The organism is Nonomuraea sp. NPDC049309 (genome assembly GCF_043196965.1).
Classification (GTDB): domain Bacteria; phylum Actinomycetota; class Actinomycetes; order Streptosporangiales; family Streptosporangiaceae; genus Nonomuraea; species Nonomuraea fastidiosa.
This window is the reverse complement of record NZ_JBICSH010000007.1, coordinates 285,449-329,221: the sequence shown is the minus strand read 5'-3', so window position 1 is coordinate 329,221 and position 43,773 is coordinate 285,449. Positions and strand designations below refer to the sequence as shown.

Here is a 43,773-nt window from a genome sequence, read left to right as displayed (position 1 = left end):
TCCCGGCATGTTCGATCCTCCGAGGAGGGGGCGTGCGTACAAGAAGGAGCTCTTGTATGCGGGGCGGTCGCAGGGATGTCGTGGGTGCCGCCATGGCGTGGATCACGGTCGTCGGACGCGCATCTCGTTTGGTGTTCCCGTCTCGACGGAAGGCGGCGTGGCCACGGAGGGAGCCCCGGAGCCGGCTTCGCGTGTTGACTATCGCGATCGCCGCCCTCTACAGGCCGAGGCCCAGTAGCCCGACAGGGCCGTGACTGGGTAGGCCATGACGCACTCGAGAGCGTTTGAGGTGGGACGACGCGTTCAAGATCGTCCCCCATATGTCCCCAGGATTCTGACCTACGGCTGCACATGGCTGCACTCGGCTGCCTACGAGGGTCCGGAGAAGCAAAAGACCTGCGGTTGTGAAACCGCAGGTCAGAGGCCGAAATGGCTGGTCAGACGTGGTGCCCCCGGCAGGATTCGAACCTGCGGCACCCGCTTTAGGAGAGCGGTGCTCTATCCCCTGAGCTACGGAGGCGGACTCCCGTAAGCCTAGCGAAAGTCTGGCACTGTGTGCGACGCCGGGGCGGGATCGGTTCGCGGGCGTTGGTTATGGGTGGTCTGAGCTGCGGTAAAGGCATGACAAGTGATCAGAATCGGGGTGTTCGGGGGTGGATAGCTTCTGGGCTGTGACTCGGAGGCGTAGTGTTCAGGCCCGTCGGCGGCCCGTGGTGTTGTTCGGTGCTCTGCTGGCGCCGGCCATTCTCGCGGCCGGCCTGCTGGCGGGGGAGGTGCAGGGGCTCGAGGCGGACGGGACGCTGGTGCCGGTGACGTGGGGTGAGGCGCCGGTCGTCGGTGAGGCGAAGGCGGTGGCGTGGTCGCCGCGGTTGGTGCCGGCGCCGGATGTGCCGGAGCGCCGGTACGAGGGGGTCGTGCGGGTTCGGGTGCGGGAGGCGGTGGCCGCGCCTGCCGTACGGAATGAGGCGCGGGTGCCGGAGAGGGTGGTCAGGAGGCCGCGGGAAGAGGCCGTCCCGGCTCCGGAGTCCACGGCCGGTGGGTGTGCCGGTGACTGGCTGGACACGTGGTTGTGGGACGTGTGCCGGGATTGGTTGAGTGAGCGGCGCCGGGCTCAGGAGGCGTCTCGGGGGGCTTCCGCCGGGTCGTCTCGGGTGGGTGATGGGGCAGGTGAGGAGTCCTCGGTGGAGCGGGATTCCTGGGTTCCGTTGATCGGGGTCGGGTCGGCGAGCGTGGGGTGATGGCGGGGCTGGTGCTGTTCGGGGCGGGGGTAGCGGTCGGTCGCTCGTTCCTGCGGCGGGTGGGAGCTCGGGGGTTGGTGACGGGTTCGCGGTCTCGGGTTCCATGAGAGCCGGTTCCCATGGAAGCCGGTTCGGAGGCCGTTCGCTGGTCTCGGGTGGGGGTTCTGTGGGCGGGGGTCCTTGGCCGGGCGCGTCTCGCAGGGCCCAGGGGGCGGTGCGCGGGTGCGCTTTCGGCGTTCTTGGTGGCCGAGTGCTGTGCGGTCGTGAAGCGGATGTCACGTGGTGAACTTTCGAGGGGTGGGGGGCGTACTCGATGGTGTGGGGCCTGAGGGTTGTACAAAGGGGGTTGATCGCCTCATAACAGCTCTTCGGAGTTCGGTCCGGGCACTGTAAGGGCTGTAGTAACGTGCGTGCCTGACCCGGGTCACGAGTTTGCAAACGGAGGAGTCGAACGTGCCAGCCCCTCGATCAGCGGGTCTGATCGCGGTCGTCATGGCGGTGGCTTCTCTCCTCACGCCCGGTGGGCAGGCGCCGGCCCGCGCCGACGTGCAGGTGCAGCAGGTCCGGCAGCAGAAGCCGGATCCGTCCAGCCTGACGAAGCTGCGGAAGGAGGCCGAGCAGGCGGCCAAGGAGCTCGAGGACGCCACCAGGGCCCTTGAGAAGCGGCGCGCCGAGATCGCGGCCTCCGAGAAGGAGCTGAAGACCAAGCTGACCGCCCTGCAGCAGCTCGAAGAGCGGCTCGCCGTGATGCGGCAGCCGGTGTCGCAGATGGCCGAGCTGCTCTACCAGCAGCCGCTGATGGCGGGCGGGATCATCCCGTTCCTGTCCGGCGCCGCCGACGAGAAGACGCTGCGGGCGCTGATGGACGCGAACCAGATCGTCTCCGTACGCCAGCACGCCGTCGAGCAGACCAGTGCGCTCTACCGGCAGGCCGAGAAGCTGGCCGCCGAGGCGCAGGAACTGCGCGCCGGCAATCTGCTGGCCGAGGCGCAGCTCGCCGCCGAGGTGGACACGCTGCGCAAGCGGTCGGACAAGATCGTGAAGTCGCTGACCGCGCAGCTGGTGCAGATGGGCATAAAGATCGACAAGGTGGGGCGCGCGGCCCTGGGATGCAACCCGCTCAAAGCGGCCAACGCCGACCACTACCCGAACGGGCTCATCCCCAAGGACATGCTCTGCCCCTTGCAGCAGAAGGGACACAGTCTCAGGGCGGACGCCACGATCGCGTTCGTCAGCCTGAACGAGGCCTTCAAGCAGCGGTTCGGCAGGCCGCTGTGCGTCACGGACGCCTACCGGAGCCTGGCCGAGCAGCAGGCGGTCTACTACCGGCGGCCCGGGTTCGCCGCCGTGCCCGGGCGGAGCAACCACGGGCTCGGGCTGGCCGTGGACCTGTGCGGCGGGGTGGAGCGGTCGGGCTCACCGGAGTTCGTGTGGATGGAGAAGAACGCGAAGCGGTACGGGTGGTTCCATCCTTCCTGGGCCTACAGCAGCCCGTTCGAGCCGTGGCACTGGGAGTACGACCCGAAGATCGACAAGATGCTCTGAGGTCAGAGCGCGGGCACCTCCGAGCTGCAGAAGGCGCAGCGGGAGGCGGCCCTGGGGATCTCCGACAGGCACTCGGGGCAGTCGCGCGTCGTGGCCTCGATCTTGGCGGCGTTGCGCTCCCTGATGTGCGTGTAGGGCTTCACGACCAGGAAGTAGACCACCGCCGAGACGATCAGGAACGACACGACGGCGTTGATGAAGTTGCCGTACATGAAGTTGGACTGGCCGACCGTGAGCTTCAGCGAGGAGAAGTCGGGCAGGCCGCCGAACGCCGAGATCAGCGGCGTGAGCAGGTCGGCCACGAACGACTGCACGATCGCGTTGAACGCCGCCCCGATGATCACCGCCACCGCCAGGTCGATGACGTTGCCCTGCATGAGGAACTTCCTGAATCCAGCCATGGCATCGAATCGTAGTCTATTGATCACCCTGGGTTGGCTCGGAGAGTGCCGAGGGTGATCGACAGGCGGGCGTGGGCCTGTGCCGTCGCCAGCTCGGCGGCTTGGGCCGGGGTCGTGGCCAGAACGAGGAGGGCGCCGTCCGGCGACGAGCCCGCGCGGGACTGCCTGGGCACGGTGACCACCGTCGCGTCCGTGGCGATCTCGCGGGCCGGCGCCTCCTGGTCGCGCGCGGCCAGCACCGTGATGGTGGAGCCGGGTGCGAGGAGCGAGGCCGCGGCGGTGTCGGCGATGCGCACCGGGGTGGCCACCGTGCCGGGCGGCAGCGGATAGGAGGACAGGAGGCGGACGTCGGTCAGCGGCTCGCCCCGGCGCATGGGCGTCGCCAGCGTCCGGCCCCGGGGGAGCGTGCGGATCGCGCCCGCGGGAGCAGGATCGAGCGCCGCGGGGCGGAAGTCGGCGGGGTTCAGCGGGCCCGGCCGCAGGTCGCGTACGGCCACCAGGACCGTGGGCGCGGCCGGGGCCGGGCGGGTGGCGAGATAGGCGGTCACGACGGAGACGGCGGCGAGCGCCGCCGCGATGAGGCGGCGGCGACGGCCGTAGCGGGACAGCCAGGACCCGATCATGGCAGCTCGAAGGGGAGCTTGATGCCGTCGAGCGCGTTGGGACAGGGGCACGTGCGCTCCTCCGGCAGCGCCTCGACGGCCTGCGCGATCAGTGTGCGCATGCGCTGGACGTTCTGTGCGAAGAACTTGAGCACCTCGTCATGCGTGACGCCTTCGCCCGCCTCGACGCCGGCGTCGTGGTCGGTCACCAGGGAGATCGAGGTGTAGCAGAGCGCCAGCTCGCGGGCCAGGACGGCCTCGGGGAAGCCGGTCATGCCGACGATGGACCAGCCGTTCGCGGAGAACCACTGGGACTCGGCACGCGTCGAGAAGCGCGGGCCCTCGATCACGACGAGCGTGCCGCCGTCGACGGTCTCCCAGCCGGCCGAACGCGCGGTCCGCACGGCCACGGCCCGGCCGGACGGGCAGTAGGGGTCGGCGAACGAGACGTGGACCGCGCCGCCGGCGTCGTAATACGTCTGGGGCCGGCCGGAGGTGCGGTCGACGAGCTGGTCGGGGACGACGAGGGTGCCGGGGCCGTACTCGGCCTTGAGCGAGCCCACGGCGCTGGGGGCCAGCACCTGGCGGACGCCGAGCGAGCGCAGCGCCCAGAGGTTGGCGCGGTACGGGATGCGGTGCGGCGGGAAGCGGTGGTCCCGCCCGTGCCGGGGGATGAACGCGACGCTGCGGGAGCCGATGCGTCCGACGGTGACGACGTCGCTCGGAGGGCCGTAGGGGGTGGTGACCTCGACCTCCTCCGCGTCGTCGAGGAGGGAGTAGAAGCCGGAACCGCCGATGACGCCGATGTCTGCGCGAGTGACCATGGCCGAGAGAGTAACCGGAGTGGCGGCGGGGCCGGTCAACTGGAACGGGTTCTGGGGATGAGCGGGCTGGGGTGGGGGGTGGGTTGTGGATAGCGGCGGTCGGGGGTTCGGTGTGCTGTGGTCAGCGGTGTGGTGGGGGGTGGGAGCGTGGGCGGTGAGTGGTGCCTGCGCATCGCGGTGGTCAAGGGTGTCTGCGGGGCGGGGGTGCGGGCGGGCCCTGGCCGGCGGTGTCTGCGGTGTGGGAGTGCGGGCGGTGAGTGGTGCCTGCGCATCGCGGTGGTCAGGGGTGTCTGCGGGGTGGGGGTGCGGGCGGTCAGTGGTGCCTGCGCGACGTGGTTCCTGTGGGTGAAGGCGCGACGCGGTCAGTGGTTGCCGGAGGGGAGGCGCGTTGCCGTCAGTGGTCGTCGGAGGGAAGGCGCGTGGGGTCGGCGATGACCGGAGGTGAAGGCGCGTCGCGGACAGCCTGTGCGAAGAGTGCGGGTTTGCTGCGGGTGCCCCGGGCGCTCCAGACGTCCTCCCGGGGGCGTCGGTACGCGGGCGGGATGAATGCGCCCTGCCGGCACCGAATCGTTCCGCGGGCGTGAAGGACCGCCGCCTCGGCCGAACGTACGAAAAAGGGGGAGGCGGGGGCGCGGAACACCGGATCAGCTGACCTGCGCTCAGCCGGGAAGGGGGACGCGGCGGGTCAGCTGATCGGGACCTAGTTGGAAGCGGCGGCGGGAGCGGGCGCGCTCGAAGAAGACGAGCCGGAGTCGGACGACGACTTGCTCTCCCCGGACTTCGACGAGGAAGAGGAGGAAGAAGAAGAGGACGACGTCGACGAGGTCGAGGACGACGAGCGGTTGTCGGTCCGGTAGAAGCCCGAGCCCTTGAACACGATGCCGACCGCGGAGAAGACCTTGCGGAGCTTCCCCTGGCAGCTCGGGCAGACCGTCAACGCATCGTCAGTGAACTTCTGAACCACCTCGAGCTGCTCACCGCAGTCGTTGCAGGCGTACTGATAAGTCGGCACGCGCTCCTCCTTACAAGCTTTGGCACTCGAGCGATGCGACTGCTAATGGTAACCGATAGGTCCAAACTCCTATTCCAACCCCTGCTCTCCGTACCAGCCGGCCAGCTTGCCCCTGCGGTGGACCGCGCGCAGGCGGCGTTCTGCCTGGTCACGGCAGGCGGCGGTGGTGACGATGAGGAGCTGGTCGCCGGCGTGGATGCGGGTGGAGGGCGCGGGGACGAACGATCGGCCGTCCCGTACGACGAGGGTGACCGCGGCGCCGGCCGGCAGCCGCAGCTCGAAGATCTCGACGCCGTGCAGGCGCGACTCCTCGGGCACCCTGACCTGCACCAGGTGGGCGTGCAGTTCTTCGAGGGGAGCGGACTCGACGGACAGGTCCTGGGCCTCGGCGGGCGCGCTCACCCCGAGCAGCTTGGCCGCGTACGGCAGCGTCGGCCCCTGGAGCAGCGTGAACACGATGACGATCACGAAGACTTCGTTGAAGATGGCTTTGGAGCCCTCGACGCCGGCCGCCCAGGGGATGGTGGCGAGCACGATCGGGACCGCGCCGCGCAGCCCCGCCCACGACAGGAACGCCTGCTCGCGCCAGCTCACCCGGTCCACGTGCAGCACCTGGGCGAGCAGTGAGGCGGCGACGACCGAGACGGGGCGGGCGATCAGCACGAGGGCGGTGCCGATGATCAGGCCGGGGACGATGGCCGATGGCAGCTCCTCGGCGTCGGCCAGCATGCCGAGCATGACGAACAGCCCGATCTGCGCGAGCCACGCGGCGCCTTCGGCGAAGCTCCTGGTCGCGCCCCGGTGGGGGAGCCGCGCGTTGCCGAGGATGAGGCCGGCGAGATAGACGGCGAGGAAGCCGGAGCCCTGGAGGAGGACGGCGCCTCCGTACGAGACGAAGGTGAGCGCCAGGACGGCGATGGGGTACAGGCCGGAGGCGGGCAGGGCGACGTGGCGCAGGGCGTACGCGCCGGCGGGGCCGACGGCGAGGCCCACGGCGGCGCCGATGAGGAGCTGGAGCGTGGTGTTCCAGAGGAACGTTCCAACTGTGGCCGACGCCTGCGTTCCGCCGGTGAGCAGCACGACCGCGATGACCGTCGGGGCGTCGTTGAAGCCCGACTCGGCCTCCAGCGCGCCGGCCAGGCGCGGCGGCAGCGGCAGCCGGCGCAGCACGGAGAAGACGGCGGCGGCGTCGGTGGAGGCCAGGATCGCGCCGATGATCAGCGCGGTCCGCACGTCGATGCCGAGCGGCCCGTAGACGGCGAACGCGAGCACGACGATGCTCACCGCCACGCCCACGGTGGCCAGCACCACGGCCAGGGGCACGGATCGCCGCACGTGCGACCAGTTGGTGGTGAGACCGCCTTCGGCGAGGATCACGGCCAGCGCCCACAGCCCGATCTGCTGGGCCACCTGGGGGTTGTCGAAGGTGAAGCCGGACGACCCCAGGACCATCCCGAAGCCGAGGAAGACCAGGAGGCTGGGCAGGCCGGTGCGGTGCACCAGGCGTACGGAGGCGATGGCCGCGATGACGATCAGGGCGCCGAGAAGGAGGGAGAGGTTGAGCGTCATCCGGCCCCCTTCCCGACCCCGCCGTCACATCAGCCTAGTGATGCCCGAAGGAGTGGCCGCATAGCGGACGCGCTGGTCATGGGGTTCGTGCGGGACGCCGTCGATGAGCTCGCCGTCGTGCAGCAGCGCCACGGTGGGGACGTTGGGGCCGACGCGGGCGAGCGCCCGGTCGTACGAGCCGCCGCCCCTCCCCAGGCGCACGCCGGTGACGCGATCGACGGCGAGTGCGGGCACGATGACGAGGGCGGCGGTGCGGATGGCGTCAACGCCGCGCCGGGTGTCGACCGGCTCCATGATCCCGTAGCGGCCGGGCGCGAGCGTGTCGGGCCCGTCGTAGACCGCCCAGTCGAGGTCGTCGTCGTCGCGCAGCACCGGCAGCATGACGGTGGCCCCGTGTTTCCACAGGGCGAACACCAGCCCGTGCGTCTCCGGCTCTCTCCCCACCGACCAGTAGCAGGCCACGAGACCGGCCATCTGCACCCACGGCTGCTCGAGCAGCGTTTCGCGGACCTTGATGGCGTTTGCGCGCAGTTGTTCGGGGGAGAGAGCCGTACGCGCCGCGTTCAGCTCGCGACGGAGGTTCACCTTGTCCACAGATCCCTCCACTAGGGTCTAATCATGGCTGACTTCGACCCTGTGACGAAAGCCGTCGTGCCCGCCGCGGGTCTGGGCACCCGGTTCCTTCCGGCGACCAAGGCGACACCCAAAGAGATGCTGCCCATTGTCGACAAGCCCGCGATCCAGTATGTCGTCGAGGAGGCCGCCGCCGCCGGGCTGCTCGACGTTCTCATGGTCACGGGCAAGAACAAGCGCTCGATCGAGGACCACTTCGACCGGGCGTTCGAGCTGGAGGAGGCGCTCGAGGCCAAGGGTGACGAGCACCGGCTGTCCCAGGTTCGCGAGCCGGCCTCGCTGGCGACCCTGCACTACGTCCGCCAGGGCGAGCCCCGCGGGCTCGGCCACGCCGTGCTGTGCGCCAAGCACCACGTGGGCGACCATCCGTTCGCCTGCCTGCTCGGCGACGACCTCATCGACCGCCGCGACAACCTGCTGCGCCGCATGATCGAGGTGCGCGACACGTACGGCGGAAGCGTGATCGCGCTGATGGAGGTGCCCAGGGAGTCGGTCTCCCTGTACGGCGTCGCCACCATCGAGCCGACCGACGAGGATGACGTCGTCCGCGTCACCGACCTCGTCGAGAAGCCGCCGGCCGACGAGGCGCCGTCCAACTGGGCCATCATCGGCCGCTACGTCATCGACCCGACGGTCTTCGAGGTGCTGGAGAACACCCCGCCCGGCCGCGGCGGCGAGATCCAGCTCACCGACGCGCTGCGCACGCTCGCCCAGCGCGGCCCCGACGAGGGCGGTCCCGTGCACGGCGTGCTGTTCAGGGGCCGCCGCTACGACACGGGCGACAAGCTCGACTATCTGCGGACGGTGGTGAAGTTCGCGGCGGACCGGGACGACCTGGCGCCGGAGTTCGTGCCGTGGCTGCGGGAGTTCCTGAATGAAATCAGTTGACGCGCATCTGGCCGAGATCCTGGCCACTGTACGTCCGCTGGCCCCCCTCGAGCTCGACCTGGAGCAGGCGCTCGGCACCACGCTGGCCGAGGACGTCTCCTCGCCGGTGCCGCTGCCCCCGTTCGACAACTCGGCCATGGACGGCTACGCGGTGCGCGCCGAGGACGTCGCGGGCGCCCCGGTGACGCTGCCGGTGATCGACGACGTGGCGGCGGGCTCTTTGGAGCTGCGTGCGGTGGGGCCCGGCCACAGCGTGCGCATCATGACCGGCGCGCCCATGCCCGCCGGGGCCGACACGGTGATCCCGGTGGAGTGGACCGACGGCGGGAAGGTCAACGTCCGCATCGACAGGGCCGCCGAGGCCGGCAACGCGGTGCGCCGTGCGGGCGAGGACGTCCAGGCCGGGGAGGTCGTGCTCAAGGCCGGCACGGTGATCGGGCCGGCCCAGCTCGGCATCATCGCCGGGGTCGGGCGCCGCCGCGTACGCGTGCGCCCGCGGCCGCGCGTCGTCGTCATCTCGACGGGCGCGGAGCTGGTCGAGCCGGGGAACACGCTGGCTCCCGGGCAGATCTGGGACTCCAACAGCTACACCCTCACCGCCGCCGTACGCGAGGCCGGAGCCGACGGGTTCCGGGCGGGGTCGGTCGGGGACGATCCCGGCGTCCTGCTCGACAAGCTCGACACCCATCTCGTACGCGCCGACGCGATCATCACCAGCGGCGGGGTGTCGATGGGCGCGTACGAGCCCGTCAAGGAGGCGCTGGCGCCGCTGGGCACGGTCCGCTTCGAGAAGGTGGCCATGCAGCCCGGCATGCCCCAGGGCTTCGGCGTGCTGGGGGACGACGAGGTGCCGATCTTCGCGCTGCCGGGCAACCCGGTGTCGTCGTTCGTGTCGTTCATGCTGTTCGTCAAGCCGGCCCTGGACAAGATGCGCGGGCTGCCCGGCGGCATGCCGCCCACCGAGACCGCGCGCACCTCCGGGCGGCTGCGCTCGCCGTCGGGGCGGCGCTCGTTCCTGCGCGGGGTGCTGGCCGGCGACGGCACGGTGGCGCCCGCACACGGGCAGGGCTCGCACCAGCTCGCCGCGCTGGCCTCGGCCAACGCGCTGATCGTGGTGCCGGAGGACGTGACCGAGGTCGAGGCGGGCGCCTCGGTGGAGGTGATCAGGCTGTGAGCGAGCTGACGCACATCGACGAGACGGGCGCGGCGCGCATGGTGGACGTGTCGGCCAAGGACGTCTCGGCCCGTTCCGCCGTGGCCACCGGGCGGGTGCTGCTGTCGGCCGAGACGGTGGCGCTGCTGCGGTCGGGCGAGGTGCCCAAGGGCGACGCGCTGGGCGTGGCCAGGATCGCCGGGATCATGGGCGCGAAGCGTACGCCCGATCTGATCCCGCTGTGCCATCCCATCGCGCTGCACGGCGTGAAGGTGGAGCTCGACGTCCAGGACTGGGGCGTGGGCATCACGTGCCGGGTCAAGACCGCCGACCGCACCGGGGTGGAGATGGAGGCGCTGACCGCGGTCTCCGTGGCGGCGCTCGCGCTCATCGACATGGTCAAGGCGGTCGATCCCGGCGCGGTGATCACCGACGTGCGGGTGGAGGAGAAGCTCGGCGGGAAGACCGGGCGGTGGACGCGGGACGGTTCGTGATGCGGGCCCTGGTGATCACGGTTTCGAACCGGGCGTCCGCCGGGATTTATGCCGATAAATCAGGACCTTTGTTGGTGGAGCTGCTGCGCGAGCAGGCCGGCTGCGACGAGGTCGAGGGGCCCGTCGTGGTGCCCGACGGCGAGCCGGTCGAGGCTGCGCTCCGTGACGGGGTCGCGGGCGGTTATGACGTCATCGTGACGACCGGGGGGACCGGGCTGACGCCGATGGATCTCACGCCGGAGATGACCGCCCGAGTGATTTCTCGTGAAATTCCCGGTATAGCGGAGGCAATACGGCTGGCCAACCGCGACAAGGTGCCCGCCGCCATCCTCTCCCGCGGTCTGGCCGGTCAGGCCGGGCAAACCTTGATCGTGAATTTGCCCGGATCTTCCGGTGGCGTACGGGATGGCGTCGCCGTACTCGCCCCCATTCTCCGCCATGCGGTCGACCAGATCCGAGGCGGAGATCACCCGCGTTGACGGGGATTCGGTCCCCGCACCCCGTGGCGACATCGTGCCCGATAGGGGGATGATGAGAGTTGTGGATCGACTTCGTGGCTGGCCGGCGACACTCAACGAAGGTCCGGTAGGCCTCCGGCCGCTACGGCTGGGCGACGTACGCGTGTGGCGCGAGACGCGCGTGCGCAACGCCGACTGGCTGCGTCCGTGGGAGCCGAGCAATCCCGAGACGCCCCTGTTCAGGACCGGTCTCGGCCCCTACATCTCCATGGTGGGCACCCTGCGCCGCGAGGCGCGCCAGGGGCTGGCGCTGCCGTGGGTGATGACGTACAACGGGCGGTTTGCCGGACAGCTCACCGTTGGCGCAATCGTGTGGGGGTCTGCCCGTTCTGCGCAGGTCGGCTACTGGATCGACGGGGCGCTGGCCGGCCGCGGCATCACCCCCACCGCGCTCGCCATGGCCGTTGACCATTGCTTTTTCACCACTGGATTGCATCGGCTCGAGGCGAACATCCGTCCCGAGAATCACGCCAGCCGTAGGGTGGTTGAGAAGCTCGGATTCAGGGAAGAAGGCATTCGGCGGCGCCAACTCCACATCGACGGAGCCTGGCGCGACCACATTTGCTACGCGCTGACCGTCGAGGACGTTCCCGGCGGGCTGCTCGTGCAATGGCGTCGCGCGCGTGAGTCAGCGGCTCACGGGGGATCCTCCGTCGAAGAGGTTTGACGATCTCGCGACACACCGCACCGAATGCTCGTCAATCAGTGACACGCGGTCTTACGGTGCGTGACGTGAGCACATTCAAGGCGCGACGAGCACGACCGCGTCTTTGTGCTGCCCGGAGGTGGTCGTGAGTCCCGTCCTCCTCTATGTGGCCATCGTCATCATGTGGCTCTGCGTCCTCATCCCGATGTGGCTGCGCAGAGACAAGGCGAACCTTCAGGAGCTCGCCGAGCTCGAAGAGTATTACACCGGCGAGCACCAGCTGCCCGATCTCGACAATCTCGCGCCGTCCGACCCCGACGAGGACGACGGCGCACCGCCCGTCGAGATCGAGAAGGTCGACGTCCGGCAGTTCCGTCTCCGGCGGCGCGCCATCATCGTCGCCCGCCGGCGCCGCCTGCTCTTCTTCACCACCCTGCTGGTGCTGGCCTCCATCGTGACGGCGGCCGTCAAGGTCATCCCGTGGTGGGGCGTGGCGCCGTCCGTCGTCATCATGCTGACGTACATCGTGTTCCTGCGCATCGCGGTGAAGGTCGACATGGAACGCCGCGAACGCGCCCGCCAGGCCCGCGCCGAACGCCAGCGGCGGCTGCGCGAGCAGCGCCGCGCCGCCGCCGAGGCGGAGGCCGAAGTCATCGACTTCACCCCGGTGCACGAGGACGTCCTCTTCGATCAGTACGCCCAGCCGCCGAAGCGGGCGGTGGGCGACTAGAAAAGGATGGCGCGAGGACCCTCTGGGGTTTGGTAATCTAGTCGAGTCCTTGGGGATGTAGCGCAGTCCGGTAGCGCACTTCGTTCGCATCGAAGGGGTCAGGGGTTCAAATCCCCTCATCTCCACAAGGAAGATGCAGGTGAGAGGGGTCTTCGGAGAAATCCGGAGGCCCTTCTCCCGTGTCTGGGAGTCTTTGGGAGCCAATCGGGGAGCCATCTCACTCGGACTCTCTACCCGTGTCGGCTGTCGCCGAAGATGGTGTTGATGGTCTGGGCACCCTTGGTGATCACCGGCTTGAGCTGGTGCCGGTAGACCTTCTCCGTCACGCTGGTGCCCGCGTGCCCGACGAGATCGGCGATGGTCTCGATGGGCACGCCCTGGTCACTCATGATCGAGACGAACGAGTGACGCAGTTCGCGAGGGCTCCATGTGGTGCCGAGCCCCGCTCGTTTGGTGACTTTGCGGGAGATCGGAAGCGGCCTTCTGTGTTCCTGGGTGACCAACCGAGTGACGCTGTGGCCGGCCGCCTTCTCGGCCACAGCGTGGCGTTCACGGTGGGGCTTGGGAGCAGCCCCGAGGCCGCCCGGTCCTGGGTGAGGTCAGGTCTGGCGAGATGGGCCGGTCAGGCGAGACGGCGGGCGGCCTCGGCGACGGTGTCCACGGCCTGGACGGTCCAGGGCCCGCTGGTGAGGACCACCACGTGGTCGATGCCGAGCGGCGCGAAGCCGGCGCAGCGGTCGGCGAACGCGGCGGCGCTCTCACCCGGCCTGATCCTGGTCGCCATGATCTTCTCGATCTCGTCGTACGGCCGGCCGATCCGCTCGCACAGCTCGCGCAGCACGCCCAGCTTGCGCCGCGTGGTCTCGCCGCCGTCGGGGATGTCGAAGACGTTGCAGGCGTCGGCGTAGCGGGCGACCAGCGGCAGCGTGCGCTTCTCGCCGGTGCCGCCGATGAGGATCGGCGGGTGCGGCCGGGAGATCGGCAGGGGGCTGCACAGTGGTGCGTCCAGCGTGTAGTACGTCCCCCGGTACGGTTGCGCGTCGCCGGCCCACATCCGCAGCGCGATCTGCAGCGTCTCCTCGAGCCGGTCGAACCGTTCGGGCAGCGGCGGCAGCGGCAGCCCCATGGCGGCCGCCTCGTCGGCCTGGTAGCCGGCGCCGATGCCGAACAGCGCGCGCCCGCCCGACATGACGTCGAGAGTGGTCACGGCCTTGATCAGCAGCGCGGGAGGCCGGAAGGTGACCGCGCTGACCAGCGTCCCGAGGCGGATGCGTGAGGTTCGCGCGGCGAGGTAGCCGAGCGTGGTGGCGGACTCCAGCATCTCGGTCTCGCCGGGGCCCGCGCCGTACGGGTCGGTCTGCAGCACGTGGTCGGCCACCCACAGCGCATCCAGGCCGCCCGCGTCGGCGGCCTCGGCGATCTCGCCCAGGCGGGCGGCCATGGTGCCGTCGCGCCAGGAGAAGTTGGTCACGCTGATGCTCGTCTTCATTTGCGCGTTCCTCTCGACTGGCCGGCGGTCATGCGTCGAGCCCCCGCCGGAGCAGGGCGTATCCGCTCCTGGTACGGGCGGCGACGCGGTGGGCGAGCGCCTGCCCGGTGGCGCCGGCGAGCACCTGTTCCCGGGTGTAGGCGACGAGTGACTTGTGGACGGCGAGGATCAGGTGGGCGGCGGCGGCCGCGTCCTCGCCGAGCGTGGTGGTGCGCGCGATCACCTCGGTCAGGGCGAGCGCGGCGTGGTCGTAGGAGGCCCGCTCGCGGGCGAGCAGGGCGGGACTTGCGGCGATCATGCGGCTGATCGCGGCCAGCCGCTCCTCGTGTTCCGGCGACAGGGACGTGGGCTCCTGGCTCAGCAGGAACGTCTCGGCCGCGTCCACGATCCCCTGGCCGCCGGGGCGGTGCTCGATCGCGTCGATGAGGCGGGTCCAGAACCGGTCGAGCCGCTCGAAGACCAGGTCCTCCTTGGTGCGGAAGTAGTTGAACACGGTCGCCTCGGACACCCCGGCCGCCCGCGCGACCTCGGCGACCTTGACCTCGTCGAAGCCTCTGGCGAGGAACAGCTCCAGCGCCGCGTCGGCGATCGCGGCACGGGTGCGCTGCTTCTTCAGCTCACGGAGCCCGCTCATGCCGCGGCCAGGGGGCCCGCGTGCGGCTCTGCCTCATCGACGCGGGCCTGCGCCGCGAGCACGTCGTCCATGACGAACCTCCTCAAGCCGGGGTCAGTAAAGCTTAGAGTAACTCTAAATTTAGAGACACCGTAAGATTGGTCTCATGGTCTGGACCGCTCCTCCTGTCACCCGTGCCGACGAGCCCTTCGTCGCCGGCGAGCGCGCGATGCTGGAAGGGTTCCTCGACTGGCATCGCGGCACGCTGCTGCACAAGTGCGCCGGGCTCACCGCTGAGCAGCTCGCCGAGCGGGCGCTGCCGCCGTCCAAGCTGTCGCTGCTCGGCCTCGTACGCCACCTCACCGACGTCGAGCGCACCTGGTTCCGCCGCCGCTTCGCGGGCGAGCCGATACCCAGCCTCTACAGCAGCCCCGAGAAACCGGACGCGGCCTTCGACGAGGTCGATCCCGCACGGGCGGAGGAGGATCTGGCCGCGCTGGTCGCCGAGCAGGAGGCGGCGCGCAAGGCCGTCGCGGGGCTCTCGCTGGATGCGATCTTCGACAGCCCGCGCTGGGGGCCGATGTGCCTGCGCTGGGCGTACGTCCACATGAACGGCGAGTACGCCCGCCACAACGGCCACGCCGACATGCTGCGCGAGCGCATCGACGGCAGCACCGGGACATGACGCTCATCCGGCGCCTGCGACGATGGCAGGCGCGGAGCGCCCGGTACCTCGTCCCCGCGCCCGCGGCGCTCCTCGTCTAACCGCCGAGATCGACCGGCAGGTTCCCGGCGTACGGCGACAGGTCGACCGCCGGGCCCAGCACGTACGGCAGCAGCACGCCCAGCCCCAGCCCGGCCACGGCGGTGACGAGCACCACGGGCAGGACCTCCAGCGCGGTCAGCCGCCGCGCCTGCCGGTCCGACAGCCCCAGCGGACGCAGGTGCGACACCGCTCTGGCCCGCTCGGGCGCGCCGACGAGCAGCGCCAGGACGACGGCGATCATCGCGTACGCGGCCAGCGCCGCCGTCACCACCACGAACGACCGGCGGACCGCGCTCGTCAGCGGATCGTCCCTGATGGCGGCCAGCTCGGACTCCTGGGACGTGACGGTGCCGGACGGGACCAGGCGGGCCAGCTCGGGCAGGGCGGCGTCGCCGTCGATGAGCAGCGTGTTCACGGCGGGGCGGAGCTGCACGCCGATGGGCACGATCAGGAACCGGCCCTCGTCGAAAAAGCCGGGCACGGTCTCGGCGACGCCGCGCACGGGCAGCGTCAGCCGGGACTGCCAGCCGATCTCCAGCGTGTCCCGGCCGCGCAGCGCGGGGGAGACGAGCGCGCCGTCGGTCAGAGCGGGCAGGCCGACCGGGGTGCCGCGCAGGATGCGCCGCCATCGGCCGACGTCCACGGCGATGGCCTGGGCGCGCTCGCCGCCGTACCCGATCTGCACCTCGCCGGTCTGCGCGACCACCACCTCGCGTACCCCCGGGGTCCTGCGGACTTTCTCGATCGCGTCCTCGGGGATCTCGATGTCCGAGGTGATCTTGATGGGGGCGCCGGTGCGCTGCCAGGACGCCAGCCACTGCGTACGGGCGACGTCTCCGGACACCACCGCCGCGAACACCGACACGCCCAGCGCGGGCAGCAGGATCAGCACCGGCAGCACCCCGGCGGGACGCGCCCGCGCCGCCCTGGTCAGCCCCAGGAACGGCACCGCCGCCCGGCCCCGCGCGACCAGCCGGACGGCCAGCCGCAGCGGGTACGGGTAGCAGCGCAGCAGCACCAGTGCCGCCGCCACCGTCAGCGCCACCGGCACCACCAGCAGGAACGGGTCCTGCCCCGTGGCCTGGCCCAGCCCGCGGGCCCGCAGCAGGTACGCCCCCGCCAGCGCCAGCACCACGATCAGCACCTCCAGCGTCACGCGCCGGGCGGACGGGCGGGCGGCGACCAGGTCGTCACGCCGCTCGCGCAGCGGCAGGCGGTGCACGAACGCCGGGCGCAGGGCCGCGTACCCGACGGCCGCGAGCACCACGAACGGCGGCCCCGCGTGCACGATCGGCGGCACGGGCCCCGGCACGAGGAAGGACAGCGCGTACCCGAGCGCGGCGGCGGGCACCACCGCGATCGCCGCCAGCGCGGCGGGCACGGCGGCCACCTGCCGCAGCGCGCCGCCTCGCGCCCGCACCAGCGCCAGCGTGCCTTCGAGCCGTTCGGCGAGGAGGTGCACGGCCAGCACGATCACGCCCGCCGCCACGGCGAGCAGGCCGCCCAGCACCAGGTACATCACGGTCTGCGCGGTGGACAGCGCGGCGCCGAAGTCGCGCAGCAGCTTGGGCAGGCCGGTCTGGAGCTGGACCAGGCCGTTCGAGCGCAGGCCCACGGCACGGCCGAAGTCATCGACGGCCGTCCGCACGTCGGGCACGGCCGACGCGGCGGCCGCCCCCGCGTTCACCGGCAGGACCCAGCGGTAGGTGAGGAAGCGCCCCTCGCCGCTCAGCGCGCCCAGCCCCGCGTCGGAGATCAGCGCGGTGACGTGCTTCTCCAGCGGGCGCAGGCTCCGTACGTGCAGGACGTCCACGTTGTGCGACCAGTAGCGGTCGCCGGGGTCCCTGGCACGGAACACGCCGACGATCTTCGCGGCGGCGTAGTCGCTCTCGCCGACGACCTTCGTCTGGCCCAGCCGCAGATCCATCTTCTGCAGGGCCTCCTCGACGACCCCCACCTCGAACACGGGGATCGTCCGGCCCTCGTACCGCATCGTCGAGGGCGCGCCGGGCGGCCGTCCGGCGACCCAGGTCACGCGCCGGTCCGCGTCGGAGAGCCAGCCCAGGTTCAGGTACGCCTGGCCGCTCGTGCCGGTGATCGGCGTGAGGTACGTCTTGGCGCTCATGTGGCCGCCGGACACCAGGGTGCGCAGCGGCGCGGGCAGGGCCTCGCGCCAGAGCCGGTCGCTCGCGGCGAACTCGCGGCGTTCGTGCAGCTCGTGCTCGCGGGCCCGGACCTCCTGCGTCACGGTCAGGTCGGCCAGCTCGGCCGGCGCGGTGGTCAGCTTGCGGTGCAGCGCCTCGTCGTACGACGCCTGCATGGCCCTGGGCAGGCCCGCGGCGAGCAGGCATGCGCTGGACGCCAGCACGAGGAGCACGATCATCATGGCCCTGTGCTCCCGGGCGAGTAACCAGATCCGCACCGCTCCTCCCGACCCGCCTGATCGCCATTCTCGTCCGGTCTCGGCGTGAAACGCCGGACCGCTCCGACCTTTCCACGACTTATCCCGTACGCCAAGGAGTGAACCGCGGATCGGCCCGCCCGGCCTGAAGGCGGTGCGCGGAAACGCCGCCCGCTGAAACGGCGGGTGGCACCGGCCCGGTGCCGGTGCCACCCGTGGCAGCGGTCAGCGGACGTAGATGTCGGGTCGCGGCGGGGCCGGCATGCGGTCGCCGAGGAAGAAGCTCGTGTGCGGGGGCTGGTTGTAGGCGGTGTTCTGCCAGGCCACGGAGACGCGGTAGAGCGGGTCGTGCATCAGCGTGTAGATGCGCCGGTCCGTGGGCGTGGGGGTGGAGTAGATGCGCAGGGCGCGGTCGTCGGAGGTGGGCCAGATGACCTCCTCGCGCCAGTCGCCGAGGATGTCGGCCGACAGCGACGGGGTGGCCTTGGTGCCGTTGTTGGAGTGGACGCCGGAGGCGGTCAGCAGGCGGGTGTCGCCGTCGGTGCCGTACTTGTCGATGTGGGTCTGGTCGAGCAGCTCACGTACGGGGTCGCCGTCCCACCAGATGAGGAAGTTGATCGAGGACGGCTTGCGGCCGGCGTTGTTGCCGGTGACGCTGCGCAGGTTGCCGTCGGCGGCGGACCAGAACTCGCTGGCCACCCTGACCGTCGAGATGTCGCCGGCGACGCCGCGCCCGTTGTCGGAGCCGGACGAGGTGGACCACAGGATCTGGCCGTTGCGCGGGTCGATGTAGAGGGAGCCGGGCTGCGAGGTGGACTCGCTGACCTTGAAGTACTCCAGGCCGGACCTGGCGGGGTCGAAGTCGCCGAGGTGCTGGGCGTCGCCGTGGCCGGTGCGGGTGGACCACATGCCGGTGCCGTTGTCGTCCACGGCCATGGCGCCGTAGACGATCTCGTCGCGGCCGTCCTGGTCGATGTCGCCGACGGACAGGCTGTGGCTGCCCTGGCCGGCGTACTGGGAGCCGGCGTTGTCGCTGTCGAACGTCCAGCGCTTGGTGAGCGAGCCGTTGCGGAAGTCCCAGGCGGCGATGACGCTGCGGGTGTAGTAGCCGCGCGCCATGATCAGCGACGGGCGCTCACCGTCCAGGTACGCGGTCCCGGCGAGGAACCTGTCCACCCGGTTGCCGTAGTTGTCGCCCCAGGAGGAGACGTTGCCGCGCGGCGGGTCGTAGTCGACGGTGGACATCGCGGCCCCGGTCTCGCCGTTGAACATGGTGAGGTACTCGGGGCCGGACAGGATGTAGCCGCTGGAGTTGCGGTAGTCGGCGCCGGCGTTGCCGATGACGGTGCCGCGGCCGTCGATGGTGCCGTCGGCGGTCTTCATGGCGACCTCGGCCTTGCCGTCGCCGTCGTAGTCGTAGACCTGGAACTGCGTGTAGTGGGCGCCGGCGCGGATGTTGCGGCCCAGGTCGATACGCCACAGGCGGGTGCCGTCGAGGCGGTAGGCGTCGACGTAGACGTTGCCGGTGTAGCCGGACTGGGAGTTGTCCTTGGCGTTGGACGGGTCCCACTTGAGCACGATCTCGTACCGGCCGTCGCCGTCGAGGTCGCCGACGGAGGCGTCGTTGGCGCTGTAGGTGTAGGAGACGCCGTCGGGGGTGGTGCCGCCGGACGGCGGCTGGATCGGCACGTCGAGGTAGGAGCCGCCGGTGAAGCGGATGGAGGCGGGTGAGGCGGCCTGCTCGGAGCCGTTGACGACGGCCCGCACGGTGTAGGAGGCGTCGGCGGGTGCGCCGTCGTCGAGGTAGTTGGTGCCGCCGCTCAGCTCGGAGGCGATCCGGGTGGAGCCGCGGTAGAGGTTGAACGTGACGCCGTCGGGGTCGGTGCCGAGCAGCCGCCAGGAGACGAGGTTGCCCGACCCGGACCGTACGCTGATCAGGCCCCGGTCGAGGTCCTCCATCTGCTTGGCGGGGGCGGCGTGTGCGGGTTCGGGGGCGGCGGTGGCGGTGGCGGTCAGGGCGAGTACGGCGGCCGCAGCGGCCAGGCTTAAGCGCATGGTGGTGTCCTTTGCTCGGGGTAAGCGCTTTCCCAAGGGGCGAAAAGAAACTTTCATGCGGCGCTACGGCGGCGTGGTAGCGCTAACACTGCTGCGCCGGCGCTGGGGGAGGGGGTTCTACCTGCGGAGACGGTCACGGAGACTCCTTCGGCTGAGCGGGGAACGGGTGGGGCGCTGTTCGCGCGTATTAAAGCCACCGGGTGCCCCTGGCTCAAGCCCCGTTCTGCAACTCCCAGCGGATCTCGCCGTCCTGCGATCGCCCGGTCGGGCACAGCCCGGCCGCCGCGGCGACCGCCTGGGAGGCGGCGTGGGCGGGATGGATGTGCGCGATCACCGTGTCCACCTCGTCCAGGAGCCGCCCGACCAGCGCGGTGGCGGCCTCTTTTGCCAGGCCGCGGCCCTGCCACGGGGTGCCGATCACCCAGGCCACCTCGGCCGTGCGGCCCTCGACGGTCGCCTGCACGTAACCGACCAGCCGGTCCTCCGAGCGAAGCCGCAGCACCCAGTTGCGCCAGCCGGCCGGGCCCGTGGCCAGCCGCGCGTAGCGGGCACGCAGCTCCAGGGCGGTCAGCGGGGAGCCGCCGGTGAACTCGTGCAGCGCCGGATCGGAGAGCACGCCGGCCATCTCGCCGGCGTGCTCGGGCTGCAAGGGCACGAGAGTGAGCTGGTCGGTCTCGATGGTCTCCACCTCCCCATTCTGCAGGACATGCCGGACGTGGCGGCCGGGGCAGGCTCCGGCTCAGTCCGCCAGCAGCTCGTCGACCGCCTGGATGATGCCGAGCGTGTCCAGGACCGAGACGGTGGTGCTCGACTGCGACACCTGGCCGGGCCGCACGCAGAACAGCGGGCTGGTCAGCACCGTGTCGATCAGGCGCGGCACGCCGATCGCCGCGAGGAGCGTGGCCGGCGTCTGCGTGGGAGCGGGCGTCGCGGTGGCGGGGCAGATGGGCTTGGTGGTGACGAGCGCCTCGAAGTAGCGGGTGACGGGCTCGTTCTCGGCCTCCTGCGTACCGGTCCCGGACTGTGCGGGACGCTGCTGCGCGTCCGGGAGCGGCGTGGTGCGGGCGCAGGCGATGGCCCGGTCGACCAGTGCCTCCAGCAGGGCCTCCACCCGCGAGGACGGCGAGGCGGGGTCGGCGGCCGCCGCGGGGCTCAGGTCCGGCGACGGTGTGACGGTGGGCTCGGGGAGCGGCGACGGTGTGACGGTGGGCGTGGGGAGCGGCGTCGGCAGCGGCGGCAGGCTGGGCGAGGGGACCGGCGGCGTCGGCCCGGCCGCCGACAGCGGCACCGCCTCCCCGGCTGTTTCGGCGGCCGTCTCCCCGGCCGCCGCCTCGCCGGCGGTGGAGACGATCGCGTCGCCCGGCGTGAAGAAGCCCGCGAGCGAGGTGCCGGCCACGATCGACTCCATGAGGCCGCGGATGTCGTCGGCGGTGACGGTCCCGCTCAGGGGCGGCGGCGGGGACACGTTGATCTTGACGCCGTCGAGGTCGCTGCACTGCGCGCGGATGAAGGCCGGGTCGTCCTCCGCGTGCGCCACTGCGGCGGGTGCGAGCAGCGCGGCGGATGTAGCGGTCAGTACGGCGATGGCCTGCCTGTACATGTTGCTCCCCAAGAGTGATGATCGGCTATTCGTTGCGATCATTACCCTTAGTGGCGGTTCGGTTACTTCATGGTTGGATCTAGCCCTCTTTACCGGTGATCGGAGACATGGCCGGGCCGGTATATTCGAGCGCCGCCCTGAACAGAGAGGAAGGAGCCTCCCTTGCGTCCCCCGATCGAGCCGTACGACCACGGCCTGCTCGACACCGGAGACGGCAACCGCATCTACTGGGAGACCTGCGGCAACCCGGACGGCAAGCCCGTGCTGGTCGTGCACGGCGGGCCGGGATCAGGGTGCACGACCGCCGCGCGCCGCAGGTTCGACCCCGCGGTGTTCCGCACGGTCCTGTTCGACCAGCGCAACTGCGGCCGCAGCCTGCCGCACGCCGCCGACCACGACACCGACCTGACCAACAACACCACCCACCACCTCATCGCCGACATGGAGCGGCTGCGCGAGCACCTCGGCATCGACAGGTGGCTGCTGTACGGGGGCTCGTGGGGCTCGACGCTGATCCTCGCGTACGCCGAGACCCACCCCGAGCGCGTCTCGGAGATCATCATCACCGGCGTCACCATGACCCGCCGCTCCGAGACCGACTGGCTCTACCGGGGCGTCGGCCGCTTCTTCCCCGAGGCGTGGGAGCGGTTCCGGCAGGGCGTGCCCCCGGAGGACCGCGACGGCGACCTCGTCAGCGCGTACGCGCGGCTGCTGAACGACCCCGACCCGAAGGTCCGCGAGCGCGCCGCCATCGACTGGGTCACCTGGGAGGACGCGGTGATCTCCATGGAGGTGAACGGCTCGCCCGGCGCCTACAGCGGCCGCCCGCCGCGCGACGTCATGGCCCTGACCAGGATCTGCTCCCACTACTTCGCCAACGGCGCCTGGCTGGAGGAGGGCGTGCTGCTGCGCAACGCCCACCGGCTGGCCGGCATCCCCGGCGCGCTCATCCACGGCCGCCTCGACCTGAGCAGCCCGGTCCAGACGGCCTGGGAGCTGGTCCAGGCCTGGCCGGACGCCGAGCTGACCGTCATCGGCGACGCGGGACACACCGGCAGCGGGGCGTTCAAGCAGGCGGTGGACGCCGCCATCGAGCGCTTCACGCCCCGCTGACCGGCATCAGAGCGGCGGCACCACCTCGGCCTCCCGCCGCGAACGTGTCGCCGCGTGCATGATCCTCACTCTGCCCGGACGGGCGGGCCGGTCTCGACCTGGGTTCGCGGGCGGCTGAGGAACGGGCGGGTGGCGGCGGCGATGAGCAGCGCCGGCGCCACCAGCCCGGCGCTCACCCACAGCGGCGCGCGGAAGCCGAGCCCGGCGTCCATCGCCAGGCCGCCCAGCCAGGGGCCGAGCACCGCGCCGACGTTGAGCGCCGCCGTGGCGAAGCCGCCGGCCAGCGTGGGCGCGCCGGTGGCGGCGTACAGGACCTGGGAGATGAGCGTCGAGCCGACCGCGAACGACAGCGTCCCCTGGACGAAGACCAGCGCCACGGCCGGCCACGGAGCCCCGGCCACCAGACCGAAGACCGCCCATCCCGCGCCCAGCGCGAGCCCGCCGGGCAGCAGCAGCGCCATGGGACGCGTGTCGGCGAGCCGGCCGCTGATCGTCACCCCGGCGAACGAGCCGAGCCCGAACAGCGCGAGCAGGCCGGGCAGCCACGCCTGCCCGATCCCGGTGACGCCGGTGAGCAGCGGCGCGAGGTAGGTGAACGTGGCGAACGTGGCGCCGTTCACCAGCGCGGCCAGCAGCAGGAGCAGCAGCAGGCGGGGCCGGCGCAGCGCCCGCGCCTCGCCGCGTACGGTGCCGCCGGGGGCGCCGCCCGGCACCGACCGCAGCACCGCGACGATCGCCGGCACCAGCGCCAGCGCGACGGCCCAGAAGGCCGAGCGCCACCCCCACAGCCCGCCGAGCGCCGCGCCGCCGGGCACCCCGGCCACGCAGGCGATCGTGACCCCGCTGAGCAGGATCGACGTGGCCCGTCCCTTGGCATGCGGCGGGGCGAGCGCGACCGCGGTGGCCATGGCCACCGCGAGGAACCCGGCGTTGGCCAGCGCCGCCACCACGCGCGTGGCGAGCAGCACCGCGTAGTCGGTGGTGACCGCGCCGATCACGTGGGCCAGCAGGAACGCGATCAGGAAGGACAGCAGCGCGGCCCGCCGGGACCAGCGCAGGCTCAGCGCGGCCGCGAGCGGCGCGCCCGCCACCATCCCGGCGGCGAAGGCCGAGGTGAGCAGCCCGGCGGCGGGGATGGAGACGCCCAGCTCGCGGGCGATGCCGGGCACCAGCCCGGCCAGCATGAACTCGGACGTTCCCTGGGCGAAGACCGCCAGCCCGAGCAGATAGATGACGAAAGGCATGTGAAACTCCGCGACCCCGATCCAGGGATCGGCACAGGCAGGGCGCGCGGGAGCCCGGCTCCCGGCGCGCGGTGGACGGCCCAGGGGAGCGCCCTGGGCGAGGACCTGTGTCGCCGGTGGTCCGGACGGCTGTGCTCGGGATCAGCCCATGGCTGAGCGGCCCCTCACCTGGAGGGGGCGATGCGGAGCAGCCACCGGACGACCGGTGGCCGGCGTCTTGACGCCTCGGGGCTGTTCACGGGCCGCAACCTAGCAACGCAGGGCCGCGGCTGTCGAATCATTTCAGCGGGTGCCGGGCCAGGAACTCCAGCACCATCGGGCTCGCGACATGCCGGAACTCCTCGAAGTACGCATGCCGCGCGCCCTCGATGAGCCGCAGCTCGGCGCCGGGGATGCGCTCGGCGATCAGCGGCGCGTTGGCGGCCGGGTTGAAGACGTCGTCGGTGCCGTGGACGACGAGCGTGGGCGCGGTGATGCGGGGCAGCGCGTCCCAGGCGTCGTGCTCGGCGCTGGCGGCCAGGTGGCGGCGGCGGGCGTGGGCGGGCATGCCGGGGTCGCCGGTCGTGTGGTACGGGCCAGGGTGCCCGGCCAGCCAGGCGGGGGTGTACATGAGCTCGAGCAGGGCCCGCTCGGCGGCGGTGCGGTCGCGCTGCGCGAGCGACCTGCGGACCTCGTTGCTCCGCTCAATGCCGTGGGCGCCGCCGGGCGAGGTGCAGCCGAGCACCAGCGCCCCGACCCTGGCAGGGTGATCGGCGGCCAGCCACTGGGCGACCCGCCCGCCCATCGAGGTGCCGTAGACGTGGGCGCGCTCCACTCCGGCGTCGTCGAGCACGCACACCACGTCGGCGGCGAACCCGCGCGTGGTGTACGGCTCGTCCGGCTTGTCGCTGCCGCCGGTGCCGCGCCAGTCGAGCGTGATCGTCGTGTACGCGGCGTCGAAGTCGTCGCGTACGGAGTCCCACCAGCGATGCTCGTTGGCCTGGCCCTGGAGCAGCACGAGCGGCTCGCCATGGCCCCGGACCTGGTAGGACAGCTTCACCCCGTCGGGCGTCGTCGCGTACGGCACGCTTCCGATAGTGCCCGACGCCAGGTCTCGAAGAAAATTCGGGGGATGATGTCCGGTACGCGCCTCCTGCTCCGGCGTCTGCGTTGCGCGCGCGGGAGACAGGCTCCGGGCTGGAGTTCCGGATTCTTTCGGCGTGCCAGGGAATGACAGGGCCCCGGGTGTGGTTACATACAGCGTGGCCGGTGTGCCCAGTGTCCCCGGGCCTCACCTATTGCCTTCGCGGACTACCGTTCGGCTGGAGCCGCGTTGTGCCTTTCGCCGAGAGGCGACACGCACACCGGTACGCACACGTCGGGCGCCCGCCCTCCTCGGAGGGCGGGCGCTCACGCGTGTTCAGGCCCGCGACGTGTAGTAAGGGTCGGTGACGCCGCCGGGGGAGGCGAGCGCCGCCGTGTCCAGCCCGGTCAGCCGGGCCCCCGCCTGGTAGGCGCTCTCCAGGAACTCCAGCACGGTCCCCACGGGGTCGTCCATGACCCGCACGTCGTCATACCGCAGCACGGCCAGGTGGCTGCCGCGCGCGGGGATCCACTCGGCCCTGGCGGGCCGCAGCGGCTCGCGGGCCAGCCCCTCGGGCTCCGGCGCGGTGTAGGAGTAGAACGCCGGCCAGGGGCGCTCTCTGTCGCCGAACCAGAACCCCGAGCTGATCACCTCCCAGCTGTAGGCCTCCCGCGTGACCGGGTCGGCCTCGGGCGAGACCTTGACCACCCGCCCGGTGAACCTGGTCACCGCGATGTCGAAGGTGTGCCAGAAGTGGTGCACCGGGCTGGTCTTGCCGGCGAACTCGGCGGCGAACCTGTCGAGGAGCTGCGCGACCTGCGACAGGATCCGCCAGTAGCGGTTGATGAGCGCCGGGTCGTAGCGGGCGTGCAGCGTGTCCTCCGGGAACGGCGTGTCGTCGCCGAGGTCGAACGGCACCGGCCGGATCTCCGGCCGGATGCCCAGCGCGGCCAGGGTGTCGAAGAGCCGCCGGTAGAACGAGGCCACGCTCCTGCCGATGAGGCTGAACTCGGCGCTGCGGCCGTCGGAGACGTCGATCACCAGGCGGTGGCGTACGAGGTCGAAGTCGACGCAGAACAGCGGCTGCTCGCCGAGCCCGCCCATGGGCCGCGTGGTGAGCCCGCGGCCCGTCAGGTGGAACGGCACCTGCCACCAGTGGTTGCGCCGGTTGCTCGATGCCAGCCTGATCTTCCCCACGATCTGCGCGAACCGGTGAAAGGTCTCCTTTGCCTCGGTCCACTCCGCCAGCGGCATGGGCGGGAACAGCTCCATGACGGTCCCCCTCCGACATAGGGCGTATCCCGACAATCGTAACTACGGGGAGTATTCGCCCGTTTGCCCGGGGTGTCGGGCCGTCACCCGGAGCTGACGTACTTCCTCGGCCGCAGCGCGTGGGCCCGCAGCGCCGCCAGCGCCGCGAGCTGGCCGGGACGGTCCATCCGCACCACCAGCTCGTCGCTGAACGCCAGCCCCAGCGCCGTGAGCTGCGCCACCAGGTCCGTCACCGGGCCCCTGACGTCGTCCACGCTCGTCGTGGGATGCCAGCCCTCGCCGCCGACCACCTCGGCCACCCGCTCGATGAGCTTGGCCGGCGACATCAGCGTGCCGTCCGCGAGCAGCATCAGCGCGGCCTCCCTGGCCGACACCTCGAACTCGTGCTCGCCCCTGGCCAGCAGCAGCCGCGTGACCGCCGTCCACATGGCCGTCTTCGAGCGCAGCAGCCGCAGCCCGTAGTCGGTGATGGTGAGCTTGGCGCCGTCGCGGCGGATCGCGCCCAGCTCGCGCTCTGCCAGGTCGCGCAGCCGCAGTGCCTCGGGCGACGGCGCGAGCCGCAGCGGCAGCGTCTCGCCGGAGGCGGCCACCGACAGCAGCCGGTGCAGCGCGGGCAGCGGCTGCGGCTTGATGGGGGCGTGCAGCCGCACCTCGAACGGCTGCGCCAGCTCCCGCCTGGCCGGGCCGCGCCCCAGCACCCAGCGGTTGAGCCGCTCGCCGTGCACGCGATTGAGCCAGCTGTCGCCGCCCAGCTCGGCGCGCGGCTCGGTGAGCCAGCGCCGGGTCAGCGCCGTGCGGTCGACGTCCTCGCCGGCCACGATGGCCAGCTCGAGCGCGGCGGAGCAGGCGATGTGGGCGCCCAGCTCCTCCGGCCCCATGATCATGCTCCACTGCAGCTCCGGCACGTCGGGCGGAAGCACGCCCGTGGCCTCGAGAGCCTGCTGATAGGCGCTGGTGCCGGCCTCCTCGCCCTCGGTGGCGTACGTGCGCAGGATCTGCATCGTGGTGGGCGACACGCACAGATCGGCGTAACGGTCCATACCGCCGAGCCGGAGCAGCTGCCCCAGCGAGCGCGCCAGCCGCTCGTGGTCGCCGCCCTGCGGGCCGACCTTGAGCGGCAACGTGTACCAGAGGAACTCGCACACGTCGAGCTGGGTCACCGACTCCAGAGGCTCCCCGCCCGTCAGCCACTCGACGGCGGTCCTGGCCTCCTCGGCCACATCCGGTTGAGATCGCTCCAACTCGGTGAGAAGGGCGGTGACATCCGGTGCACTCATGCCTCGAAGTTTGCCGTATCGACCCCGGGCCTGACGATGACCGAAACCAGTGCGTATTGGGTCTTGCACAGCGACTACCTAAGAAATCCCTATCGAGCCGACTGTAAGATGATCATATCCACCGTTTCTCGAAGAGCATCCGCGCCTTCCACTCCGTGTAGGTGATGAGCTCGCCCGTCAGCACGGGATGCAGCCACCAGAAGTTGATCAGGGCGAGCAGCGCGAACGCGCCGACCACGGCGGCCCCGACGGTGCGCCGCGTCGGCATGGCCCCGGTCGCCGTCGGCGTCGCGGGCCCGATGATCAGCCCCGCGCACAGCGTGATCGCCAGGATCATGAACGGCACCATGGGGATGGCGTAGAACAGGAACATCGTCCGGTTGTCGGCGATGGCGAAGTAGAACCACGGCAGCCAGCCCATCGCGTAGCTGAGCAGCACCGCGCCCGCCCGCCAGTCGCGCGAGGAGACGTACCAGGCGATGAGGGCCACCAGCGCGGCCACCGCGCCGAACCAGATCACCGGCGTGCCCACGCCGAGCACCGCCTCCGAGCAGTTGTCGGCCCCGCAGCCGGCCTTCTTGCCCTCGTAGTAGAAGGCGACGGGACGCAGCAGCAGCGGCCACGACCACGGCTCCGACATGTAGTTGTGCGGCGTCTGCAGCCCGCTGTGGAAGGTGAAGACCTGCCACTGGTACTGGATCCACGACCGCATGGAGTCGACGAGGAAGAACAGCGGGTTGCCGCTCGAGGTGGCCTGGTCCCAGTTGCGGCCGTAGCCGGAGTCGGTGGCGAACCAGCCGATCCAGGTCAGCATGTACGTCACGAACGGCACCAGGCCGAACGCCAGCGTCGCCTGCGGCACGTCCTTGTTGAACGCCCCCACGTACGGCTGCCGCAGCCCGAGCGCGCGGCGGGCGCCGTGGTCCCATGCGAGCGACATCGCGGCGAACGCCACCAGGAACGCAAGGCCCGACCACTTGACCGACATCGCGAAGGCCAGGCACACCCCGGCCGCGATCCGCCACCACCTGATGCCGAGCGACGGGCCCTGCGCGGTGATCGGCGACGTCTCGTACCAGGTGGCCAGGCGTTCGCGGGCCTGGTCGCGATCCACCACCAGGCAGGCGAACGCGGCGAGCACCCAGAACATCAGGAAGATGTCGAGCAGCGCCGTGCGCGAGAGCACGAAGTGCAGGCCGTCCAGCGCGAGCAGCAGGCCCGCGAAGCAGCCGAGCAGCGTCGAGCGGGTCATCCTACGCGCCACCCTGGCCAGGACCAGGATCGACAAGGTGCCGATCAGCGCGGCGGCGAAGCGCCAGCCGAACGGGTTGAGCCCGAAGAGCCACTCGCCGGCGCCGATCATCCACTTGCCGAGCGGCGGGTGCACCACGTACGAGGCGCACTTGTCCAGCTCCTGCGGGGCGCACGACTGGAAGATGTCGGTGCTGCCCGCCATGACGGCCTCGTCGGCCTTCTTGATCGTGACGTGCTCGACGCCGTAGGTGATCAGCGAGTACGCGTCCTTCATGTAATACGTCTCGTCGAACACCACGGCGTTGGGATGTCCGAGCTGCATGAAGCGCAGGATCCCGCCGAAGAGCGTGACCAGCAGCGGGCCGATCCACCCCCACAGGACGCTGCCGCGCATGGGAGGCACGAGACGATCACGTACGGAACGAGCGGGGGAAGGGGCAGGGTCCTTCATGTGCTCGTATCCCTGGTACGGAGAATCGGTCACCGCCATTCGGACATCGTACGGGCCCCAGAGCGGTGGTTACCCAAGAAACACGGTCCAATTGGGATGCCCTGCCACAATGGTCGGGTGACAGGGAACGGCAGGTTGGTGCTGGCAGGAGCGCCCATCGGACAGGTGGGCGACGTGTCCCCGCGGCTGCGCGAGACGCTGGCGAGCGCCGACGTCATCGCGGCCGAGGACACCCGGCGGCTGCGCAGGCTCGCGGCCGACCTCGGGGTCGAGCTGACCGGCCGGGTCGTGTCCTACTACGACCAGAACGAGGCGGGCCGCGCACAGGAGCTGATCGAGGTACTCAGGCAGGGCCGCACGGTCGTGGTGATCACCGACGCCGGCATGCCCGGCGTCTCCGACCCCGGCTACCGCCTCACCAGCCTGGCCGTCGAGGCGGGCGTCCCGGTCACCGCGCTGCCGGGGCCGAGCGCCGTCACCACCGCGCTCGCGGTGTCCGGCCTGGCCAGCGACCGGTTCTGCTTCGAGGGCTTCCCGCCGCGCAAGCCGGGCGACCGGGCCCGCAGGCTGGCCGCGCTGGCCACCGAGGAGCGCACCATGGTCTTCTTCGAGGCGCCCCACCGGCTGGCGAGCAGTCTCGCGGCGATGGCCGAGGCGTTCGGTCCCGACCGCAGGGCGGCCGTGTGCCGCGAGCTGACCAAGACGTACGAGGAGGTCCGCAGGGGCGGGCTCGGCGAGCTGGCCGCGTGGGCGGAGGACGGCGTCAAGGGCGAGATCACGATCGTGGTGGCCGGCCACGTGCCGGGCCAGGCGGAGCGCGACCCCGCCGAGCTGGTCGCGGAGGTGGAGCGCAGGGTCGCGGAGGGCGAGAAGCGCAACGCCGCCATCGCCGGCGTGGCCAAGGAGGCGGGCATGCCCAAACGGGAGCTGTACGACCTGGTCCACCGGGGGAGTCACACCTCCTAGGCGGCGCAGGCTAGGGTGCGCAGGGTGCGTCATCAGGGGTTATCACCGCGCCGGCTGGTCCCTCCGTTCCAGGGCGGCGCGCTCGCCGGCTGGCTCGGGCCGCTCGCGGTCGCCCTCTTCGGGGGCCTGCTCCGCTTCATCAGGCTCGGCGAGCCGAGGGCCGTCGTCTTCGACGAGACCTATTACGCCAAGGACGCCTACTCGCTGCTGGTCGAGGGCGTCGAGCGCAGCATGCTCGGCGACGCCGAGAACCCGATCGCCGACCGGCGGCTGCTCGCCGGCAACCTCGACATCTTCCGCCAGTGCGCCCAGCCGGATGACTGCGCGTCGTTCGTGGCGCATCCGCCGCTCGGCAAGTGGATGATCGCCGTGGGCGAGTGGCTGTTCGGCATGAACCCGTTCGGCTGGCGCTTCGCCGCGGCCCTGGCCGGCACCCTGTCCATCCTGATCCTGGCCAGGGTGGCGCGCAGGATGACCCGCTCGACGCTGCTCGGCTGCCTGGCCGGGCTGCTGCTGGCGCTGGACGGCCTGCACTTCGTGCTCTCGCGCACGGCGCTGCTCGACGTCTTCCTGATGTTCTGGGTGCTGGCCGGGTTCGCCTGCCTGGTGGCCGACCGCGATCACGCGCGGACGCGCCTCGCCGACCGGTACGCGCCCGAGCCGCTGCGCGGGCCTCGCCTCGGATGGCGGCCGTGGCGGCTGGCCGCCGGAGTGTGCCTGGGCGCCGCCTGCGCTGTGAAGTGGTCGGGGATCTTCTTCCTGCTGGCCTTCGCCGTGCTGTCGCTCATGTGGGACGCCGGGGCCAGGCGGGCGACGGGGGCGCGCGAGCCCTACCGCGGGGCGTTCGCCTACGACGCGCCGGGCGCGCTCGGCTCCTTCGCGCTCGCGCCCGCCCTGATGTACGTGGCCTCGTGGACCGGCTGGTTCGCCACCTCGCGCGGCTGGGGCCGCAACTGGGACCAGGCCGCCTCGGGCAGCCCGGTGCACTTCGTCGTCGACTCGGCCCGCTCGTGGTTCCACTACCACATGGAGGTCCTCGGCTTTCACAGCAACCTGCAGACGCCGCACCCCTACATGTCGGAGCCGTGGACCTGGCCGCTGCTGCTGCGGCCCGTCGCCTTCTACTACGAGGGCGACAAGGGCGGCTGCGGCGCCGCCGAGTGCTCGCAGGCCGTGTTCGGCGTGGGCACCCCCGCGCTCTGGTACGGCTCGGCCATCGCCCTGATCGGCCTCATCGCGTGGTACGTCGCCACCCGCGACTGGCGGGCCGGGGCCGTGCTGCTCGGCTACGCCGCCGGCTGGCTGCCGTGGTTCTACTACGCGGTCGCCGACAACCGCACGATGTACCTGTTCTACATGGCGCCCGTGCTGCCGTTCATGGTGCTGGCCGTGGTGCTCATGGCCGGGCTCGTGCTCGGGCGGAGCTCGGCGGCGCCCACGAGGCGGGCCGTCGGGGCCGCGGTCGTCGGCGCGTTCGCGCTCATCGTGCTCGTCAACTTCTGGTGGCTGTCGCCCGTGCTGAGCGCCGAGGCCGTCACGCACGCACAGTACTGGGCTCGGATGCTGCTGTCCTCTTGGGTGACCACTTCGACCACCTCGGCCACGTGACGCCGCGGCGCAGCGTGATCGCCGCGGCGATGCAGGCCAGCGGGACGGCGGGCAGCACGTAGCGGTAGTCGAACTCGGCCGTCGCCGCCGGCGCGAGCAGCAGGCCCATCGCGCCCAGCCACGGCAGCACCACGGGGCCGCCGAACCTGCGCCAGCGCACGACCACGCCGTACAGGCCGATGAGCAGGATGCCGCCGAGCATGATGCCGCGCAGGTAGACCACCTTCTGGTAGGCGCTCATGATGTCGGCCCACGGGTGCACGATGCGGGTCTCCGGCGGGCCCTGCTCGTAGGCGAACGCGTCGGTGTCGGTGCGGCCGCCCGCGTAGGAGGCCCACTTCGGCAGCCGCTTCGGCTGGCCGTTGCCGTCGATCTCGACGTACGGCTTGAACTGGTACATGTTGTACGTCGACTCGTCGGGGAAGCGCGGCCTGGCCCAGTGGAACGAGCGGAAGAAGTCGCGCGCCACCACCTTCAGATAGTCGCCGGGCTGCGACAGGATGGCCCGCGTGGCGAACGCGCTGGCCGCCTCGTTGGTGATCTCGCTCCACTTCTTGTCGGCGCCCCACCGGTGCAGCACCTCGCCGGTGCCGGTGCCGTCGCCGTTGCCCTGACCCCACAGGTACCACTGCGCGTAGTCTTTGCGCTGGCTGATCGGGTCGTTGATGCACAGCAGCAGGAGCTGGACCTCTTTGTACTTGTCGATGTTCATCTTGTTGCAGTCGGCGAAGATCGCCGTGCGCATGTAGAGGATCAGCCCGTCGCTGTTGGTCATGGCGAATTTCCCGTGAACGGCGGCGAACCACCCCATGTACGCCATGACCGGCACCGCGCACGCCGTCACCACCGCCGTGATCGGCCGCCATCCCGTCCGCTTGACCAGGAGATAGAGCACCACGAGCGCGAGGATCGGCAGACCGATGGAACGCGTCAGCCAGGTGAGCGCCAGGAGCAGGCCGACGACCACGCCCGCCTTCCACGACAGCCGGCGTTTCCACAGCACCAGCGTGATCACGCCCACGACCAGCAGCGTGAACTGCGTGTCGGACATCACGAGCTGTTCGAGCTGGATCTGGTAGGCGTCGAACAGCACGGGCGCGGCCGCCAGCGTGGCCCCCCACTTCGGCAGCCGGAACTTGATGCGCAGCAGCGCGTAGATCAGGCAGGCCGTGGCCAGGCCCATGAGGTGCTGGGTGAAGACCACCAGCGTGAAGCTGTGAAACGGCTTCAGCAGCAGCAGCCAGAAGCTGTAGCCGTCGGGCCTGATGGGGTGCGGCCGCGGGTGCAGCGCCACCGAGACGTACTCGTAGGAGTCGTTGAACCACATCGCCGGCCCGTAGCCGAGCATGGTGATGAGCCGCAGCACGGCACCGGCGCCGAAGGCCGCGGCGAACACCCGATGCCTGCGCAGCATGGACAGCGCACGTGCTGCCCGACCTGGGGCGGAGTGGTCCACAGGGGTAATCTCCGCGACGCTCACCATGTTGTAAAGAATGCCAGCCGTTTTCGGGTCCGTGCCCGACCACCGTTACGTTCAAGGCATCATGGTTCACTGGAAGAGCCTTAACTGAAGGGTAGACACGTGGAACTGACGGTGGTCATGCCCTGCCTCAACGAGGCGGAGACCGTGGAAGTCTGTGTGCGCAAAGCGCTCGCGTGCATGGAGGAGCACGGCATCGAGGGCGAGGTGCTGATCGCCGACAACGGCAGCACGGACGGCTCCCAGCAGCTCGCCCGCGACGCCGGTGCCCGCGTTGTCCATGTCGATGAAAAGGGCTATGGAAACGCCCTCATGGGGGGCATCAGGGCGGCTCGCGGCAAATACGTCATTATGGGCGACGCCGACGATTCCTATGACTTCACCGCGCTGATGCCGTTCGTCGAGCAGCTCCGCGACGGCGCCGATCTGGTGATGGGCAACCGCTTCAAGGGCGGCATCGCCCCCGGCGCCATGCCGCCGCTGCACCGCTACCTCGGCAACCCGGTGCTGTCGTTCATCGGGCGGCTGTTCTTCCCCTCCAAGATCGGCGACTTCCACTGCGGGCTGCGCGGCTTCCGCCGCGACTCCATCCTGAAGCTCCAGCTCCAGACCGGCGGCATGGAGTTCGCCTCCGAGATGGTGGTCCGCGCGACGCTGGCCGGCCTCGACGTGCGCGAGGTGCCCACCACGCTCTCGCCCGACGGGCGCTCCCGCCCGCCGCACCTGCGCTCCTGGCGCGACGGCTGGCGCCACCTGCGCTTCCTGCTGCTCTACAGCCCCAAGTGGCTGTTCTTCTACCCCGGCGTGGTGATGATGCTGATCGGCCTGGTGGCCGGCACCGCGCTGACGTTCGGCCCGGTCGAGATCGGCGAGCTCGCCTTCGACGTCGACACCCTGGTCGGCACATCCGCCCTGGTGGTGATCGGTTTCCAGGCGGCGCTGTTCGCGGTCTTCACCAAGGTCTACGCGGCCGAGGAGGGCTTCCTGCCCGAGTCGCCGCGCATCCGCAGGCTGATCGACATGGTGAGCCTGGAGAAGGGCCTGGTCGCGGGCGGCCTGCTCGCCCTCGCCGGTCTCATCGGCCTGGTCATGTCGCTCGTCCACTGGCAGGTGCGCAGCTTCGGCGAGCTCGACCCGCGCGAGTCGCTGCGCATCGTCGTGCCCTCGGCGACCGCGCTCATCATGAGCTTCCAGACCATCTTCGCCTCGCTGTTCATCAGCATCCTCGGCATCCGCCGCACCCGCGAGACGCCCGTCGACAACGCCGCCGCCGCTGCCGAGGAGGCCGCCGCGGCCATCTCGCTCGAAGAGCCGACCACCAAGCGATGACCGTCCGCGCGCCGGCGCGCGCGTGCCCCGCGGGTTCCGCTTCCGGCGGCACGCGCCCCGCCGCGGACAGGGAGTCGCGGAACAAACGATCGCCAACCACCCCGTAGGCTTGGAACCATGTCCCAGCACATCTTGACCGCCGTTGCCTGGCCCTATGCCAACGGCCCCCGTCACATCGGGCACGTGTCCGGTTTCGGCGTGCCGTCCGACGTCTTCAGCCGTTACCAGCGGATGGCGGGCAACAAGGTGCTGATGGTGTCCGGCACCGACGAGCACGGCACCCCGATCCAGGTGCAGGCCGACAAGGAAGGCGTGACGGCGAAGGAGCTCGCCGACCGCTACAACCGCGTCATCGCCGAGGACCTGACCGGGCTCGGGCTGTCCTACGACCTGTTCACCAGGACGACGACGAAGAACCACTACGCCGTCACGCAGGAGATCTTCAAGGGTCTCTACGACAACGGCTACATCATCCCCAAGACCACGATGGGGGCCATCTCGCCGTCCACCGGCCGTACGCTGCCGGACCGCTACATCGAGGGCACCTGCCCCATCTGCGGCTACGACGGCGCGCGCGGCGACCAGTGCGACAACTGCGGCAACCAGCTCGACCCGATCCAGCTCATCAACCCCAAGAGCCGCATCAACGGCGAGGCGCCGACGTTCGTCGAGACCGAGCACTTCATGCTCGACCTGCCGGCCTTCTCCGAGGTGCTGGGCTCCTACCTGCAGTCCAAGCAGGGCGAGTGGCGGCCCAACGTGCTGAAGTTCGCGCTCAACCTGCTCGGCGACCTCCAGCCGCGGGCCATCAGCCGCGACCTCGACTGGGGCGTGCCGATCCCGCTCGACGGCTGGCGCGACCAGCCCAACAAGCGCCTGTACGTGTGGTTCGACGCGGTCATCGGCTACCTGTCGGCCTCCATCGAGTGGGCCAGGCGCTCCGGCGACCCCGACGCCTGGCGCCAGTGGTGGCAGAACCCCGACGCGCGCGGCTACTACTTCATGGGCAAGGACAACATCGTCTTCCACGCCGAGATCTGGCCGGCGATGCTGTTCGGCTACAACGGCCAGGGCGCCCGCAACGGCACGCCCGGCTCGCTCGGCGCGCTCAACGTGCCGTCCGAGGTGGTCTCCAGCGAGTTCCTGACCATGGAGGGCCGCAAGTTCTCCTCCTCACGCCAGGTCGTCATCTACGTCCGCGACTTCCTCGAGCGCTACGACGCCGACGCCCTGCGCTACTACATCGCCGTCGCCGGTCCGGAGAACCAGGACACCGACTTCACCTGGCAGGAGTTCGTCAACCGCAACAACGGCGAGCTGGTCGCGGCCTGGGGCAACCTCGTCAACCGCTCGATCTCCATGGCGGCGAAGAACTTCGGCGCGGTGCCCGAGGCCGGGCAGCTCACCGACGCCGACCGCGCCCTGCTGGAGCGCTCGCGCAACGCCTTCGGCCCCGTGGGCGCCGAGCTCAGCCGTTCCCGCTTCAAGAACGCCATCACCGAGGCGTTCGACGTCATCCGCGAGGCCAACAAGTACCTCGCCGAGCAGGAGCCGTGGAAGCTCAAGGACGACCCCGAGCGGCAGAAGTCGATCCTGCACGTCGCGCTGCAGGTGGTCGACGACGCCAAGACGCTGCTGACGCCGTTCCTGCCCAGCTCGTCCAACAAGGTCTACGCCATGCTGGGCGGCGAGGGCGTCTGGTCCGGCATGCCGGAGATCCGCGAGGTCGACGAGGACGGCGGCACGCCGTACCCCGTCATCACCGGCGACTACGACGGCGCCGCCCGCTGGGAGCACCGGCCGATCAAGCCCGGCACCCCGCTCGCGCCGCCGTCGCCGCTGTTCAAGAAGCTCGACCCGAAGGTCGTCGACGAGGAGCTGGCCCGGCTGGCCGAGTGAGCCGCCACGGCGCGGCGGGGCTACCGTAGATCCCGTGAGCAAGCTTCCCGCCGCGCCAGAGCCGCTTTCCTCGCCCGTCTTCGACAGCCACTGCCACCTCGACATCATGGTGGGCGACCGGCAGGCGTCATCGGGCGACCCGGTCGCGCAGGCCGCTCAGGCGGCCGAGGCCAGCGTGCGCAGCATCCTCGCCGACGCCCGCGCGGTCGGTGTGACGCGGCTCGTCACCATCGGCTACGACCTGACCTCCTCGCGCTGGAACGCCGACGCCGCGGCCGGGCAGGAGGGCGTGTACGCCGGGGTGGCCATCCACCCCAACGAGGCCCACGCCGCCACCCCCGAGGCGCTCGCGGAGATCGAGGAGCTGGCCCGGCGGCCCGAGGTGCGGGCGGTCGGTGAGACCGGCCTCGACTACTACCGTGACTGGGCGAGCAAGGACGACCAGCACGCGAGCTTCCGCGCGCACATCGAGATCGCCAAGCGCACCGGCAAGGCCCTCGTCATCCACGACCGCGAGGCGCACGACGACGTGCTGAAGGTGCTGGCCGCCGAGGGCGCGCCGGACGTGGTGGTGTTCCACAGCTTCTCCGGTGACGCCGAGATGGCCAAGAAGTGCGTCGAAGCCGGATATTTCATGTCGTTCTCTGGGCCCGTGACGTACAAGAACGCCCACTACCTGCGCGAGGCCGCCGCGGTCGCGCCGCCCGAGCTGATGCTGGTCGAGACCGACGCCCCCTACCTGCCGCCGGTCCCGCACCGCGGCAAGCCCAACGCCCCCTACCTCATCCCGCTCACCCTGCGCTGCCTCGCCGAGGTCAAGAACGTCCATCCCGACCGGTTGTGCGAGGCGATCAGCGCCAACGGAGTCACGGTCTTCGGCGAGTGGTGACCATATTCCGGTGAAGTCACGCGGGCGTTCGTCGCGTCCTCGCTAGCGTTCGGGCCGTTTCCTGCTATCGGAGGTGGCCCGTTGCGAGGAAAGAGGCGTGCGCCCCGCCCACCCATCCCGTGGCGTTCCCCGTGGACGCCCGTCGTCTGCGCGGCCGGCGCGCTGGCCGTCGGAACGCTCGTGACCGTCTCGCTCCTGGTCAAAGAGGTCACGGTCGTCGTGGACGGCGAACGCAGGCCCGTGCACGCCATGGCCGCCACCGTCGGGGAGGTGCTCGACGACACCGGCGTACGGCTCGCAGCCGGCGACGTCGTACGCCCCGCCGCGCACAAAGAGGTCACCGACGGCACCACCATCGAGGTGCGCCGCGCCCGCCCCATCACGCTGACCCTCGACGGCCGGACCACCACCCACCTCGTCACCGCCACCAACGTCGGCGACGCGCTCGCCGAGCTCGACCTCACCCCCGCCGCCGGGCGGCTGTCCGCGCCCCCCGCGTACGAGGTGCCGCTCGAAGGCATGGCGCTGACCTTCTACACCCTGCGCAAAGTGCACGTCGTGACCGGCAACACCCGGCGCACCGCGCAGACCACCGCCAAGACCGTGCGCGGCGTGCTCCGCGAGCACGGCATCCGGGCACGGCGCGGCTACCTCGTCGATCCGCCGCTCGACAGCTTCCCCGAGGAGGGGACCGTCATCAGGGTCGCGCCGCCGCGTACCGTGACCATCCCGCGCGACGTGGCCAGGCTCGACTGGGAGGCGCTGGCCGGCTGCCAGTCCGGCGGCGACCCCGAGGCGTACAACCCGGACGGGCCCTACTACGGGATGTACCAGTTCAGCCTGCCCGTCTGGAGGTCGGTCGGCGGCATGGGGCTGCCGTCGGAGTGGCCGGAGGAGGAGCAGACGTATCGGGCGCAGGTGCTGTATCGGCAGGTCGGCGGGAGGTGGCAGGGCGTGTGGCCGGCGTGCGGCGACCGTCTCTTCCACACGACCTGACCCTTCTTGCCCGCCGCCCGACCCCGGTTCGGCCAGCCTCGTGACCGCTGCCCGATCCCGGTTCGGCCAGGCTCGTGACCGCCGCCTGATCCCGGTTCGGCCAGGCTCGTGACCGCTGCCTGATCCCGCTCAGCCGGCGAGGCCGGCGCCGAAGTCGGCGCCCTGCTGCGGCTGCAGCGGGTCGAACGTCTCGGCGTTGCGCCCCGCCACCGCGACCCGCCCGTACGGCCGCGCGTCCGGCTGGCCCACGTACAGCCTGTTCCCGCTGAACGCCACCGACCAGCCGAACAGCCCACCCGCGTCCTCCAGCCGCCGGTCCTCGGCCTCGTTCTTCCACGAGATCACCCGCACGCCGCCCCCGTACGGGGCGCCGATCGCCAGCCGCCCGTCCGCCGAGGCCGCCAGCGAGAAGCCGAACGCCTGCCCGCCCTCCTGCGCCACCCGCCGCAGGGGCTTCCTGTCCGTGCCGAGCAGATCGACGTACCCGGGGCCGGGGGCGCCGATCGCGTACCCGGAGCCCTCGGAGTAGGCGACCGCGTAGCCGTACCGGTCGCCGGTGACGCCGGTCGGGGAGTCCCGCTTCTGCGAGGTGAGCTTCGCCGCCAGCACGTCGTCGATGAACACCACCGCGCCCGAATCGATCCTCCCGTCCTCGACCTGGCGGCCCAGGCCGTCGTCGTTCTCGTACGGGACGCCGACGACCAGCGCGTTCTTCGGGCCGAACGCCAGCGACCAGCCGAACTGGTCGCCCGCCTCGCCGGTGCCCCGCACGCCCACGCTCTCCTGACTGATGCGGCGCAGCTCGCCCGCGCCCTTGCGGACGTACACGGCTCCGGTGTCGGGCAGGTCCCCCTCGTCCTCGTACGGCGCGCCGATCGCCACCAGGTCGCCCTTGGCGGCCAGCGACCAGCCGAAGTGGGCGAACCGCTGCGGGCGCGGCGCGGTCAGCCGCTGCGGGGCCGCGACCCGGCCGCCGTAGACCACGAACACCGCGCCGGCGTCCTCCACGCCGTCCACGTCCGCGTACGGGGCCCCGATCACCAGGTCGGCGCAGGAGTCGCCGTTGAGCTGCGCCAGCCGTACCGACCAGCCGAGCCCGTCGCCCCGCGCCGCGCCCGGCACCGTGACCGGCACGACCTCGCCCGCCGAGAGAACGTGCACGGCCCCTTTCTGCCCGTCCCCGAACGGGTCACCGGCCACCACATCGCCTGCCCCGTCACCGTCGAAGTCGGCGTCACCGGCGCACGCGGCACGCTCCGCTGCCGCCGTCCGTCCATGGGACGAGTAGGCGGCGGTCACCGGCGTGATCGCCAGCACCAGCGCCACCAAGAGCACAGCGTTCCTGATCACCCCAGGGCCACCTCAATCTGGCGGCCGTCCCGGAGCATGGCCGCCGTCATCTTCACCGGCTTGCGGTACGGGGCCAGGTCGAACACGAACGCGCTGTCCAGCCGCCCGCCCGGAGGGATCGCCGGAGGCAGCGCGAAAGCCGCCGCGCCGTGCTCGGCGCCCCGATCGTCCACCATCGTCACCACGGGCCGGATCAGCTTCCGCCGTGTCCCGCTCGGGTTGATCATCGTCCAGCGGATCACGCAGAGCTGCCCCTTGGTGGCCGTCATGTCCTGGTACGTCCGTAGTCCGCACTGCGGCGCCTCCGGGACGATCGCCACCGGATCATCGAAGCCGGGGCCCAGGGCGAACCTGCGTCCCACGTCATCGGGCCGCCCGCTGCCCGCGACCTGGGAGGGGGCGCCGGGATTCGCGGTGACGGCGGTGTCGCGCCCGGACGTCGCCACCAGTACCGCCACCGTCACGACGATCGCCGCCACGGCCGCCGCGGCGGCGATGAGCCGGCGCGTGCCCGGCGTACGGGTGCCGTCGAGGGTGTCGGGTTCGTCGGCCGGGGCGAGCGGAGGCGGCGTCCCCGGAAGCGTTTCCGTGCCTGACTTTCGCCCGGGACGTGGGACGCCCGGCTCCCGCCTGGCCGCCACTTCCTCCTGCCGCGCCCGCTCCCCGGCGGACGCCTGGCCCGACCGAGCGTCCGAAGCGGCGGCGCCGAAAGACGCGGGCGGCACGGTCGGCCGCGCGCCGCCACCTGGAGGGGCGCCCGCCGCAGCACGCGGGGGCGGGGTGGGGAAAGCGGCCGTGGCGTCCGCCTCGTCGAGGACGTTCCGGGGCGGCTCCCACTCGCCCAGCATCTCGGTCGCCACCAGCGTCGGCGGATCGGCCGGAGCGGCGGCGGTCGCCGGCGTGCCGCCCACCAGGGCGATCAGCAGATCCTGCGCGCTGGGCCGCAGGGCGGGGTCCATGGAGGTGGCCCGGCGTACGAGGTCGTTGAGCGGAGCGGGCAGCGCCCCCAGGTCGGGCGGCGTGTTGAGCACCCGGTGCGCCAGCGTGACGGGGTCACCGCGCCCGAACGGGTGGCGCCCGTTCCCGGCGTACGCCACCAGGCAGCCCCAGGCGAAGATGTCGGCCGCCGGGCTGACCGGCTCACCGCGTACCTGCTCGGGAGCCCACCACCCCGGACTGCCCAGCAGCTCGCCGGACAGCGTGAACCCCGTCTCGCGATCGAGCGCCCGCGCGATTCCGAAGTCGATCACGCGCGGCCCGGAGATGGACAGGATCACGTTCGCCGGCTTGAGATCCCTGTGCACCAGCCCGGCCACGTGGATCGCCGCCAGCGCCGCCGCCACGCCCAGCGCGACGCCGTGCAGCGGCCCGGGGTCGAGCGCCCCGTGGTTCGCGATCTGCGCGGACAGGGGAGTGCCCGAGATGTACTCGGTCACCATGTACGGCCGGCCGTCGGCGGTGGTGCCGTTGCCGAGCACCTGGGCCGTGCAGAACGACGCCACCCGCCGGGCGTTCTCGACCTCGGCATGGAAGCGTGCCGCGAACCCCTCCTGATCGGCGTACGCCGCCTTCACCACCTTGACCGCGACGAAACGCCCGGTCGGTGCCTTGGCGAGGAACACGGTCCCCATGCCGCCCTCGCCGAGGCGGCCCAGCAGCCGGTACGGCCCGATCTCCCGTAAGTCGGTCGGCCGGAGCGGCGCGGCGCCCGTTGGCTCCATGAGGGACGTCCCTTCCTGTTCCCCGCCATCCTCTCCTTTGATCTCCCCACGCGCCATCGCACGTTCTTCATGCGGGAGACTGGTTGGATGATGAGGCTGTTGGGCCCTGCAGAAATACGTATTTTGGCGGACAAGCTAGATCTTCGTCCGACAAAGAAGCTCGGGCAGAACTTCGTGATCGATGCCGGAACGGTCCGGCGCATCGTCCGCGTCGCCGACCTCTCACCCGACGACGTCGTCATCGAGGTCGGGCCCGGCCTCGGCTCGCTCACCCTCGCGCTGCTGCCGTCGGCCGCTCACGTGGTCGCCGTCGAGATCGACCCGGTGCTCGCCACCCAGCTCCCCATCACCGTCGCCGAGCGCGCCGATGCCGCAAACCTCACGGTCGTCAACGCCGACGCGATGAAGGTCACGCCCGGCGACCTGTCCGGCCACCGGCCCACCGCGCTCGTGGCGAACCTCCCGTACAACGTGGCCGTCCCGGTGGTGCTGCACCTGCTGGAGGTGCTGCCCTCGCTGCGCAAGGGGCTGGTCATGGTGCAGTCGGAGGTCGCCGACCGCCTCGCCGCCGGGCCGGGCTCCAAGGTGTACGGCGTTCCGTCGGTCAAAGCCGCCTGGTACGCCGACGTGCGCAGGGCCGGGCCCGTCGGCCGCAGCGTCTTCTGGCCCATACCCAACGTCGACTCCGGCCTGGTCTCCCTCGTCCGCCGCGACCCGCCGCCCACCACGGCCACCCGCGAGGAAGTCTTCGAGGTGGTGGACGCCGCCTTCGCCCAACGCCGCAAAACCCTCCGCGCCGCCCTCGCGACCTGGGCCGGCAGCGCCGCGGACGCGGAACGCGCGCTGAGAGCGGCCGGCGTCGACCCGTCGGCGCGCGGCGAGCAACTCGACATCCAAGCCTTCGCCCGCATCGCCGAACACCGCCCCTGACCACGCCGCACAGTCGAAAGCCTGGTGGGCCGCCTGCGCGGCACCACCTGGCCCGCACCCGCCCTTCGGTCCCGCACATCCCGCTCCGGGCCTGCCATTTGGGGCCTGCCCCTCCACCCTCCGCTCACCACCGGGGCCTGGCCTCCACCAGACCCCGCTCCTGCCCGTTCCCTGTGATCGGCGTGGTCTGTGCGGGTTCCGTTTCCTGTGATCGGCGTGGTCTGTGCGGGTTCCGTTTCCTGTGATCGGCGTGGTCTGTGCGGGTTCCGTTTCCTGTGATCGGCGTGGTTTGCGCGGGTCCCGTTTCCTGCGATTGGCGTGGTCTGTGCGGGTCCCGCCTCCGTGATCGGCGTGGTCTGTGCGGGCCCCTGCCCCCGCGTAACCACGCTTCGTGGGCCTGCCGCACGTCGCATGCGCCAGTTCTGTGCCTCGCGCTCAGCAGCGTGACTTCTCAGCTAGGCGATGACCAGGTGACCACAAAGGCAATGAGCAGGCGAGAACCGGGTGGTGAGCAGGCGAGAACCGGGTGGTGAGCAGGTGAGAACCAGGTGATGAGCGGACGGAGAAACGGGTGATGAGCGGACGGAGAAACGGGTGATGAGCTGGCGAGAAGCAGGTGGTGAGCCGGCGAGAAGCAGGTGGTGACCCGGGGGATTTCCACAGGCCTGGCCTCCCGCCCTCCCGGATCCACAGAACCGCGTTCGGCCCCATCCCGCCCCCGCCCGGCACCGGATCCTGGCCTCCCACCCCCGTTCAACCTGGGAGGCACCCATGACCAAGAACTCCTTCTTCCTCGGGTTCACCCTCCGCCCCGCCCTGCTCGTCGCGTTCGTCGTAACTCTCCTCACCGCCACGGCCACCCCCGCCGAAGCCGCCCGCAAGAAGAAGGCCCTGACGAAGGGACAGATCGCCGCCGCAGCCGCCCTCACCCAGCTGGGCGTCGCCTTCTCTTGGGGCGGAGGCTCACCCAAGGGCCCCACGTTCGGCATCGGCAGAGGCGCGAGAACCAGGGGCTTCGACTGCAGCGGCCTGACCCTCTACGCCTGGTCCAAAGCCGGCGTACGGCTGAGTCATTACACGGGAGCCCAATTCCGCCAAGGCCGCCGCATCCCGCTCTCGGCCCGCCGCACCGGCGACCTGCTCTTCTTCGGCGGCGGCACCGGCGCGCCCACCCACGTCGCCCTCTATCTCGGCCACGGCCTCATGATCCACGCCCCCAAGACCGGCGACGTGGTCAGAACGACAAGCTTCCTCAACATCCCCTACTACCGCTCCTCGTTCCGAGGAGCCGTCCGCCCAGGCTGAGGATTCCAGCCGCCCCCGCGGGTGTCTCGACTGCGCGGCGTTCGTGTTGCCCCTGCGGGTGTCTGATTGTGCGGCGTTCGTGTCGCCCCCACAGGCGTCCCGACTACGCAGCGTCCGCGCCACCCCTCCGGCCCTCGCATGCCCTCCAAGCTCCGACGTCCGACCTTCGATGTGCGGACAGGGCGGGACGTGCGCGGCCCATCCTGCCGGCAACGTTCCGGCCCCGGCCCGGAACCGGGTCGGCGGGTGTGATGGCCGCTTTCACGGTCCTGGAACCGGGTCGGCGGGTGTGATGGCCGCTTTCACGGTCCTGGAACCGGGTCGGCGGGCCTGACGACCGCCTTCACGGTCCCGAGACCGGTCGGCGGGCCAGACGGCCGCCTCACCTCGGCTCGCCCGGCGCGCTCGACGCTCTTCCCGGTGTGCTGTCGAGCCCGCGAGTGCTTTGC

Annotated in this window: 38 protein-coding genes and 2 tRNA genes; 18 read left to right on the top strand and 22 right to left on the bottom strand. The window is 71.1% G+C overall.

Annotation, left to right across the window (positions count from 1 at the left end; all coding sequences use genetic code 11):
• Window positions 1-444 precede the first annotated feature (444 nt).
• Window positions 445-520: transfer RNA gene (locus ACGFIM_RS35865), tRNA-Arg, on the bottom strand.
• A 1,210-nt stretch (window positions 521-1,730) separates the two neighbouring features.
• On the opposite strand from ACGFIM_RS35865, the gene ACGFIM_RS35860 reads away from it, so the two are divergent.
• Window positions 1,731-2,783 carry a D-alanyl-D-alanine carboxypeptidase family protein gene (locus tag ACGFIM_RS35860; protein ID WP_393210100.1) on the top strand — a complete coding sequence of 351 codons (1,053 nt, stop codon included), beginning with the start codon at window positions 1,731-1,733 and terminating at the stop codon, window positions 2,781-2,783.
• A 2-nt stretch (window positions 2,784-2,785) separates the two neighbouring features.
• Here ACGFIM_RS35860 and mscL read toward each other — a convergent pair whose 3' ends face one another.
• From mscL to ACGFIM_RS35830, 6 genes are all read right to left on the bottom strand, one after another.
• Window positions 2,786-3,184: a large conductance mechanosensitive channel protein MscL gene (mscL, locus tag ACGFIM_RS35855; protein WP_393210097.1), complete on the bottom strand. Its 399-nt coding sequence runs from the start codon at window positions 3,182-3,184 to the stop codon at window positions 2,786-2,788.
• 23 nt (window positions 3,185-3,207) lie between these two features.
• The gene (locus tag ACGFIM_RS35850) at window positions 3,208-3,807 is read right to left on the bottom strand and encodes a flagellar biosynthesis protein FlgA (protein ID WP_393210094.1); all 600 of its coding nucleotides are present in this window, start codon (window positions 3,805-3,807) and stop codon (window positions 3,208-3,210) included.
• Complete coding sequence (locus ACGFIM_RS35845; RefSeq protein WP_393210091.1) at window positions 3,804-4,610, bottom strand: S-methyl-5'-thioadenosine phosphorylase; 807 nt, start codon at window positions 4,608-4,610, stop codon at window positions 3,804-3,806. The genes ACGFIM_RS35850 and ACGFIM_RS35845 overlap by 4 nt, the downstream gene beginning before the upstream one ends.
• Before the next feature lie 700 nt (window positions 4,611-5,310).
• Window positions 5,311-5,622: an FmdB family zinc ribbon protein gene (locus ACGFIM_RS35840; protein ID WP_393210088.1), complete on the bottom strand. Its 312-nt coding sequence runs from the start codon at window positions 5,620-5,622 to the stop codon at window positions 5,311-5,313.
• A 69-nt stretch (window positions 5,623-5,691) separates the two neighbouring features.
• Window positions 5,692-7,191 (bottom strand): potassium/proton antiporter, encoded by a 1,500-nt coding sequence (locus ACGFIM_RS35835; protein ID WP_393210085.1) that lies wholly within the window; start codon window positions 7,189-7,191, stop codon window positions 5,692-5,694.
• 24 nt (window positions 7,192-7,215) lie between these two features.
• Window positions 7,216-7,785, bottom strand: a complete 570-nt coding sequence (locus tag ACGFIM_RS35830) for a 5-formyltetrahydrofolate cyclo-ligase (protein ID WP_393210082.1) — start codon at window positions 7,783-7,785, stop codon at window positions 7,216-7,218.
• Between the two features lie 24 nt (window positions 7,786-7,809).
• On the opposite strand from ACGFIM_RS35830, the gene galU reads away from it, so the two are divergent.
• The 7 genes from galU to ACGFIM_RS35795 all read left to right on the top strand — a co-directional run bounded on the left by galU (window position 7,810) and on the right by ACGFIM_RS35795 (window position 12,378).
• A complete protein-coding gene (gene galU, locus ACGFIM_RS35825) occupies window positions 7,810-8,712 on the top strand; it encodes a UTP--glucose-1-phosphate uridylyltransferase GalU (RefSeq protein ID WP_393210079.1) in 903 nt (300 codons plus the stop codon).
• Entirely contained in the window at window positions 8,699-9,886 is a 1,188-nt protein-coding gene (glp, locus tag ACGFIM_RS35820) for a gephyrin-like molybdotransferase Glp (RefSeq protein ID WP_393210076.1), read from the top strand. The genes galU and glp overlap by 14 nt, the downstream gene beginning before the upstream one ends.
• Complete coding sequence (moaC, locus tag ACGFIM_RS35815; RefSeq protein WP_364069528.1) at window positions 9,883-10,359, top strand: cyclic pyranopterin monophosphate synthase MoaC; 477 nt, start codon at window positions 9,883-9,885, stop codon at window positions 10,357-10,359. The genes glp and moaC overlap by 4 nt, the downstream gene beginning before the upstream one ends.
• On the top strand, window positions 10,359-10,838 hold the full coding sequence (locus tag ACGFIM_RS35810; protein ID WP_393210114.1) for a molybdenum cofactor biosynthesis protein B: 480 nt from the start codon (window positions 10,359-10,361) through the stop codon (window positions 10,836-10,838). The genes moaC and ACGFIM_RS35810 overlap by 1 nt, the downstream gene beginning before the upstream one ends.
• Before the next feature lie 52 nt (window positions 10,839-10,890).
• Complete coding sequence (locus ACGFIM_RS35805; protein ID WP_364069718.1) at window positions 10,891-11,544, top strand: GNAT family protein; 654 nt, start codon at window positions 10,891-10,893, stop codon at window positions 11,542-11,544.
• A gap of 124 nt (window positions 11,545-11,668) precedes the next feature.
• The gene (locus ACGFIM_RS35800) at window positions 11,669-12,253 is read left to right on the top strand and encodes a hypothetical protein (RefSeq protein WP_393210072.1); all 585 of its coding nucleotides are present in this window, start codon (window positions 11,669-11,671) and stop codon (window positions 12,251-12,253) included.
• A gap of 51 nt (window positions 12,254-12,304) precedes the next feature.
• Window positions 12,305-12,378, top strand: a tRNA-Ala gene (locus tag ACGFIM_RS35795).
• Window positions 12,379-12,483: 105 nt separating this feature from the next.
• On the opposite strand, the gene ACGFIM_RS35790 is transcribed toward ACGFIM_RS35795, so the two are convergent.
• The 3 genes from ACGFIM_RS35790 to ACGFIM_RS35780 form a co-directional block, all read right to left on the bottom strand.
• Window positions 12,484-12,792, bottom strand: a complete 309-nt coding sequence (locus tag ACGFIM_RS35790; RefSeq protein ID WP_393210069.1) for a tyrosine-type recombinase/integrase — start codon at window positions 12,790-12,792, stop codon at window positions 12,484-12,486.
• Window positions 12,793-12,875: 83 nt separating this feature from the next.
• Window positions 12,876-13,742, bottom strand: a complete 867-nt coding sequence (locus ACGFIM_RS35785) for a TIGR03560 family F420-dependent LLM class oxidoreductase (protein ID WP_393210066.1) — start codon at window positions 13,740-13,742, stop codon at window positions 12,876-12,878.
• Window positions 13,743-13,770: 28 nt separating this feature from the next.
• Window positions 13,771-14,376 (bottom strand): TetR/AcrR family transcriptional regulator, encoded by a 606-nt coding sequence (locus ACGFIM_RS35780; protein ID WP_393210063.1) that lies wholly within the window; start codon window positions 14,374-14,376, stop codon window positions 13,771-13,773.
• 145 nt (window positions 14,377-14,521) lie between these two features.
• On the opposite strand from ACGFIM_RS35780, the gene ACGFIM_RS35775 reads away from it, so the two are divergent.
• Window positions 14,522-15,040 (top strand): DinB family protein, encoded by a 519-nt coding sequence (locus tag ACGFIM_RS35775; RefSeq protein WP_393210060.1) that lies wholly within the window; start codon window positions 14,522-14,524, stop codon window positions 15,038-15,040.
• A gap of 76 nt (window positions 15,041-15,116) precedes the next feature.
• Here ACGFIM_RS35775 and ACGFIM_RS35770 read toward each other — a convergent pair whose 3' ends face one another.
• From ACGFIM_RS35770 to ACGFIM_RS35755, 4 genes are all read right to left on the bottom strand, one after another.
• Complete coding sequence (locus ACGFIM_RS35770) at window positions 15,117-17,543, bottom strand: FtsX-like permease family protein (protein WP_393210057.1); 2,427 nt, start codon at window positions 17,541-17,543, stop codon at window positions 15,117-15,119.
• Window positions 17,544-17,747: 204 nt separating this feature from the next.
• Window positions 17,748-19,577 carry a rhamnogalacturonan lyase gene (locus tag ACGFIM_RS35765; protein ID WP_393210054.1) on the bottom strand — a complete coding sequence of 610 codons (1,830 nt, stop codon included), beginning with the start codon at window positions 19,575-19,577 and terminating at the stop codon, window positions 17,748-17,750.
• A gap of 211 nt (window positions 19,578-19,788) precedes the next feature.
• On the bottom strand, window positions 19,789-20,265 hold the full coding sequence (locus ACGFIM_RS35760; protein WP_393210051.1) for a GNAT family N-acetyltransferase: 477 nt from the start codon (window positions 20,263-20,265) through the stop codon (window positions 19,789-19,791).
• A gap of 51 nt (window positions 20,266-20,316) precedes the next feature.
• A complete protein-coding gene (locus ACGFIM_RS35755; RefSeq protein WP_393210048.1) occupies window positions 20,317-21,177 on the bottom strand; it encodes a hypothetical protein in 861 nt (286 codons plus the stop codon).
• Window positions 21,178-21,339: 162 nt separating this feature from the next.
• Here ACGFIM_RS35755 and pip point away from each other — a divergent pair, with 162 nt between their 5' ends.
• Window positions 21,340-22,290, top strand: coding sequence for a prolyl aminopeptidase (gene pip, locus ACGFIM_RS35750; RefSeq protein ID WP_393210045.1), 951 nt, complete (start codon window positions 21,340-21,342; stop codon window positions 22,288-22,290).
• A 65-nt stretch (window positions 22,291-22,355) separates the two neighbouring features.
• Here the strand turns inward: pip and ACGFIM_RS35745 are convergent, their stop codons facing one another.
• From ACGFIM_RS35745 to ACGFIM_RS35725, 5 genes are all read right to left on the bottom strand, one after another.
• On the bottom strand, window positions 22,356-23,534 hold the full coding sequence (locus ACGFIM_RS35745) for a Cmx/CmrA family chloramphenicol efflux MFS transporter (RefSeq protein WP_393210042.1): 1,179 nt from the start codon (window positions 23,532-23,534) through the stop codon (window positions 22,356-22,358).
• Between the two features lie 277 nt (window positions 23,535-23,811).
• Window positions 23,812-24,600, bottom strand: coding sequence for an alpha/beta fold hydrolase (locus ACGFIM_RS35740; protein WP_393210039.1), 789 nt, complete (start codon window positions 24,598-24,600; stop codon window positions 23,812-23,814).
• A 333-nt stretch (window positions 24,601-24,933) separates the two neighbouring features.
• Window positions 24,934-25,869, bottom strand: a complete 936-nt coding sequence (locus ACGFIM_RS35735) for a DUF5996 family protein (protein WP_393210036.1) — start codon at window positions 25,867-25,869, stop codon at window positions 24,934-24,936.
• A gap of 83 nt (window positions 25,870-25,952) precedes the next feature.
• Window positions 25,953-27,146, bottom strand: a complete 1,194-nt coding sequence (locus ACGFIM_RS35730; RefSeq protein ID WP_393210033.1) for a hypothetical protein — start codon at window positions 27,144-27,146, stop codon at window positions 25,953-25,955.
• A 112-nt stretch (window positions 27,147-27,258) separates the two neighbouring features.
• Complete coding sequence (locus ACGFIM_RS35725) at window positions 27,259-28,794, bottom strand: dolichyl-phosphate-mannose--protein mannosyltransferase (RefSeq protein WP_393210030.1); 1,536 nt, start codon at window positions 28,792-28,794, stop codon at window positions 27,259-27,261.
• Between the two features lie 153 nt (window positions 28,795-28,947).
• Between ACGFIM_RS35725 and rsmI the strand changes: the two genes are divergently transcribed.
• Window positions 28,948-29,817 (top strand): 16S rRNA (cytidine(1402)-2'-O)-methyltransferase, encoded by an 870-nt coding sequence (gene rsmI, locus ACGFIM_RS35720; RefSeq protein ID WP_393210027.1) that lies wholly within the window; start codon window positions 28,948-28,950, stop codon window positions 29,815-29,817.
• 24 nt (window positions 29,818-29,841) lie between these two features.
• Window positions 29,842-31,425 (top strand): dolichyl-phosphate-mannose--protein mannosyltransferase, encoded by a 1,584-nt coding sequence (locus tag ACGFIM_RS35715; RefSeq protein WP_393210024.1) that lies wholly within the window; start codon window positions 29,842-29,844, stop codon window positions 31,423-31,425.
• Here ACGFIM_RS35715 and ACGFIM_RS35710 read toward each other — a convergent pair.
• Window positions 31,352-32,908 carry a hypothetical protein gene (locus ACGFIM_RS35710; protein ID WP_393210021.1) on the bottom strand — a complete coding sequence of 519 codons (1,557 nt, stop codon included), beginning with the start codon at window positions 32,906-32,908 and terminating at the stop codon, window positions 31,352-31,354. The genes ACGFIM_RS35715 and ACGFIM_RS35710 overlap by 74 nt on opposite strands.
• A 99-nt stretch (window positions 32,909-33,007) precedes the next feature.
• Between ACGFIM_RS35710 and ACGFIM_RS35705 the strand changes: the two genes are divergently transcribed.
• From ACGFIM_RS35705 to ACGFIM_RS35690, 4 genes are all read left to right on the top strand, one after another.
• Window positions 33,008-34,234 (top strand): glycosyltransferase family 2 protein, encoded by a 1,227-nt coding sequence (locus ACGFIM_RS35705; RefSeq protein ID WP_393210018.1) that lies wholly within the window; start codon window positions 33,008-33,010, stop codon window positions 34,232-34,234.
• A gap of 117 nt (window positions 34,235-34,351) precedes the next feature.
• A complete protein-coding gene (metG, locus tag ACGFIM_RS35700; protein ID WP_393210015.1) occupies window positions 34,352-36,133 on the top strand; it encodes a methionine--tRNA ligase in 1,782 nt (593 codons plus the stop codon).
• A gap of 34 nt (window positions 36,134-36,167) precedes the next feature.
• Window positions 36,168-37,022: a TatD family hydrolase gene (locus tag ACGFIM_RS35695; protein WP_393210012.1), complete on the top strand. Its 855-nt coding sequence runs from the start codon at window positions 36,168-36,170 to the stop codon at window positions 37,020-37,022.
• Window positions 37,023-37,202: 180 nt separating this feature from the next.
• On the top strand, window positions 37,203-38,018 hold the full coding sequence (locus ACGFIM_RS35690) for a ubiquitin-like domain-containing protein (protein WP_393210009.1): 816 nt from the start codon (window positions 37,203-37,205) through the stop codon (window positions 38,016-38,018).
• A gap of 129 nt (window positions 38,019-38,147) precedes the next feature.
• Here ACGFIM_RS35690 and ACGFIM_RS35685 read toward each other — a convergent pair whose 3' ends face one another.
• Window positions 38,148-39,368: a hypothetical protein gene (locus tag ACGFIM_RS35685; RefSeq protein ID WP_393210006.1), complete on the bottom strand. Its 1,221-nt coding sequence runs from the start codon at window positions 39,366-39,368 to the stop codon at window positions 38,148-38,150.
• Window positions 39,365-41,089, bottom strand: coding sequence for a serine/threonine-protein kinase (locus tag ACGFIM_RS35680; RefSeq protein WP_393210003.1), 1,725 nt, complete (start codon window positions 41,087-41,089; stop codon window positions 39,365-39,367). The genes ACGFIM_RS35685 and ACGFIM_RS35680 overlap by 4 nt, the downstream gene beginning before the upstream one ends.
• Window positions 41,090-41,158: 69 nt before the next feature.
• Here ACGFIM_RS35680 and rsmA point away from each other — a divergent pair, with 69 nt between their 5' ends.
• Both rsmA and ACGFIM_RS35670 read left to right on the top strand, forming a co-directional pair.
• Entirely contained in the window at window positions 41,159-42,019 is an 861-nt protein-coding gene (rsmA, locus tag ACGFIM_RS35675; RefSeq protein ID WP_393210000.1) for a 16S rRNA (adenine(1518)-N(6)/adenine(1519)-N(6))-dimethyltransferase RsmA, read from the top strand.
• A 771-nt stretch (window positions 42,020-42,790) separates the two neighbouring features.
• Window positions 42,791-43,324, top strand: coding sequence for an NlpC/P60 family protein (locus ACGFIM_RS35670; RefSeq protein WP_393209997.1), 534 nt, complete (start codon window positions 42,791-42,793; stop codon window positions 43,322-43,324).
• Window positions 43,325-43,773 lie beyond the last annotated feature (449 nt).

Excerpts from the sequence above, each read along its gene's own strand:
- ACGFIM_RS35670 (WP_393209997.1), top strand. The coding sequence starts at position 42,791 with ATGACCAAGAACTCCTTCTTCCTCGGGTTCACCCTCCGCCCCGCCCTG.
- ACGFIM_RS35850 (WP_393210094.1), bottom strand. The coding sequence starts at position 3,807 with ATGATCGGGTCCTGGCTGTCCCGCTACGGCCGTCGCCGCCGCCTCATC.
- ACGFIM_RS35775 (WP_393210060.1), top strand. The coding sequence starts at position 14,522 with ATGGTCTGGACCGCTCCTCCTGTCACCCGTGCCGACGAGCCCTTCGTC.
- ACGFIM_RS35845 (WP_393210091.1), bottom strand. The coding sequence starts at position 4,610 with ATGGTCACTCGCGCAGACATCGGCGTCATCGGCGGTTCCGGCTTCTAC.
- ACGFIM_RS35735 (WP_393210036.1), bottom strand. The coding sequence starts at position 25,869 with ATGGAGCTGTTCCCGCCCATGCCGCTGGCGGAGTGGACCGAGGCAAAG.
- ACGFIM_RS35725 (WP_393210030.1), bottom strand. The coding sequence starts at position 28,794 with ATGCGCGGCAGCGTCCTGTGGGGGTGGATCGGCCCGCTGCTGGTCACG.
- ACGFIM_RS35680 (WP_393210003.1), bottom strand. The coding sequence starts at position 41,089 with ATGGAGCCAACGGGCGCCGCGCCGCTCCGGCCGACCGACTTACGGGAG.
- ACGFIM_RS35810 (WP_393210114.1), top strand. The coding sequence starts at position 10,359 with ATGCGGGCCCTGGTGATCACGGTTTCGAACCGGGCGTCCGCCGGGATT.
- ACGFIM_RS35755 (WP_393210048.1), bottom strand. The coding sequence starts at position 21,177 with ATGTACAGGCAGGCCATCGCCGTACTGACCGCTACATCCGCCGCGCTG.
- ACGFIM_RS35765 (WP_393210054.1), bottom strand. The coding sequence starts at position 19,577 with ATGCGCTTAAGCCTGGCCGCTGCGGCCGCCGTACTCGCCCTGACCGCC.
- ACGFIM_RS35710 (WP_393210021.1), bottom strand. The coding sequence starts at position 32,908 with ATGGTGAGCGTCGCGGAGATTACCCCTGTGGACCACTCCGCCCCAGGT.
- ACGFIM_RS35730 (WP_393210033.1), bottom strand. The coding sequence starts at position 27,146 with ATGAGTGCACCGGATGTCACCGCCCTTCTCACCGAGTTGGAGCGATCT.
- galU (WP_393210079.1), top strand. The coding sequence starts at position 7,810 with ATGGCTGACTTCGACCCTGTGACGAAAGCCGTCGTGCCCGCCGCGGGT.
- ACGFIM_RS35805 (WP_364069718.1), top strand. The coding sequence starts at position 10,891 with ATGAGAGTTGTGGATCGACTTCGTGGCTGGCCGGCGACACTCAACGAA.
- ACGFIM_RS35860 (WP_393210100.1), top strand. The coding sequence starts at position 1,731 with ATGGCGGTGGCTTCTCTCCTCACGCCCGGTGGGCAGGCGCCGGCCCGC.
- metG (WP_393210015.1), top strand. The coding sequence starts at position 34,352 with ATGTCCCAGCACATCTTGACCGCCGTTGCCTGGCCCTATGCCAACGGC.
- glp (WP_393210076.1), top strand. The coding sequence starts at position 8,699 with ATGAAATCAGTTGACGCGCATCTGGCCGAGATCCTGGCCACTGTACGT.
- ACGFIM_RS35780 (WP_393210063.1), bottom strand. The coding sequence starts at position 14,376 with ATGAGCGGGCTCCGTGAGCTGAAGAAGCAGCGCACCCGTGCCGCGATC.
- rsmI (WP_393210027.1), top strand. The coding sequence starts at position 28,948 with ATGCCCTGCCACAATGGTCGGGTGACAGGGAACGGCAGGTTGGTGCTG.
- ACGFIM_RS35785 (WP_393210066.1), bottom strand. The coding sequence starts at position 13,742 with ATGAAGACGAGCATCAGCGTGACCAACTTCTCCTGGCGCGACGGCACC.
- mscL (WP_393210097.1), bottom strand. The coding sequence starts at position 3,184 with ATGGCTGGATTCAGGAAGTTCCTCATGCAGGGCAACGTCATCGACCTG.
- ACGFIM_RS35745 (WP_393210042.1), bottom strand. The coding sequence starts at position 23,534 with ATGCCTTTCGTCATCTATCTGCTCGGGCTGGCGGTCTTCGCCCAGGGA.
- rsmA (WP_393210000.1), top strand. The coding sequence starts at position 41,159 with ATGCGGGAGACTGGTTGGATGATGAGGCTGTTGGGCCCTGCAGAAATA.
- ACGFIM_RS35835 (WP_393210085.1), bottom strand. The coding sequence starts at position 7,191 with ATGACGCTCAACCTCTCCCTCCTTCTCGGCGCCCTGATCGTCATCGCG.